Raw genomic sequence first — 56,692 nt, 5'->3', positions numbered from 1 at the left:
GCTCCCACGCGCGCGTGGTGCTCGAGTTCGAGCGAGCGGCAGAGATGCTTGCGCGCGAGGACGTGCTGATCGTCCTGGCACGGCACACAGGCAGCCTGGAGGGCGCCGGACTGCGGGAGTTCACCGGAGCGGCCGGCGCCCGGAGCGCCCTGACCGCATCCGCAGCCGACGACCTGCCCGCCGACCAGCGCCAGGCCTGGCGGCAACTCGCTGCGGGGAGCGCGTACGGCGGCCTGCGTGCCGTGGAGGGACGGGTGCTCGCCGCACCCGCCGGCCAGAAGGCCGCCGACGCGGCCGACACGAACGGCGCCCGCTGGGACGCCGCGCACGCCACCGTCCGCGACTCGATGCGCGAGATCGCCCAGGACGCGGCGGGGAGCGCCGCGGACCGCGCCGACCCGTTCGCACGCGGCGTACTCACCGCTGCCGGGGCCGCCGTGCTCTTCGGCCTGCTGGCCGTGGTCGCCTCTCTGGTCATCTCGGTGCGCATCGGCCGCGCACTCGTCGTCGAACTCGTCAGCCTGCGCAACAGCGCCCTCGAGATCGCCCGCCACAAACTTCCCCAGGCCATGCAACGACTGCGCCAGGGAGCAGAGCTGGACATCCGCGCCGAAGCCCCACCCGGCCCACCCGCCGAGGACGAGACCGGTCAAGTCTCCGAGGCCCTCGGCACGATGCACCGTGCCGCCCTGAGGGCCGCCGTGGAGCGTGCCGAACTGGCCAGCGGCATCTCAGGGGTGTTCGTGAACCTCGCCCGCCGCAGCCAGGTCCTGGTGCACCGCCAACTCAACCTGCTCGACAGCATGGAACGCAGGGCCGACGATCCGGGCGAACTCAGCGACCTGTTCCGCCTCGACCATCTGACGACCCGGATGCGGCGGCACGCGGAGAGCCTCATCATCCTCTCCGGCGCGGCACCGGGCCGTGCCTGGCGGATGCCCGTCTCGCTCACCAACGTCGTACGCGCCGCCGTGTCCGAAGTCGAGGACTACGCGCGCGTGGAGGTACGACAGCTGTCCGAGGCGGCGGTCGTGGGTGGGGCCGTCGCCGACCTCACCCACCTCCTGGCCGAGATTCTGGAGAACGCGGCTCAGTTCTCGCCTCCGCACACCAAGGTGCGGGTCAGCGGCGAACCGGTCGGCAACGGGTATGCGGTCGAGGTCGAGGATCGTGGCCTCGGCATGGGCAAGGAGCGCCTGGCGGAGGCCAACCGCCGGATCGAGCAGTCCGAGGCACTCGACCTCTTCGACAGCGACAGGCTCGGCCTGTTCGTCGTCAGCCGGCTCGCGGCCAGGCACGGAATCAAAGTGCACCTGCGTACTTCGCCCTACGGAGGTACGACGGCGGTGGTGCTGCTGCCGACGACCCTGCTGCAGTCGTCCGTCGAAGCAGGCACAGTTGGGCGCCGGGCGGCCGCCGAGCAGGGTGCCGAATCGCACCACGACGCGCGCGTGCCGGCGCCGACAGCGGCACGCCTCGACGGACCTCCACCCGAACCCGCGCGTCCCGCACTCGCCGCGACCACGACCCCCCGTGGCGTCACCACGCTGAGGTTGCACACACGTGCCGAGGACGGTGCGTCGGGCCACGAGCGGGCCGCCCCGTCAGCACCCGCCCACACCGGCCCCGCGCCCGCGGACTCCGCCCCGGCAGGGGAAGCCGATCCCGCCGGACTCCCTCGCAGGGTTCGCCAGGCGAGTCTCGCTCCCCAACTGCGCGACGAACCCGCGCCCGACGTGAGCGCCGTCCACCCGCAGGGCGACGACGAGCGCAGCCCCGAGCAGGTGCGGGACCGGATGGCGGCCTATCGCGCCGGATGGACGCGTGGCGGCGGCCGTCCCGCAGGAGCCGGCGAGCACACACCGGTCGACGTACTCGGCCTCTGGACCCCGACAAGCGACAGCGACGAAGGAGACACCGCATGATCGAGGATCCGAGGGGTACCGCCCCGCAGCGGTCCGGCGAACTCGACTGGCTCCTCGACGACTTGGTGGGCCGTGTCGGCGAGGTGCGGCACGCGGTGGTCCTGTCCAACGACGGTCTCGCGGTCGGATCGTCGAGCGCGCTGCGCCGCGAGGACGCCGAACATCTCGCCGCCGTCGCCTCCGGATTCCACAGTCTGGCCAAGGGAGCGGGCCGGCACTTCGGCGCCGGCGGAGTCCGCCAGACCATGGTGGAGATGGATCAGGGCTTCCTCTTCGTGGCAGCGGCCGGAGACGGCTCCTGCCTGGCAGTGCTGAGCACGGTCTCGGCCGACATCGGCCTGATCGCGTACGAGATGGCCCGTCTGGTCAATCGAGTCGGCGAGCACCTGCGCGCACCGGCCCGGTTCGAGGCGCATCCGCCGGCCTCCGGATGACGGGCGGAGGCTGTCGAAGATCATGAGTGTCCACCGAGGCGGCCGGCCGGCCGACGCGAACGACCGGAGCCGGCAGGACAGTCAGTGGTACGACGCCGAAGCCGGCCCGCTGGTCCGCCCCTACGCAATGACCGGCGGCAGAACCGAACCCGGGCCCCGCGCGGCCGGATTCGACCTGATCGCCTTGGTCTCCCTCGACCCACAGGCACCCGATGCGGAGGACGAGTCCGCATGGGGCCCCGAGCATCGTTCGCTGATCGAATTGTGCCGCGCCGAGACGCAGTCGGTGGCCGAGTTGGCCGCGGACGCCGACCTGCCGGTCGGTGTCGTACGCGTACTGCTGGGAGACCTCATCGAGCGGCGATGCGTCCAGGTCAGCCGACCGGTTCCGCCCGCACAGCTACCCGACGAAAAGATCCTGAGAGAAGTGATCGATGGGCTTCGAGCGCTCTGACGGGCCGGCCGGCGAATCGACCGCCCTGTCCCTGAAGATTCTGGTCGCCGGAGGATTCGGCGTCGGCAAGACCACACTGGTGGGCGCGGTCAGCGAGATCAGGCCGCTGCGCACCGAGGAACGCCTGAGCGAAGCGGGCCAGAGCGTCGACGACACCGGAGGCGTCGACCGCAAGACCACCACCACGGTCGCCATGGACTTCGGACGGATCACCATCCGCAGCGGGCTGTCGCTCTACCTCTTCGGAACACCCGGCCAGGACCGCTTCTGGTTTCTGTGGGACGAGCTGTCCCAAGGGTCACTCGGGGCGGTCGTCCTGGCCGACACTCGCCGGCTCGAGGACTGCTTCCCCGCGGTCGACTTCTTCGAGCACCGGCGCATTCCCTTCGTGGTCGCGGTCAACTGCTTCGCGGGAGCGCGCAACTTCGCTGCGTCGGACGTTTCCCGCGCCCTGGACCTGGACCCCGGCACGCCGGTCGTGCTGTGCGACGCACGTGAGCGCAACTCCGGAAAGGAGGTGCTGATCCGGTTGGTCGAGTACGCCGGGCGGATGCACACCGCCCGGCTGCTCGACTCGGTCGGCTGAGGGCCCTCGCCCACGAGGTAAGGAAAGGAGGGCGGTTACGCGGCGATGTCCGCCTGGGCGAGCACCTTGGTGATCCGCACGCGGGCGAGGAGCTCCCCGGGCACACCGTTGCGCTCGCCGAACTCCTCGGCGCGGTCCTCGCCCATGTACCGGGCGCCGATCCGCGCCGCCCAGTGCCGCACCGCGGACAGGTCCTCGCTCACCTCGGCGATACCTTGCACGACCACGAAGGCGAAGGGCGGCCGGTCGTCGTCCACACAGAGCGCGATACGTCCGTCACGCTCGAGGTTGCGGCCCTTGACCGTGCCCTGACCCGTGTTGAACACCAGGTCGTCGCCGTCGAGCACGAACCAGATCGGAGCGATGTGCGGCGAACCGTCCGCCCGCACCGTGGCGAGCTTCCCGGTCCGGGTGCCCTCGGAGAGGAACGCGTGCCACTGTTCGTCGGTCATCTTCTCTGCCATGTCGACATCGTGCCTTGCCCGCACGTCGAGTGTGGGGAAGGCTTACGGCCAATGAGCCGACGGGGAGGGGCCGGACATGGCACAGCACGCGGGACTCGGCTGGTTGCTCGACGATCTCACCAAGCGCGTCGAACACATCCGTCACGCCCTGGTGCTCTCGAACGACGGGCTGGTCACCGGGGCGAGCAGCGGCCTCGAACGTGAGGACGCGGAGCACCTCGCGGCGGTGTCCTCCGCGCTGCACAGTCTGGCCAAGGGCTCGGGACGGCACTTCGGCGCAGGCGGTGTCCGGCAGACCATGATCGAGTTCGACGGCGCCGTACTCTTCGTGACCGCCGCAGGGGACGGCAGCTGTCTGTGTGTGCTCACCGCGGCTGAAGCGGACATCGGCCAGGTCGCCTACGAGATGACTCTGCTCGTCAATCGTGTCGGCGAGCATCTGGGCGTCGAGACCAGGCAAACCGGCGACACTACGCTGCCGATGGGCGATTGACCTGCGCAGTTGCCTTTGGATCTGAGTTATCCACAGGCCGAGCGAGAGGCGTGACAACCGGTCTAAGGTCTTCACCGAGAGTAGTCAACATCTCACGGGGAGGCCGTCATGGCTGGAGAAGAAGAGGCGCGACCGGCTGCCGAGCGTTCGTACGCGGCGGCTCGTGCGGCGCGTGAACTGGAGCTCAGGCGTAGCGAATTCGAGCTCGCGGTGCTGCTCGGTTGCGTCCGGTCGTTTCCGGACGGGGAGACCGGGCGGCGACGCGTGACCGTGACGGAGATCGGGCGGCTGCGCGCGGCTCGCGGATTTCCGCACGCACTGCGTGAGCGCGTACAGACCGTGGGCACGGCACGCGGGGCGGCCCTGATGCGGATCACCGAGGCCCGGTTCACGCGGCTCGCCCGTGCGGGCCTGCTCGTGCCGATCGGCTTCTATCTGAACAGGTACCAGTGCGTCGTCTGGCACTACCTGACCGACGATCTGCGGCAGTTCGGGCAGGCCAACCCGGCACTGCTCACCGGCCGGGCGCCGGAAACCATGCGCTCCCGCATCGAGGCCGGCGAGGACAGTCGAGCGCGGAACTGGCGTGCCAGGCACAGCGGATTCCTGCTCCGCCTCACCGAGGGTGGCTGGGCTCGCGCCGCGATCCCCGCCTCGATGCTGCCCCAGGACCAGCTCGAGGACGTCGTCCCGGACCCTTGGGAGCGGGCGCACCTGTACCGGTTGCGGCCTCGGCTCGCATCGGTGTCGGGAGCCCAGGGATCGCCTTCGGCGCGGCGGGCGGCCGCACTCCAGGTGGCGGACGATCCTGACGAGGTGCGCTGGCTGCTCGCCACGCTCGGACTGGATCTGGAGGAGGCGCGCAGCGAGTCGGCGGCTCCCCGCCCGACCGGGGAGGTGCCGGCGGCCGCGTTGCCCCCGGGGCACTCGTCCACGCTCGGCGGACTTCTCGGTCAAGACCTGCCGGGCCGCGGGATGTTCGGCTGGTTGCGGCGAAGGCGGGAGCGCCCCGGCGGGGAATGGGGACGACCGCGTCAGACGGTCGCGTCCAGGTCCTCCGCGTAGGCCTCGATCGCCGCGCGGTAGGCCGTGATGTTCGCGTCGTCGCTGGTCGAGGCAAGGAGAGCGAGGAGCAGTTGCATGGCCTCGTGGTGGTGGCCCGCGTTGTACAGAGCCATGGACAGGAACGTCTTCAGACCGCCGTGGCCGGGAAACTCCTCGACCGCGGCACGAAGCGTGGCGACCGCCTCGGGGTACTTCCCGAGGACCCGGTACGTGGAGCCGAGACCGAGGAGCGCCTCGCACCGTTCGCCGGGCTCGAGGCCGTCAGCCTCGACCGCCGCCAGGTAGTAGGGCACCGCCTCGGCCTCCAGACCGAGCACATCGTGCACCCACGCGGCCTGGTGGGCGACCTCCGCGTCGCCCGGGTGGCGAGCGGCGAGATCGACCAGAAGCGTCCTGGCCTCCTCGCGCCGCCCGCTCTCGCGCAACCGCACGCCCTCGGCGAGCAGTTCGTCCCGTGAGCACCCAGGCCCGGACCCAGTGGTCACTGCTCCAGGCTCCGGAAGAGGCCTTCCTGGACCACCGAGACGAGCAGGCGCCCCTCGCGGTCGTAGATGCGTCCGCGCGCCAGACCTCGGCCGCCCGTGGCGATGGGGGACTCCTGGTCGTAGAGAAACCACTCGTCGGCGCGGAAGGGGCGGTGGAACCACATCGCGTGATCGAGCGAGGCCATGTCGAAGCCGCGCGGGCCCCACAGAGGCTCGACCGGGATACGGACCGCATCGAGGAGGGTCATGTCACTCGCGTACGTCAGGGCGCAGGTGTGGATCAACTGATCGTCGCCCAGCGGGCCGACGGCCTTCATCCATACGGCGCTGCGTGGTTCGGCGCCCTTGACCTCGTCCGGCTCCCAGCGCAGCCGGTCGACATAGCGGATGTCGAAGGGCTGACGCCGGACCATGCGCTCCCACTGCTCCGGCAGTGCACCGAGATGCTCGCGGACCTCTTCGGCGACCGTCGGCAGCGACTCGGGATCCGGCGCCTCCAGGCGCGGCGGCAACTGGTGCTCGAATCCCCCCTCTTCGGGACGGTGAAAGGAGGCGGTCAGATTGAAGATCGTGCGGCCCTGCTGCACCGCGGTGACCCTGCGGGTGGTGAAGGAGCGCCCGTCACGGACCCGTTCGACCTGGTACACGATGGGCACACCGGGCCGGCCCGGACGCAGGAAGTACGCGTGCAGCGAGTGCACGGGGCGCTCCCCGTCCGTGGTGCGGCCGGCAGCCACCAGGGCCTGGCCCGCCACCTGCCCGCCGAAAACCCGCTGCAGCGCTTCCTGCGGGCTGCGCCCCCGGAAGATGTTGACCTCGATCTGTTCGATGTCGAGCAGGCCGACGAGCCTGGCGGCCGGGTTCGTCTCGGAATCGGTCATCGCGGTGGCTCCGCTCCTGTCCAGAAGTGCCGCCGGTACGCGGCATGGTGACGGTGGCTCACGATCGTCCCCCGCCTCACAGCTGTCCGACGTCCGTGACCCGTACGACGGCGAGTCCCTCGGCGTCCGATGCCGCGAGATCGATCTCGGCACTGATGCCCCAGTCGTGGTCGCCGTTCGGGTCGGCGAAGGTCTGGCGCACGACCCACAGGCCGTCCTCGGGACGTTCCTCGATCCGCAGCAGCTTCGGGCCGCGTGCGTCCGGACCGGTGCCCAGGTCCTCGTACTCGTCCCAGTAGGCGTCCATCGCCTCGCCCCAGGCGTCGGCGTCCCAGCCGCTGTCGCCGTCGAGGTCGCCGAGCTCGTCCACGTGGTCGAGGGCGGCCAGCTCGACGCGGCGGAAGAGGGCATTGCGCACCAGGACACGGAAGGCACGGGCGTTCGCGGTGACGGGCTTGACCTGGTCGGCCTTCTCCTGGGCCTCCTCGGCGGTCATCACCTCGGGGTTCGCGAGCTGCTCCCACTCGTCGAGGAGACTGGAGTCGACCTGGCGCACCATCTCCCCGAGCCAGGCGATCAGGTCCTCCAGATCGTCGGACTTCAGATCGTCGGGGACGGTGTGTTCCAGGGCCTTGTAGGCGCTGGCGAGGTAGCGGAGCACGATGCCCTCGGTACGCGCCAGCTCGTAGTGCGACACGAACTCCGTGAAGGTCATGGCCCGTTCGTACATGTCCCTGATCACGGACTTCGGGGACAGCGGATGGTCGCCCACCCACGGATGACTTCTGCGGTACAGGTCGTAGGCGTGGAAGAGCAGCTCCTCCAGCGGCTTCGGGTACGTGATGTCCTGGAGCCGCTCCATACGGTCCTCGTACTCGACGCCGTCCGCCTTCATCGCGCCGACGGCCTCGCCGCGCGCCTTGTTCTGCTGAGCGGCCAGGATCTGCCGGGGATCGTCCAGGGTCGATTCCACGACCGAGACCATGTCGAGGGCGTACGACGGCGAATCGGGGTCGAGGAGTTCGAACGCGGCCAGGGCGAAGGTCGACAGGGGCTGGTTGAGCGCGAAGTCCTGCTGCAGATCGACCGTGAGGCGGACGATCCGGCCCTCGGCGTCCGGGGCGTCGAGCTTCTCGACGATGCCGCCGTCGAGCAGCGACCGGTAGATGGCGATCGCCCGCCGGATGTGGCGCAGCTGGTTCCGGCGCGGTTCGTGATTGTCCTCGAGGAGGTGACGCATCGCCTGGAACGCGTTCCCCGGGCGCGCGATCACGGCCAGCAGCATCGTGTGCGTGACCCGGAAACGGGAGGTGAGCGGCTCCGGATCGGAGGAGATGAGCTTGTCGAAGGTGTTCTCGGTCCAGCCGACGAATCCCTCGGGAGCTTTCTTGCGCACCACCTTGCGGCGCTTCTTCGGATCGTCACCGGCCTTGGCGAGCGCCTTCTCGTTCTCGATGACGTGCTCGGGCGCCTGCGCCACGACCAGACCGGCGGTGTCGAAGCCGGCGCGCCCCGCGCGCCCGGCGATCTGGTGGAACTCGCGGGCCCGCAGTACCCGGACACGTGTGCCGTCGTACTTGGCGAGCGCGGTGAACAGCACGGTGCGGATCGGCACGTTGACGCCGACGCCGAGCGTGTCCGTGCCGCAGATGACTTTGAGCAGACCCGCCTGTGCGAGCTTCTCCACGAGCCTGCGGTACTTGGGCAGCATGCCGGCGTGATGCACACCGATCCCGTGCCGGACGTAACGGGAGAGGTTGCGGCCGAACTTGGTGGTGAAGCGGAAGTTCCCGATCAGGTCGGCGATCTGGTCCTTCTCGGCCCGGGTGCACATGTTGATACTCATCAACGACTGCGCCCGCTCGACCGCCTGGGCCTGCGTGAAGTGCACGATGTAGACCGGGGCCTGCTTCGTCTCGAGCAGTTCGGTCAGTGTCTCCGTGATCGGCGTCAGCCGGTACTCGTAGGAGAGCGGCACGGGCCGTGTCGCGGAGCGGACCACGGATGTCTCACGCCCGGTACGGCGCGTCAGGTCCTTCTCGAACAGCGAGACGTCACCCAGCGTCGCCGACATCAGGATGAACTGCGCCTGCGGCAGCTCCAGGATCGGGATCTGCCACGCCCAGCCGCGATCCCCCTCGGCGTAGAAGTGGAACTCGTCCATCACCACCTGACCGATGTCCGCGTCCTTGCCGTCGCGCAGGGCGATGGACGCGAGGACCTCGGCGGTGCAGCAGATCACCGGTGCGTCCGCGTTGACCGACGCGTCGCCGGTCAGCATGCCGACGTTCTCCGTGCCGAACAGCTTGCACAGGTCGAAGAACTTTTCCGATACGAGTGCCTTGATCGGAGCGGTGTAGAAGGTGACCTTGTCCTGTGCCAGCGCGGTGAAGTGAGCACCGGCCGCCACCAGGCTCTTGCCGGAACCGGTCGGCGTCGACAGGATCACGTTGGCGCCGGAGACGACCTCGATCAGTGCTTCCTCCTGCGCCGGATAGAGCGTGATCCCCTGCCCTTCCGCCCAGCCCGAGAAGGCTTCGAAGAGGGCATCGGGGTCGGCATCCGGCGGCAGCTGATCGATAAGGGTCACGCCCCCATCTTGCCTGCCGACCACCCGGATCAGGGAATCGGCGGTTCGCACGAAGATCACGACCGATACGCTGATCGCTCAACACGGGTGCTACGAACAAGAAATGGGGCGGGGAACGGCCATGATGGGTCCTGCACACTCACTGTCGGGAGCAGCGGCCTGGCTGGGGGTGGGAGCGGCCGCCGCGGCCGCCGGACATGCGATGCCCTGGCCGGTGCTCGTGGTAGGCGCCCTGATCTGTGCGGGTGCCGCCCTCGCGCCGGACCTGGACCACAAGTCGGCCACCATCTCGCGGGCCTTCGGCCCCATATCGCGCGCCCTGTGCGGGATCGTCGACAAACTCTCCTACGGCGTCTACAAGGCCACCAGGTCGTCCAGCGACCCGCGGCGCACCGGCGGCCACCGGACGCTGACGCACACGTGGCTCTGGGCGGTGCTGATCGGGGCCGGGACCTCGGTGGCGGCCATCACCGGCGGCCGGTGGGCGGTCCTCGCCATCCTCTTCATTCACCTCGTACTCGCGGTCGAAGGGCTGCTGTGGCGGGCCGCCCGGGTGTCGAGCGACGTGCTCGTGTGGCTGCTCGGCGCCACCAGCGCCTGGATCCTCGCGGGCATCCTGGACCAGCCGGGCCAGGGCTCCGACTGGCTTTTCAACGCCCCGGGCCAGGAGTACCTGTGGCTCGGCCTGCCCATCGTCCTTGGGGCCCTGGTCCACGACATCGGCGATGCCCTGACGGTCTCCGGCTGCCCGATACTGTGGCCCATCCCGATCGCCGGGAAGCGCTGGTATCCGTTGGGGCCGCCGAAGTTCATGCGGTTCCGTGCGGGCAGCTGGATCGAGCTGAAGCTGCTCATGCCGGCGTTCCTGCTGCTCGGTGGCGTGGGCGGAGCGTCAGCGCTCAACTTCATCTGAACCCCCGTCTGAACGCCCGTCGGAACGCCCGGCGGCCCGGGAGTGCGTACGACGACCGCGGGCGGGCTCCCGGAGCCGCTCGCCGTCCGGACCGGACCCCGCGCTCCCTCAGCCGTCGTCCCGGCTTCGTCCGGCTGCGGCACACCGAGGTGCCGCAGCCGGAGGCGTCCGCTCAGCCGTGCCAGGAGCGCCACAGCGCCGCGTAGGCGCCGTTCGCCGCGACCAGTTCGTCGTGGCTGCCGAGCTCGGTGATCCGGCCGAGCTCCACCACCGCGATGACGTCGGCGTCGTGCGCGGTGTGCAGGCGGTGTGCGATGGCGATCACCGTGCGGCCGTCAAGGACGCGGGCGAGCGAGCGTTCCAGATGCCGTGCCGCTCGTGGGTCGAGCAGTGAGGTCGCCTCGTCCAGGACCAAGGTGTGCGGATCCGCGAGCACCAGGCGGGCCAGCGCGATCTGCTGCGCCTGAGCGGGCGTGAGCGCGAACCCGCCCGAGCCGACCTCGGTGTCCAGGCCGTCGTCGAGCGCTCGTGCCCAGGTGTCCGCTCCCACCGCGGAGAGTGCGGCCCACAACTCGCTGTCCGTGGCGCCGGACCGCGCGAGCAGCACGTTGTCCCGCAGGGAGCCGACGAAGACGTGGTGCTCCTGATTGACGAGCGCCACGTGCTCCCGCACCCGCTCCGCGGGCATCCGGGACAGCTCGGCCCGGCCCAGTGTCACCAGACCGGTCCGCGGCGGATAGATTCCCGCGAGGAGCCGCCCGAGGGTCGACTTGCCCGCACCCGAAGGGCCGACGAGCGCCACCCTGGTCCCCGGCGGAACCCGCAGCGACACCTCGCGCAGTACGTCCACACCGGGCCGGTAACCGAAGTGGACCTCGTCGGCATCGACCACGCGGCCGTCGGGCGTCACCTTCGGGTCGCCGGCGTCGGGCTCGATCTCCCGCACCCCCACCAGCCTGGCCAACGACACCTGAGCTACCTGGAGTTCGTCGTACCAGCGCAGAATCATGCCGACCGGGTCCACCATCATCTGGGCGATGAGCGCGCTCGTGGTCAACTGCCCGATGCCGATCCAGCCCTGCAGTACGAACACCCCGCCGATCATCAGGACCGAGCCGAGAACGGTGACGTGGGTGAGGTTGATGACCGGGAAGAGCACGGACCGCAGCCACAGGGTGTACCGCTCCCAGGCCGTCCACTCCGCGACCCGCTGGTCGGACAGCGACACGCGCCGGTCGCCGAGGCGGTGTGCCTCCACGGTCCGGCCCGCGTCCACCGTCTCGGCGAGGGCCGCCGCGACCGCGGCGTAGCCGGCGGCCTCCGAGCGGTAGGCGGACGGTGCTCGCTTGAAGTACCAGCGGCAGCCGATCACCAGGAGCGGCACCGCGAGCAGCAGGGCGGGCGCGATCGGCGGTGCCGTCACCGCGAGGCCGCCGACGAGCAGCGCGATCCACACCACGCCGATCGTCAGCTGCGGTACGGCCTCGCGCATGGCGTTCGCCAGGCGGTCCACGTCGGTGGTGATCCGGGAGAGCAGATCACCCGTCCCGGCCCGCTCGAGCACCCCCGGCGGCAGACCGACGGCGCGTACGAGGAAGTCCTCACGCAGGTCCGCGAGCATCTGCTCGCCCAGCATCGCGCCCCGCAGCCGGACGAGCCGTACGAAGACGGCCTGCACCACGAGCGCGGCGACGAACACCGCGACGGTGCGCCCCAGATGCAGATCGTCGGCCCCGGCCTCGGCCCGCTCGACCAGAGTGCCGAGCAGGGAGGGGCCGACCATCGAGGCGACCACCGCGGTGATGTTCACGCCGACGAGAGTCAGGAACGCCCTGCGGTGGCGGCGCAGCAGTTCGCGCACGTATCCCCGCACCGTGGGCGCGCTGCCGACGGGCAGGGTGGCGGCGCTCCGGGGGGCCGCCGGGTCGTACTCCGGAGGCGCCACGCCGATCATGCTGTCTCCTCGATGTCGTAGCCCGCGCGGAACGCGGAGTCGTTGAGTTCGCCGTCGGGCCGCTCGGCACCCGACCGGGTGCCGGACGACCGCTTGTCCGACGTCTCTGCCTGCACGGGCGGTTCGTCCGCCGCCTGCAGTTCCGCTGCCTGTTCGTCGTCGGTCTCCCGGGTGACCACGGCCCGATAGCGGGGATCGGTCCGGATCAACTCGCGGTGCACGCCGACCGCGGCGACCGCCCCGTCGTGCACCAGCACGACGCGGTCGGCCCGGTCGAGCAGCAGCGGCGACGAGGTCAGGACGACCGTCGTCCGCCCGTTCCGCAGCGACCGGAGCCCTTCGGCGATACGCGCCTCGGTGTGCGAGTCCACGGCGGACGTGGGTTCGTCGAGTACCAGCGCCTCGGGGTCGGTCACCAGGGAGCGGGCGAGCGCGAGCCGCTGGCGCTGCCCGCCGGACAGCGAGCGACCGCGCTCGGTGATCGGCGCGTCCATGGCATCGGCGCCGTCGACCGCGGCCTGGCGCAGCGCTTCGAGGACGTCGCCGCATTCGGCCGCCCGGAGGGCGTCCTCGGCGGCCACCTTTCCGGAGGCGGGTACGTCGAGCAGTTCGCGCAGCGTGCCGGAGAGCAGTACCGGGTCCTTGTCCTGGACGAGAACGGCCCCGCGCGCCGTGTCCAGGTCCACGGAGTCCAGTGCCACACCGCCGAGCAGAGCGGACGGCTGCGCCAGCGCGGACTCGTCGAGCGCCGCATGTCCGCCCAGCCGGTCCGCGAGCCGCCCGGCCTCGTCCGGATCACCGCAGACCACCGCGGTCAGACGGCCGGACGGCGCCAGCACGCCCGTCGCCGCGTCGTACAGGTCACCGGCCGGCGGCACCTCGACCGGCGTCGACGTGTCCCCGTCCCCGTCTGCGTGCCCGCCCTCGTGCGAGGTCCGGCGCAGGCTCAGCACCCGGGCCGCGCGCTGCGCGGACGGCCGGGAGAAGGAGTACGCCATCGCGATCTCCTCGAAGTGCCGCAGGGGGTAGGTGAGCAGGGTGACCGCGCTGTAGACGGTGACCAGTTCGCCGACCGGGATCCGGCCGTCGGAGACGAGGCCGATGCCGTGCCAGACCACGGCGACGAGCAGCAGGCCCGGCAGCAGGATCTGTACGCCGCTGATCAGCGCCCACATGCGCGCGTTGCGCACCGCCGCGCCGCGCACCTCCTGCGAGGCGTCGCGGTAGCGGCTGAGGAAGAGTTCCTCGCCTCCGATGCCGCGCAGCACGCGCAGACCGGCGACAGTGTCGGAGGCCAGCTCGGTGGCGCGGCCGGCCTTCGTGCGCTGGACGTCGGCGAGCCGGGTCGCCCGCGGCAGCAGCGGGATCACGCCGAGTGCCACGATCGGCACACCCACGGCGACCACGATCCCGAGCGCCGGTTGGTACACGGTCAGGCCGACACAGACGAGGATCACGGTCAGCGCGGCGGCCGTGAACCGGGAGACGGCCTCGACGAGCCAGCCGATCTTCTCCACGTCCCCGGTCGACACCGCGACGACCTCGCCGGCCGCCACCTGACGGGTCAGGGTGGAGCCGAGCCGTGCCGTGCGGCGGGCGAGCAGTTGCTGGACCCGGGCAGAGGCGGTGATCCAGTTCGTGACGGCCGAGCGGTGGAGCATCGTGTCTCCGAGGGCGATGCCCACGCCGCACAGCGCGATCAGACCGCCGGCCAGAGCCAGATCGCCGCCCGAGCGGTCCACCACCGCCTGGACCGAGAGACCGACCCCGAAGGGCAGCGCCATCACCGCGCAGAAGTGCACGAGGCCCCAGGCGAGCGACTTGAGCTGGCCGCCGAGCTGATTCCGACCGAGCCAGAAGAGGAACCGGGGTCCCGAGCGTGCGTCCGGCACACCCGGGTCGGGATACGGAAGGTGACTGATCTGCATGACGTCCCAGAACTTGACTGTGGTGGTGCGGACGGTGGAAGCAACCGGCTGCCCGGTGATGAGACGGACCGACGGACGGGTGGGCGGGGGCTCGGACGGTGCCGCCGCGCGAGCCGCGCGGACCCGACGGAGCAGTGCTTGCGCGGACCGCGCGAAACGGACCGCGCCGGGGCGAACGAGGCGGGACGGACACAGCGGAAACCGTGCAAGGCTGCCGCCGCGGAGCCACGCCTGGCAAACGGTTTTTCGTCCCGCGGCAAAGATCCGGTCATTCCGCCGTCGTCCGGTCGACCGCAGGCGGAGTTCCCGCGGAACGGGTGCGACGATGGGACGCATGCGCATTTCCGGCTCGACCGCCCGAAGGACCTGGACAGCGACCGCGGGCGGCCTCGCCTGCCTGCTGGCTCTGACGTCCTGCGGGGGCTCGGCGGATGGCGGCTCGAAGGACTCCGGTGCCTCGCGCGCCTCGGCGAAGTCGGCCTCGCCGAGCCCCGGTCCCAGTACGCAACTCCGGAGCATCCCCGGCATCGGCGACCGTCTGCACGACCGGATCCCTGCATCGGCCCGCCAGGTCGTCGCCGTGTACGGCAAGGGAGAGGACTCGGCCAAGTCCACCGTCGTGCTCTACACCAAGCACGGCAAGACCTGGGACCGCGACCGCACCTGGCAGGGCCACAACGGCAAGAAGGGCTGGAGCACGAACCACCGCGAGGGCGACAACCGCAGTCCTGTCGGCGTCTTCACCCTCACCGACGCCGGGGGAGTGCTCGCCGACCCCGACTCCGGTTCCGGACTTCCCTACACACGCTCCGAGTCGTTCGCCGCCCCGCGCTACTGGGCCAAGTCGCACTGGCACGACTTCGATCTCGTCATCGCCATCGACTACAACCGGGTGAAGGGCACCCCGCCCAACGACCCGACCCGGCCGCAGGGGCAGTCCAAGGGCGGCTCGATCTGGCTGCACATGGACCACGGCAGCGGGACGTCGGGCTGTGTGAGTCTCTCGCGCTCGGCCATGGAGTACCTGCTGCGCACGCTCGACCCCGGTCAGAAGCCGGTCGTGGTCATGGGCGACAAGGCCCAACTCTCCCGCGCCTGAACGACGGTGGGGCCGCGCACGACCACGGGCCCCGCACGGCCATGACCACGGGTCCGGCCGCACGGCAGCGGCCGGACCCACGGGGCCGGACCGGTCAGTCCTCCGGCTTCTCCGAGTCCACGCCCGGACGCTCCTTCTCCCACAGTCCACGGGTGAAGTCAGGAATCTCCTGCGGAGCGCCCTTGGCCTTGATCGAGGCGTGGCTCAACGGCACCGGAGCGGTCCAGGTCGCCGCGTCGTAGACGTCGAAGTCGGGTACCAGGCCGAGCTGCATGGTCTGCATCAGACGGAAGATCATGATGTAGTCCATGCCACCGTGGCCGCCCGGCGGGTCGGAGTGCTCCTTCCACAGCCAGTGGTCCCACTCGGCGTACTCGGCGAAGTCCTTCCACTCGTAGTCGGTGTGCTCCGGCTCGAGATAGATCCGCTCGGGATAGTCCTCGAAGACGCCCTTGGTGCCGCCGAGACTGTTGATGCGGCTGTACGGATGCGGGGCCGACACATCGTGCTCGAGGCGGATGACGCGCCCCTTCGCGGTCTGGACGAGGCTGATCGTCCGGTCGCTGCCGATGTAGGTCTCCTTCCAACTCGGGTCGCCCGGCGGCATGTTCGCCTCGCGGTACTCGGCCAGACTGAGCGCGGGCGTACCGAAGCTGGAGATGTGGGTGACGCGGTCACCGCGGTTCACGTCCATGTAGTTCGCGACGGGGCCGAAGCCGTGGTTGGGGTAGAGGTCGCCGCGCAGCCGGGTGTGCCACAGCCGCCGCCACGGACCCTCGTAGTACTCCGGGTCGAACATCATGCCGCGCAGATCGTGGTTGTACGCGCCCGCCCCGTGCAGCAGTTGACCGAACAGGCCGGCGTGGGCCATCCGCAGGACGCGCATCTCGTTCTTGCCGTAGGCGCAGTTCTCCAACTGCATGCAGTGCCTGCGCGTGCGCTCCGAGAGGTCCACCAGCTCCCACAGTTCGCGGAGTTCCATCGCGATGGGACACTCCACGCCCACGTGCTTGCCGTTCAGCATCGCCGCCTTGGCCATCGGGAAGTGGAGTTCCCAGGGGGTGGCGACGTAGACGAAGTCGACGTCCTGGCGTTCCAGCAGCTTCTCGTAGTCGTGCTCACCCTTGGTGTACGTGGCGGGGGCGGGCTGGCCGGCGTCGGTGACCTTCTTCGCGGCAGCGGCCGTCTTGTCCTTGACCGGGTCGCACAGGGCGACGACGCGGACGCCCGGTATCGCGAGGTAGAGATCGATCATGCTGCCGCCGCGGTTGCCCAGACCGATGATGCCGACCCGGACGGTGCCGCGCCCCTCGAAGGGCACGCCGATCATGGTGTCGCCCTGCCGCTTCGGCGCCGCTGCCGAAGCTGCCGCGGCGGCGGACTCCCCGGGCGCGGCCTGTGCCGTACCGCCGGTGAAGGCACCGAGGCCGAGTCCCGCACCGGCGATACCGGCCGTGCGCAGCACGGACCGGCGGGAGAAACCGTCGGAGTCGTCGGACTGCGGTGAAGCGCTCTCGTGGTGCTCTGGACCGTCGTGCATCGGACCTCCGTCGTTGGCGGGATGGTGCCACTGCGGTGGCTACCTTGGCCGCGCGACGGACGGTGCGCAAGAGGCGCGAGGGGACCGGTAGTTGGAGTTTTTCGCAGAGGTGCGCATTCGGCGAGCAGTGAACGAGCATACCGAGCGTGGTTTTACGCAGATACATGCAGCAAGCGGCCCGGCGGCATCGAACGCGCGCCGGGCCCCTGCGAAGCCGTCGGTCAGCGGCTCGTGGTCTGCCGCCCGGGCCGGGTCGCGCGCTCCAGCTCGAAGAGGACCGAGCGATAGCTGCGTCCGGTCGCATGGTCCATGCCGATCTCGCACATGCGATTGGCCGAGACATAGGCGTCGTACGGGCGGGAGTTCACCTCGTCGGCCTCGGCCGCCGTCGCCGACCGGGTGAGCTCCTTGTGCAGGAGCCCGCGGTCACCGGCGAACCCGCAGCACTCCGCGTCGTCCGGCACCACGACCTCGTCGGCGCATGCCTCGGCCACCGCGACCAACTGCCCCACGTCGCCCAGGTGTTGCATCGAGCAGGTGGGGTGCACCACCGTGGAGCCGATCTTGCGCAGCACCGTGAGATGCGGCAGCAGCTCGTCGGCGGCCCATACGAGCGAGTCGACGATCTCGAGTTCCGCGTGCAACTCCCGGTTCTCGTCGGTGAGATAGGGCACCACCTCGTGGGCGATGCCGAGCGTGCAGGACGAGGCGTCCACCACGAGCGGCAGCCGACCGCCGGCCGTCCAGCCCCAGGCGGCCTCGACGATCCGGTTCGCCATCACCTTGTTTGCCTCGGCGTACCCCTTCGAGTGCCAGATGGTGGAGCAGCAGGTGCCCGCCACGTCCCCCGGGATCCAGACCGGCTTTCCGGCTCGGGCCGACACCGCGACCATCGCCTGCGACAGCGAAGGGCCGCGCTTGCCCTCGGACTTGCCGAAGATCCGGTTCACGCACGCGGGGTAGTACACCGCCTTCGCGCCGACCCGTGACGTGCTGGGCATCCGGCGGGGAGCGGCGCCCGGGATCTCGGGCAGCCACTCCGGCATCAGGTCGGGACGGACCGCCTTGCGGGCGGCCCGCGTCACCGAGGTGAGCAGCCGGTCACTGATCCGGTCCGCGGCGGCCACGGCGAGGCGCGCGGACGCCTCGACCACGCGGAAGTTCTTCGCGGTCAGAGCGGCGATCCGCTCCTCGCGTGAGGAATGCCGCTCGTGCCGGAAGTCCTTCATCATCGCGCCGGTGTCGATGCCCACGGGACAGGCCAGCTTGCACGTGGAGTCGCCCGCGCAGGTGTCGACCGCGTCGTATCCGTACGACTCGAGCAGCTCGCCCTCGACGGGTGAGCTGTTCGGCTGGCGCATCATCTCCCGGCGCAGCACGATTCGTTGGCGGGGCGAGGTGGTCAAGTCATGGCTGGGGCAGGTTGGTTCGCAGAAGCCGCACTCGATGCACGGGTCGGCGATCGCCTCGACCTTCGGGATCGTCTTCAGGCCGCGCAGATGGGCGCGCGGGTCGCGGTCCAGGACGATGCGCGGTGCGAGTACGCCGTCGGGGTCGATGATCTGCTTGATGCGCCACATCAACTCCGTGGCGCGCGGGCCCCATTCGAGCTCCAGGAACGGCGCGATGTTCCGGCCTGTCGCGTGCTCGGCTTTCAGCGACCCGTCGAAGCGCTCGACGGTCAGTGCGCAGAAGTCGTCCATGAAGGCGGCGTAGCGGTCGACGTCGGACGGCTTGCCCGCGTCGAAGGCCAGCAGGAAGTGCAGATTCCCGTGAGCCGCGTGGCCGGCGACGGCCGCGTCGAAACCGTGCTTCTGCTGCAGTTCGAGCAGCGAGGCGCAGGCGTCGGCGAGCTTGGACGGCGGCACCGCGAAGTCCTCCGTGATCAGAGTCGTCCCCGAGGGACGTGAGCCGCCGACGGCGGTCACGAAGGCCTTGCGCGCCTTCCAGTAGCCGGAGATGGTTCCCGCGTCCCGGGTGAACTCATTGGTCACCGACGGTACCGGCGCCACCAGATCGAGTCCCTCCAGGACCCGCGCCGCCGCCTCCTCGTCGGCCGCCCGAGTCTCGTCGTCCGGCGCCCGGAACTCCACCAGGAGCGCTGTGGTGGTCCTCGGCAGCTCGGCCCAGTCGGCCGGTACGCCCTGCACGCTCACCGAGGCGCGCAGCGTGTTGCCGTCCATCAGCTCGACGGCCAGCGCGCCCGCTTCGTTGAACTTCGGCACCGCGGCCGCGGCGGCGGTGAGGGAGGGGAAGAACAGCAGCGCCGTGGTCAGCTTGCGGTCGAGCGGCAGCGTGTCGAAGACGACCTCGGCGATGAAGCCGAACGTCCCCTCCGAGCCCACCATGAGGCCGCGCAGGATCTCCACCGGCGTGGCGCCGTCGAGGAAGGCGTCGAGCCGATAGCCGTTCGTGTTCTTGATCTCGTACTTGGCCCGGATCCGCGCCACCAGATCCGTATCCGCCTCGATCTCCCGCTTGACGGCGAGCAGTTGCTCGCAGAGCTCCGGCTCCGCGAGGGCGAGCCGCTCGTCGGCGTCCGGCTCCGCGGTGTCGACGACCGTGCCGGACGGCAGTACGAAGGTCAGCGAGGACAGGGTGCGGTACGAGTTGCGAGTGGTGCCCGCCGTCATGCCCGAGGCGTTGTTCGCCACCACGCCGCCCAGCGTGCAGGCGATCGCGCTGGCCGGGTCGGGACCCAGTACCCGGCCGTGCCGCGCCAGCGTGGTGTTCGCCCGTACGACGGTGGTGCCGGGGCCGATGCGGGCCTGCCCGCCGTCCCCGAGCACTTCGACGCCCGCCCAGTGCTTGCGTACGTCGACCAGAATGTCCTCGCCCTGCGCCTGCCCGTTGAGCGAGGTGCCGGCCGCCCGGAAGACGACTTCGCGGCCCTTGCCGTGGGCGTACGACAGGACGGCGGAGACGTCGTCGATGTCCTCGGCGACCACGACGACCTGCGGAAGGAAACGGTAGGGGCTGGCGTCCGAGGCGTACTTCACCAGGTCGGAGACCTTGGAGAGGACCTTGTCCGCACCGAGCAGGGCCACCAGGTCGCTGCGCAGCGGCTCGGGTGTGCCCTGGGCCTGCCGGTCGGGCACCCGGTCGGGTGAGGGACCCGCCTCGCGTGCTGCGGGGCGCAGGGCGTCCGGGTCGGGCTCCAGCAGAGGCATGGACACTCCTCGGGTCGTCGGCGTTGCTCCGGCGATGATGTCCGATCCGGCGCGGCGGGCGTCGGGCGGGGTGGCGGGCGCGGCCTCGCAGGTCAGCCGGGCCGGCCGCCCCTGTCGACCAGGGCGGACAGCAGGCCGCCGAGTTCGGTGCGCTGATCGGCGGTCAACGGAGCCAGGATGTCCTCTGCGGCCGCACGGCGCGCGTTGCGCAGAGCGCGCAGCACGTCGCGGCCCGCATCGGTGAGCTCGATGCGGATGACCCGACGGTTGTCCGGATCCGGTACGCGGCGGACCGCGCCCGCCGCCTCCAGGCCGTCGACGAGTGTCGTGACCGCCCGCGGGACCACCTCGAGGCGCTGGGCGATGTCGGCCATCCGCGGTGGTGCGTCGAAGTGCGAAAGCGTGCGCAGGAGCCGGGCCTGCGCGGGAGTGATACCCACCGGCTCCAGGTGGTGCTTCTGGATGCGGTGCAGCCGACGGGTGAGGCGGAGCAGTTGCTCGGCGAGGAGTCCGTCGCCGTCGGGGATCGTCATGCCGCGGAGCCTATCAGGACCACGCTCATTGTGCACATAGGTAACAATGAGCTATTCTCTCAAAGGCCCGTTCAGCGGGCCCGCTCGACCTTCGAAATCCTGTCGTTCCTGTCGTTGTCGTCGTTCCCGTCGCCCCAACCGCCGTAGGAGCCCATGCCACGCCCAGAATCCACCGAGTGGAAACCCCCGCCCCCTGATCCGGAACAGCCCCGCCAACTGCGGCGCATCGTCCGGCTCTTCCGCCCCTATCGCGGCCGCCTGGCCCTCGTCGGGCTGCTCGTCGCCGCCGCCTCACTGGTCTCCGTCGCCACGCCGTTCCTCCTCAAGGAGATCCTCGACACCGCGATCCCGCAGGGCCGTACCGGGCTGCTCGGCCTGCTGGCCCTCGGCATGATCGCCGGAGCAGTGCTCAGCAGTGTCTTCGGCGTGCTGCAGACCCTGATCTCCACCACGGTCGGCCAGCGAGTCATGCACGATCTGCGCACCGCGGTCTACGCGCGGCTGCAATCCATGTCGCTCGCCTTCTTCACCCGCACCAGGACGGGCGAGGTGCAGTCCCGTATCGCCAACGACATCGGCGGTATGCAGGCGACGGTCACCACCACCGCCACCTCGCTGGTGTCGAACCTGACCAGCGTCGTTGCGACCGTGATCGCCATGCTCGCCCTCGACTGGCGGCTGACCGTCGTCTCCCTCCTGCTGCTCCCCCTCTTCGTCTGGATCAGCCGCCGGGTCGGGCGCGAGCGCCGCCGGATCGCCACCCAGCGTCAGAAGCAGATGGCGTCGATGGCCGCCACGGTCACCGAATCGCTCTCCGTGAGCGGCATCCTGCTCGGCCGGACCATGGGCAGGTCGGACTCCCTGACCCGCTCCTTCGCCGACGAGTCCGAGCGACTGATCGACCTCGAGGTCCGGTCGAACATGGCGGGCCGTTGGCGCATGTCCGTCATCGGCATCGTGATGGCCGCCATGCCCGCGGTCATCTACTGGGCGGCCGGTGTCGCCCTGCACCTCGGCGGTCCGGAGATCTCGCTCGGCACCCTGGTCGCGTTCGTCTCGCTGCAGCAGGGTCTGTTCCGGCCCACGGTCAGCCTGCTGTCCACGGGCGTGCAGATCCAGACATCGCTCGCCCTCTTCCAGCGCATCTTCGAGTACCTCGACCTGACCGTCGACATCACCGAGCCGGTCCACGCCCGCCGCCTGACCGCGCCGCGCGGCGAGATCCGCTTCGAGGACGTCGAGTTCCGCTACGACGAGGCCGGCGCCCAGGTCCTCGAGGGCATCGACCTCGCGGTCCCCGCCGGCGGCAGCCTCGCGGTCGTCGGCGCCACCGGCTCCGGCAAGTCGACCCTCAGCCACCTCGTCCCCAGGCTCTACGACGTCACGGGCGGCCGCGTGACGCTGGACGGCGTGGACGTGCGCGAACTCGACTTCGACTCGCTGGCCCGTGCGATCGGCGTCGTCTCCCAGGAGACGTACCTGTTCCACGCCTCCGTCGCCGAGAACCTCCGCTTCGCGAAGCCCGACGCCACCGACGAGGAGCTGTACGCGGCCGCCCGCGCCGCGCAGATCCACGACCACATCGCCGCACTGCCCGAGGCGTACGACACCGTGGTGGGGGAGCGCGGGCACCGCTTCTCCGGAGGTGAGAAGCAGCGGCTGGCGATCGCCCGCACCGTCCTGCGCGACCCCGCCGTGCTCGTCCTGGACGAGGCGACCAGCGCGCTCGACACCCGTACCGAGCAGGCCGTGCAGCAGGCGCTCGACTCCCTGTCGGCCGACCGCACCACCATCACCATCGCGCACCGCCTCTCCACGATCCGCTCGGCCGACGAGATCGTCGTCCTGGACGCGGGTCGCATCGTCGAGCGCGGCACGCACGCATCGCTGATGGCGGCTGACGGCCGGTACGCGGCGCTGGTCCACCGGGACGCCCAGCTGGAGCCCGCTGGATGAAAATATGCCTGATAGTCCAGATGTGCCGGATATAGCCCCTACGTCGGGTTAGCGTGCCCGCATGCTGCCGCGCCCTCCCGGGATCACACCCCGGACCCCAGGCCGAGCTCCGGCCGCCCGGGTCGGGCGCACGACATCGCGAGGTGAAATGTGCTGAACGACAGTCCCGGCCGGGGCAAGATCCGACTGACCCGCCGAGGCCGCGGGGCACTCCTGGTGACCGGTGCTCTCGTCGCGGGTGCGGCCGTCGCCGTTCCGCTCCTGCTGCTCAACGACTCGTCCGAACGGCCCGAAGCAGTGGTCATCCCTGAGGGCTGGCGTACGTCCCAGGTGTACAAGGCCGTCGACAAGGCCCTCGGAGTGCCCGACGGCTCCAGCAAGAAGGCCGCCGCCAAGGCCAAGCTGAAGCTTCCGCACGAGGCCAACGGCAATCCGGAGGGCTACCTCTTCCCGGCCACGTATCCCATCGCCGAGAAGTCCACGCCCGAGTCCGTGCTCTCCTACATGGTCGCCACGGCCGGCAAGAAGTTCGGGACCGCACCCATCAGTGCCGGCGCCGAGAACAACGCGGTGTCCGTGTACCAGACCGTCACCATCGCGAGCATCGCGCAGGCCGAGGCGGAGTCGAAGCAGGACATGGGCAAGGTCGCCCGGGTCGTCCTCAACCGGCTCGCCCAGGGCATGCCGCTGCAGATGGATTCCACCGTCAATTACGCGCTCAACCGCTCGACGCTGCACACCAAGACCGCCGACACCAAGGTCGAGAGCCCGTACAACACCTATGCGCGCATGGGGCTGCCGCCCACCCCCATCGCCAACCCGGGCGACGAGGCGATGCGCGCCGCGACCAGCCCGCCGGCGGGGGACTGGCTGTACTTCGTGACGGTGAAGAAGGGTGACACCCGCTTCACCGCTGACTTCGAGGAACACCAGCGCAACGTCGACGAGTTCAACCGCCTCCAGAAGCAGCAGGGCAAGAGCGCCTCGTCCTGACGGACGCCACCCGGCCGGTCAGCCCACCAGGGCGGGCCGGCCGGCGAGCAGCCGTCGGATCTCGCGGACCGCCGCGCGGCCCGCCCGATTCGCGCCGATGGTGCTGGCCGACGGCCCGTACCCCACCAGGTGCACCCGGGGGTCGCGTACGGCTCGGGTGTTCTCGACGCGGATGCCGCCGCCCGGCTCGCGCAGACGCAGCGGTGCGAGGTGCCCCACCGAGGCCCGGAAACCGGTCGCCCACAGGATCACGTCCGCATCGATACGGCGTCCGTCGTCCCAGGCCACACCGTCCGGGGTGATCCGGTCGAACATCGGCAGCCGGTGCAGTACGCCCTCTTCGCGCCCGCGTCGCACCGCCTCGGTGACCGGTAGTCCCGTCACCGACACCACGCTCTGCGGCGGGAGCCCCCGGCGCACCCGCTCGTCCACCATCGCCACCGCGGCCCGGCCCTGGTCCTCGTCGAACGGCCCCTCGTGGAAGGCCGGTTCGCGCCGGGTCACCCAGGTCGTCGCCGCGGCGAACGGCGCGATCTCGAGCAGATGCTGCACCCCGGAGGTGCCCCCGCCCACGACGACGACCCGCTGCCCGGCGAACTCCTCGGGTCCCGGGTACTGGGCCGTGTGCAGCTGCCGTCCGCGGAAGGTCTCCTGGCCCGGGTGGCGCGGCCAGAACGGACGGTCCCAGGTGCCGGTGGCACTGATCACGGCCCGCGCCGACCAGTCGCCCCCCGAGGTCTCGACGATCAATCGCCCATCCACGCCCTCACGCACCGCACGCACGTCCACGGGACGGCGTACCCGCAGGTCGAAGGCGTCCTCGTACCGGGAGAAGTACTCGCCGATCACCGCGGACGACGGGCGGTCCGGGTCCGCGCCGGTCAGCTCCATGCCCGGAAGCGCATGCATCCCGTGGACCTTCGCGTACGTCAGCGTGGGCCAACGGAACTGCCAGGCGCCGCCCGGCGCGGGAGCGTGGTCGAGCACCACGAAGTCCCGGCCGGGCTCGAAGCCCGACCGGCGCAGGTGATAGGCCGCCGAGAGTCCGGCCTGGCCCGCGCCGATCACGACCACGTCGGTCAGCTGCGGGCCGCCGGAGAGCGGGCTTGCGTCTGGTGCCCCGGTGTAGTTCACGCTTCTACTAACCAGGGCGGGGTGGGTGTTCTTCCCGGCGGGCGTCCCCGCCGGCGAAGGCCCCGGCCCGAGCGGCGGACACCCGGGCCGGGCAGGGTGCTACCGCCCGCCGGCCACCAGGAGCGGCGCGCCGCCCGGAGCGGAGGCCGGACGGCCGTTGGACGCCGGCACCCCGGTCAACGCTGAAGCGGGCAGGCGGGGCAGCAGGCCGCGCGCTCCCAGATCCGGGATCACACCCTCGCCGAACCAGTACGCCTCCTCCAGGTGCGGGTATCCGGAGAACACGAAGTGGTCCACACCGAGCGCGTGGTACTCCTCGATCCGGTCCGCGACCTCGGCGTGACTGCCGACCAGGGCCGTGCCCGCCCCACCGCGCACCAGACCGACGCCCGCCCAGAGGTTGGGCGAGATCTCGAGGTCGTCCCGGGATCCTCCGTGCAGGGCCAGCATGCGCTGCTGGCCGACCGACTCGCTGCGGCGCAGCGCCTGTTGGGCGGCGGCCACGGTGTCCGGGTCCAGGTCGTCGAGCAACCGGTTCGCCGTCGCCCAGGCCTCGGCCGACGAGTCCCGCGAGATGGTGTGCAGGCGGATACCGAAACGGACGGTGCGGCCCTCGGCCTCCGCGAGCCCCCGGATCCAGTCGATCTTCTGCTTCACCTGCTCCGGCGGCTCGCCCCAGGTCAGGTACACGTCCGAGTGCCGTGCGGCCACCGGCCCCGCAGCCGCCGACGAACCGCCGAAGAAGATCTCCGGTCGCGGCTCGGGCGGCAGCGCGGTCAGGCCGCCCTCCACCTGGTAGTGCTCGCCGTCGAAGTCATAGGGCTTGCCCTCCCACACGCCACGGACCACCGATAGGAACTCGTCGGTCCGCGCGTACCGGCGGTCATGGTCCAGATGGTCGCCGAAGCGGCGCTGCTCGGTGGAGTCCCCGCCCGTGACGACGTTCAGGAGCAGCCGCCCGCGGGTGATGCGCTGATACGTCGACGCCATCTGCGCCGCGAGGACCGGAGAGATGACTCCGGGCCGGAAGGCGACCAGGAACTTCAGGCGCTCGGTGTGCTGGGCGAGCGCCACCGTGGTCAGCCAGGCGTCCTCGCACCAGGTGCCGGTCGGGGTGAGTACTGCCTCGAATCCCAACTGCTCGGCAGCCTTGGCGATTTGGGCCAGGTACTCGATGTCGGGTGCCCGTACGCCGCTGACCGGTGTGACGCGCGAGCGCTTGATGCCGCCGTCCGTGTAGGCGTGCCGGTCGACGAGGGTGCGGCCGTCACCGCCGGTGGGCAGGAACCAGTGCAGGTGAACAGACATGATCAGGACTCCTTGTAGCTGCGGGGCTCGGTGGAGGACGGCGGCAGGTCGCCGTTGAAACGCGTGTCGACGAAGTCGCCGAAGTCGATGCGCCGGGGGATGAGCTTCAGCTCCGCGAACACGTCGACGATCTCCTGCTCGGAATCGATCACGTCCTGATCGACCGCGACGGGGACCCGGGTGCCCGTGGTCCGCTTGACCGCGTCGAGTGCCACCTCGTAGGGCAGTTTGGTGTCCTTCGCCCAGACCTTGGCCCATTCCTCCGGGTGCTTGAAGGACCAGTCCTGAGCCCGCCGGAGCCGTTCCAGATAGTCGGCCACGGCCTTGGACTTCTTCTTGTCGCCCAGCGCGCCGGGCGCGGCGACGTTGAAGGCCAGGCCGTTGACGACACCGTCGCCGTCCGTCAGTACCCGCCCCTGCTTCGCGCGCAGGGCCTGCGAGGTGTACGGGTCCCACACGGCCCAGGCATCCACCTTGCCGCCGGTGAAGGCGGCAAGGCCGTCGGCCGGCTGCAGGTACTTCACCTCGATGTCGTCGAGAGACAGCTTGTACTTACGCAGTTGCGCGACCAACTGGTAATGCGCGGAGCTGCCTTGGGCCACCGCGACGGACTTGCCCTTGAGCTGGCTCACCTTCTTCAGCGAGGAGTCGGTGGGCACCAGGATGGCGTCGCCGGCCGCTGCGCCGTGTGTCGCGCTCACCACAGTGATCTTGGATCCCGCGCCGGCCGCGAACACCGGGGGAGTGTTGCCGACCGCGCCGACGTCGACGGCCTTCGCGTTCACGGCCTCGAGGAGCGGCGGGCCGGAGCTGAACGTGGACCACTTGATCTTGTAGTCCAGATCGTCCAGCTCACCTGCGGCGCGCAGGACGGCTTCCGAACCGCCCTTCTGGTCACCGACGTTGATGGTCACCGAACCTTTGCCGTCGGTTCCGCCGCCGCCCAGGCCTGCGCCGTCGGAGTTCGCGGACGACGCACCACCGCAGGCGGCGACGAGCAGGGACAGCGGGAGGAGCAAGGCGGGAAGTGCGCGGCGTGGTCGCATCGAGGGTCCGTTCATCGGATGAGCGTGGGGGTGTGGGTGGCGGGGGTGGCTCCGGGCCGCGGCCCGGTGAGGGAGGTCAGGCTGCCCGGGCCGGTGCCTCCACGCCGAGGCGGTCGAGGAGCTCGGCGCGCAGTGCGCCGAAGCGGGAGTCGGTGATGTCCCACGGGCGGTCGAGGGGGACGTGCGCCTCGTGGGCGATCACGCCGTCGTCCATCACCAGGACGCGGTCGGCGAGCAGGATCGCCTCCTCGACGTCGTGCGTGACCAGGAGAACCGCGCAGCCGCGTCGCTGCCACAACTCGGCGACCAGGCGCTGGGCCTTGATGCGGGTCAACGCGTCGAGCGCGCCGAACGGCTCGTCGAGCAACAGCAGATCGGGCTCGCGCACCAGGGCACGCGCGAGCGAGGCACGTTGCGCCTCGCCGCCGGAGAGCGTCTTCGGCCAGGCCTCCGACCGGTGGGCCAGACCCACCTCCTCGAGCGCCGCCTCGGCGCGGGAACGCGGAGGCTGCCCCGGCAGGCCGAGCAGCACATTGCGCCAGACCTTCTTCCAGGGCATCAGACGCGGCGCCTGGAACGCGGTGGCCCGCCTGCGCGGCACGAGCACCGAACCGTCGACCTCGCGGTCGAGGCCCGCCAGGATCTTCAGGAGGGTGGACTTCCCGCAGCCGCTGCGACCGAGCAGGGCGACGAACTCGCCTGGCCGCACAGTGAGGTCGAGATCGTCGATGACCCTGCGGCCGTCGAAGGAACGCGTCAGCCCCTGCACACGTACGGCAGCCGCCTCCTCGCCGGCGCCGGCGCCGGACAGGTCGTGGTCGGTCACGTCGTGGTCGGTCACTGTCCGGTGAACGTCGGTCGCCATCGGAGCAACACCCTCTCGAGAGTACGGACTACGAAGTCGGCGGCCAGGCCGAGGAAGGCGTAGACGATCAGGCACACCACGATCACGTCCGTCCGCAGGAAGTCGCGGGCCTGCACCATCAAAAAGCCGAGTCCTGAGTCGGCGTTCACCTGCTCGGCGAAGACCAGGGCGAGCCAGGCGATGCCGAGCGAGTACCTGAGGCCCGTCATCGCACCCGGAAGCGCGCCGGGAAGCACGACATGCCGCACGAGTCCCCAGCGGGACAGCCCGAGTGACTGCCCGGCTTCGATGAGTTGGGCGTCGACGTTGCGGATTCCGGCATAGACGTTCAGGTAGAGCGGGAAGGAGACGCCGAGCGTGATGATGGCGATCTTCGGGGCCTCGCCGATGCCGAACCAGATGATGAACAGCGGGATCAGACCCACGAACGGCACCGTCCGCAGCATCTGCACGCTCGCGTCGACGAGGTCCTCACCGATACGGAACAGGCCGGAGACGAGCGCCAGCGAAGTGCCGACGACCACGCCGAACAGCAGGCCGAGCGCCACGCGTTGCAGTGACACACCCATGGCAGAGGTGAGCGAGCCGTCCGAGACGAGATCTCCGGCCACGCGGGCGATGGTGCCCGGTGAGGCGAGCACGTCGGCGCTCAACGCGCCTGTGGCGGTGAGGACTTGCCACAGCGCGAGCAGGACCAGAGGGCCCGAGGTGCGTCGCACCCAGCGCGGTACCCGGGTGCGTCGGACCTTCGTCGAGGTAAGGCGTTCGAGCTCGGGTGCGGTTGCGCTGCCGGTCGCCGGGGCGTCGTCCCCGGCGTCGGCGCCGGAACTCGCCTTCGACGGGACGGACTTGGAGACGCCGGGATGCGAGGTGTCCGACTTCGGGGTGTCCGGTTCGGGCGATTCCGGTGCGGGGGTCTCCGGTTCGGGGGTCTCCGGTTTGTCCGGGGGAGCATGACTGATGCTCATGGCGGCTCCAGGGAGGGGGAGTTGAGGGCGCGGGGTGCAACGCGGTGCCGCCCCACTCAGGGGCGGATGATCGAGGGAGCGCAGACACACCTGTACGACGTCATGGCGGGGTACGACGGGACCCGGCGGCCGAGCGCGGTCAGGCGGAAGTGCCCGGCCGGACCGGGGACACGGTCATGCCGGACGTGCCGCCGGGACGGGCGGGGACGAGCGGTGGTGCGGGATGCGCGAGGGCGCGGGAGGGAAGGTCAGCAGCCGCGACGACAGGCGGCGGAGGCCACCCGCAGCAGGTCGATGTGACCGCGCGTGGTGAGCATGGCTGAACGCAACATGCCGCTGAACGTAGCGAGGTCGTACGTCCACGGTCAACGGTGTCTCGCCACGCGGACGCCGCTGACCGGGCCGTCGTGGGCGCGATGCACCACCATGGTCCTCATGTCCGATGCCTTCACCAGCCGCGTCCTGTCCGTGACGACCGGGTCCCACGAGACCGTCGCCGACCTCACCCACGACTGTGCGTCGTTCCTCGCGGACGTGGCACACGGCCGTGACGGGCTGCTCAATGTCTTCGTTCCCCACGCCACCGCCGGCATCGCCGTACTCGAGACCGGCGCAGGCAGCGACGACGACCTGCTCGACGCCCTGGGCACCCTGCTGCCGGCGGGCGACCGCTGGCAGCACCGCCACGGCTCCCCGGGCCACGGCCGCGACCACGTCCTGCCCGCCCTCGTGCCACCGCACGCCACCTTGCCTGTGCTCAACGGAGCCTTGGAGCTGGGTACTTGGCAGTCGGTCTGCCTTGTCGACACCAACCGTGACAACCCGCGCCGCCAGGTCCGGCTCAGTTTCCTCGGCTGATCCGGTCGGCTGGTGCAGGGCCCGTTCCGGGCGGTGCCGGACGCGGCGGTAATCTGCTTGCGCCGGGGGACCCGGCGCCGTCGCCGCGGGCAGCAGGCGCGGGACCGGCTCAGACGGATGCAGGTGAGGTATGCAGACCAGGTACGTGCCCGATGCGGGTTCGCTCCGGCGGGCACCGTGATGCCGGGAACGGACCATGGCCGCCTGCCTGCGCTGAGAGCGGGACGCCGTGGATAAGGTCTGGCTCACGGCCGCGGGCCTCTACGTCATCGTCCTGCTGCGCGCCGGCGGGACGTTCGCCGTCGGTTGGCTGACCGGAGCCGGTGCCCGGCGCAGCAGGTTCGCGGAGAAGTTCTCCGCGGCCAGGTTCCAGCGCGTGGAGAACGCCATCCAGCGGTGGGGTGCGCCGGTGGTGGCGCTGTCCTTCCTGACCGTCGGGTTCCAGACGGCAGCGAATTTCCTGGCCGGAAGCATGCGGATGCCCGTCCGGCGCTACCTTCCCGCGCTGTTCGTCGGGGGAGCGGCCTGGGCGCTGGTGTACGCCACGGCCGGGATCGGAATCCTGGAAGGCCTCGGCAGGCTCTTCGCCGAGCAGACCGCGCTCGGAGTGGGCGGTGTCGTCGCTCTCGTCGTCGTGGTGTGCGGTGTGGTGCTCTACCGGCGACGGCGTGCGGCGCGGATCGTGCCGGAGACCGCGGACGAGGAATCCTGACCGTGCGGGCCGCGTCGACGGCGTAGGTCGTGCAGCCCGCGCCGGGCGGGATCCGGCCCCTGTGGTCAGTCCGAGTCGTCCACCGAATCGAGGAACGCGGCCGCCGCCGGTGAGCGGCGGGAGTCGTTCCAGACCAGGCGCTCCTCCCGGGTCGGGCCGTTGTGCAGGGGCACCACGGTGAGGCCAGGCAGGCGGGGTACGAGACGGGACGGCAGCAGAGCGATCCCGAGCCCGCCCCGCACCAGATCGGCCAGGAACTCCAGGCCCTTGGCCTCGAACGCCACCTCGCGGTGCAGCCGGGCAGCCTGGAACGCCTCGTCCGTCTGCGCGCGTGCGGCCGCCCCGGCAGGGAAGTCCACGAACGACTCCTCCACCAGGCGCTCCAGCGGTACCGGACCCTTCGCCGCCTCGTGCGCCAGCGGATGACCGGGCGCCACGACCGTCACATGCCGGTCGGTCGTCAGCGTCCTGCTCCGCAGTCCCAGCGGGCTGGTGTCGAACGAGGGCGGCACTCCGAGGAAAGCGAGGTCGAGGTCGCCGTCGCGTACCGAGCGCACCAGGGTCTCGCTCATGCCGTCGACGAGACGCATCGTGACCTGCGGATACGTGAGGTGGTACGCGCGCATCAGGCCCGGCACATCGACCGCGGTCACCGTGGCGATGGCGCCGATGGCCAGGCGTCCACGGATCTCACCGGTCGCCGCCGCGACCTCGGCCCTGGCCCGGTCGGCCGCCTCCAGCGCCTGCCGGGCGGCCGGCAGGAACGCCTCACCCGCCGCTGTGAGCGCCACCCGACGGCTCGTGCGGTCGAAGAGCCGCGCACCCAACTCCCGTTCCAGCTTGCCGATCTGGTGGCTGAGCGCGGACTGCACGACCAGGCACCGCTCGGCGGCCCGGGTGAACCCGCCCGTCTCGGCGACGGCGACGACGTACCGCATCTGCTGGAGTTCCATGCGATCCATCGTGTTTCACGATCGCTCGGATGACAATGATGTGTTGGACTCATTGATCTGTCCGGTCGCAGGCTGTGTGCCATGACACAGACGGGACTCGACCCCCACAACGCCGCGCCCCACGAGACGCCTCATGGACAGGCACGGACCGGCCCGCGGCGCGGCCTGCTGCCCCTGCTGGCCGTCGCCACGGGACTGTCCTGCGCCGGCAACTACGTCGCGCAGCCGCTGCTCGACCTCATATCCCGCGATCTCGGCCTCGGCAGCCTGCTGGCCGGCCTCGTCGTCACCGCCTCGCAGACGGGATACGCACTCGGCCTGATCCTCCTCGTGCCGCTCGGCGACGTCGTCGACCGGCGTCGCCTCACGGTCGCGCTCTTCGCCGCCACATCGCTCTTCCTCACCGTCTCGGCACTGGCCCCGAGCGGTCCGGTACTGCTCGCCGGCACCGTTCTCGCCGCCCTCGCCTCGGTCGGCGCCCAGGTCGTGGTCGCCCACGCCGCCGCGCTCGCCACCGACGAGACCCGGGGCCGGGCGGTCGCCACCGTGATGGCGGGGGTGCTGCTTGGCGGACTGCTCGCCCGCACCGCCGCCGGCGGGCTGTCCGAACTGGGCGGCTGGCGCACCGTGTACTGGGTGCTCGCGGCGCTCATGGCCGCAGCCGCCGCCACCCTGCACCGGCACCTGCCCCGGCTCCCGGTCACCGCCGACCTCCGGTACCCCGCCCTGCTGCGGTCCACCTTCGCCCTGTTGCGCACCGAGCCCCTGCTGCGCGGCCGCGCCCTGCTCGGTGCGCTCTCCCTCGGCTCGTACAGCGTCCAGCTCACCGCGCTCACCTTCCTGCTCGCGGGTGCGCCCTTCCATTGGCCGGCGCCGGCCATCGGACTGTTCGGCCTGGTCGGCGCGGTGGGTGTGGCGGCCATGACCGTCGCGGCGCGGCTCAGCGACCGAGGACACGTACGGAAGGTCACCGGCGGCGCGACCGCGCTGCTGCTCGCCGGCTGGCTGGTCCTGCTCGCCGCGGAGCGTTCCCTGCTCTGGCTCGCCCTCGGCATCGTCGCGCTGAACATCGGCCAGCAGGCCGTCCTCAACAGCAGCCAGACCGTCGTCTACGCCCTGCGGCCCGAGGCCCGCAGCCGCATCAACTCCGCCTTCATGACCGCCACCTTCCTCGGTGGCGCCCTCGGCTCCGCCGCGGCCTCGATCGTGTGGGCGAGCTCCGGCTGGTCCGGCATCTGCGCCCTGGGTGCCCTGCTCGCCACCGGTGCCTTCGCCGCGTGGGGGCGGGAACTGCTGCGCGGTCGGGGGGCCCACGCCTGATGTGTCAAAACCGTATGAAGATCACCGGATGGCCGACGGCGGGCGCGGCCGGTGAACCTACGATGCCCGGGTGCCCGAGAGATACGACGTGACAGGGACGCCCTCCGCGAGCGCCGACGCGTCACGGACCGCGGTCTGGACGCGTCGTACGGCCCTGGTCGCACTGATCCTCGCCGCGCTGAACCTGCGGCCCGCGGTGACCAGCATCGGGCCGGTCCTCGAGGAGATCCGCGACGGTCTCGGGATGAGCGCCACGGTCGCGGGGCTCCTCACCTCGATGCCCGCCGTGTGCTTCGCCCTCGTCGGCTTCGCCGCCCCCCGGCTCGCCCGCCGCTTCGGGCACGAAGCCGTGGTGGCCTGCGGCGCGCTGGCGATCGCCGCGGGTCTTGCGGTACGGCCGCTCGCCGCGGACAGCGCGCAGTTCGTCGCCCTGAGCGCCCTGGCCCTCGCCGGGATCGCCGTGGTGAACGTACTGCTCCCGGTCGTCGTCAAACAGCGGTTCCCGGACCGGGTCGGCACGATGACCGGCCTGTACTCCATGGTCCTCAACGCCGGCGCCTCCACCGCCGCCGCCGTCACCGTGCCGCTCGCCCGGGAGTTCGGCGCCGACTGGAGGGTCGGTCTCGGTGCGTGGGCGCTGCTCGCGGCGTCGGCCGTGCCACCGTGGCTGCTCCTCGCGCACAAGTCCGCTTCAGCGAACGCGAAGCGGGACAGTGAGGCGGACCCGAAGCCGGACGCCGAGGCGCCTGCCCGGATCCGTCCCGTCCGCAGCCCCACCGCCTGGGCCCTCGCGGTCTACTTCGGACTGCAGGCCACCGCCGCCTATGTGGTCATCGGCTGGCTGCCGCAGATCTTCCGGGACGCCGGCCTGTCCGCCGACACCGCGGGCCTGCTGTTCGCCGTCACCTCGGTGCTCGGCATCCCGCTGTCCTTCGCCCTGACCGCGCTCGCCGGGCGGCTGCGCCACCAGAGCGGGATCGCCGTCACCATCGGCCTGTTCGGCCTGGCCGGCTACGCCGGACTCTGGGCCGCGCCCGACGCCGCGCCCTGGGTCTGGGCCTGCCTCCTCGGCGTCGGCAACTGTTCCTTCCCGCTGGCGCTCACCATGATCGGCCTGCGCGGACGCGACAGCGCGGCCGTGGCCCGGCTCTCCGGGTTCGCGCAGAGCACCGGATACCTGCTCTCCGTGCCCGGTCCCGTACTCGTCGGCGTGCTGTACGACCACAGCGGCGGGTGGCGGTGGCCGCTGGTGTTCCTGGCGGTGCTGATGGTGCCGCAGTTGGTGGCGGGCCACTTCGCCGGACGCGACCGCCGCATCGACTGACCGCGCGGCTCGAACCAGGTGGCGGCCGAGATTTCATGCTGCCGCAACGAGCCGCCGCCCCGTTGCTGCTAGACATGGTGGGGGAGCACTCCGGTGTCGCTCCAGCCTGAAGGGATACGCCTCCGTGGTCCATGCGACGCGTCGGCTGTGCGCAGTGAATCCGCGCCGCCGCATCCGTCTGCACGGCAGGCCGCACATCGACCTGCAGCGCATCGCCGGCGCGCTCTGTCGATCCTGACCCAGCCGAGGTGACCGACAGTCACCCGCGCGCCGTCGGCCCCCCTTCGTCAGGACCATCAGGAAGGCACTCTCGTGTCCTCAACTCCCTCTGCACCCCTGCACCTTGCCGTCGCCCTGGACGGCACCGGCTGGCACCCCGCGTCCTGGCGCGAGGAGGTCGCCAGGCCACGGGACCTGTTCACCGCCGGCTACTGGGCCGACCTGGTGGCCGAGGCCGAGCACGGACTGCTCGACTTCGTGACCATCGAGGACGGCCTCGGACCGCAGTCCTCGCACTTCCTCGAGCCGGACGACCGTACCGACCAGGTACGCGGCCGACTCGATGCCGTTCTGGTGGCAGCCCGTATCGCCCCGCTCACCCGGCACATCGGACTCGTGCCGACCGCCGTCGTCACCCACACCGAGCCGTTCCACCTCTCCAAGGCCGTCGCCACCCTCGACTACGTCAGCGGTGGACGAGCCGGAGTGCGGGTCCAGGTCAGTGCCCGCCCGGCCGACGCCGCCCACTTCGGACGCCGCACCGTCCCGCGCGTCGACGACTACGAGGGCCCGGCCGCACGGGAGTTGGTGGGCGACCTCTTCGACGAGGCGGCCGACTACGTGGAGGTGGTGCGCCGGCTCTGGGACAGCTGGGAGGACGGCGCGGAGATCAGGGACGCCGCCACCGGCCGGTTCATCGACCGGGACAAGCTGCACTACATCGACTTCGAGAGCCGGCACTTCCATGTCAGGGGACCTTCGATCACCCCGCGGCCCCCGCAGGGCCAGCCCGTGATCACCGCCCTCGCGCACCAGACGGTTCCGTATCAACTGGTGGCCCGCCAGGCGGACATCGGCTACGTCACCCCGCACGACCCCGACCAGGCCCGGGCCGTCCTGGCCGAGATCCGCGCCGAACAGCAGGCGGCAGGCCGCTCCGACGAGCCCGTGCACGTCTTCGCCGACCTCGTGGTCCTCCTCGACGAGGACCAGACGGCAGCCGAGGCCCGCCGCGACCGCCTGGACACCGCCGCCGGTGAGCCGTACACCAGCGACGCCCGCATATTCGCCGGTACGCCCGCCCAACTGGCCGATCTGCTCGAGGAGTTCCAGGCCGCCGGACTCACCGGCTTCCGGCTGCGCCCCGCCGTACTCGGGCACGATCTGCCCGCGATCACGCGCGGACTGGTTCCCGAGCTCCAGCGCCGCGGCCTGTTCCGGCACACCTACGAGGCCGGCACCCTGCGCGGACTCCTCGGCCTGCCCCGCCCCGCCAACCGCTACGCCACCCGGCCGCACGGGGACGGGCCGCCGCCGGCGCCCGCCGCCCGGGAAGCATCACGTACCGCCACCGCCTGAGCCGGAGGGACGTCACCACCATGAGCAAGCCCAAGAAGCAGATCCATCTGGCCGCCCACTTCCCCGGCGTCAACAACACCACCGTGTGGAGCGATCCGGCGGCCGGCAGCCACATCGAGTTCAGCTCCTTCGCCCACTTCGCGCGCACGGCCGAACGCGCCAAGTTCGACTTCCTGTTCCTCGCCGAAGGGCTCCGCCTGCGTGAACAGGGCGGCCAGATATACGACTTGGACGTCGTCGGCCGCCCCGACACCTTCACCGTGCTGAGCGCGCTAGCCGCCGTCACGGAGCACCTCGGCCTCACCGGCACCATCAACTCCACCTTCAACGAGCCCTACGAGGTGGCCCGCCAGTTCGCCAGCCTCGACCACCTCTCCGGTGGGCGCTCCGCCTGGAACGTGGTGACCTCCTGGGACGCCTTCACCGGCGAGAACTTCCGCCGCGGCGGCTTCCTGCCGCAGGAGGAGCGCTACTCACGGGCGCAGGAGTTCCTGGCCACCGCCCACGAACTGTTCGACTCCTGGCACGGTGACGAGATCGTCGCCGACCCGGCCGTCGGCGCCTTCCTGCGTGACGCGAAGGCCGGAGCGTTCGCGCACACCGGCCAACACTTCGACATCCACGGGCAGTTCAACGTCCCGCGCTCCCCGCAGGGCCGGCCCGTGATCTTCCAGGCCGGCGACTCCGAGGAGGGCCGCGAGTTCGCCGCCGCGGAGGCGGACGCCATCTTCAGCCGGCACGCCACCCTGGACGCGGGCCGCACCTTCTACACCGACGTCAAGAGCAGGCTCGCCAAGTACGGCCGAGCGCCCGAGGAACTCCTCATCCTGCCGTCCGCGACCTTCGTACTCGGCGACACCGACGCCGAGGCCCGCGACCTCGCCAAGGAGATCCGCCGCCAACAGGTCAGCGGAGCCACCGCCCTCAAGCACCTCGAGTTCGTCTGGAACCGTGACCTGTCCGGCTACGACCCGGAAGGCCCGCTGCCCGACATCGACCCCGACGTCGGCGAGCACCACATCGCCCGCGGCCGCGCCCAGGTCCGGATGTACCGCGACCCGCTGGCCACCGCCCGCGAGTGGCGCGAGCGTGCCGAGGCCAACAACTGGTCCATCCGCGACCTGGTCATCGAGACAGGCAACCGGCAGAACTTCGTGGGCTCCGCCGAGACCGTCGCGCGGACCATCGACGAGTTCGTCCAGGCCGATGCGAGCGACGGCTTCATCCTCGTCCCGCACATCACCCCCGGCGGCCTCGACGTCTTCGCCGACACCGTGGTGCCGCTGCTCCAGGAGCGCGGCGTCTTCCGCACCGAGTACGAGGGCACCACCCTGCGCGACCACCTCGGCCTCGCGCACCCCGACGACCGCGCCGGAGCACGCCGGGCGTCCTGAGGTCCCGCAGGGGGCGATTTCGGGCGACGGCCGGACCGCATGGATGATCGGGGATGTGTTCCTCGCAAGTCTGTCCGTCGCCGCGCTCGCCGTGGTGCTCGTGGGCGCCGTCCTCCGGCCCTTCGGCAAGCCGGAGGCGGTGTTCGCGGTACCCGCGGCGGGTCTGGTGGTCGCCACCGGTGCGATCCCGCTGGACGACGTACGCGAGGAGGCCGCCCGGCTCGGGCCGGTGGTCGGCTTCCTCGCCGCGGTCCTGGTACTCGCCCGACTCTGCGACGACGAGGGCCTCTTCCGCGCCTGCGGAGCGTGGATGGCCCGCCGCGCCCGTCAGCGGCCCGGCCGGCTCCTCGGCGCGGTCTTCGCGCTCGCCTCGCTGATCACCGCTGCACTCAGCCTGGACGCCACCGTCGTCCTGCTCACACCGGTGGTGTTCGCCACCGCCCGTCGTATGGGCGCCGGACCGGGCCCGCACATCTACGCGACCGGGCACCTCTCGAACTCGGCGTCCCTGCTGCTCCCGGTCTCCAATCTGACCAACCTGCTCGCCTACAGCGCCGCGGGCCTGAGCTTCACGCGCTTCGCGCTGCTCATGACGCTGCCGTGGCTGGCGGCGGTCGCGGTCGAGTACGCCGTACTGCGCCGCTTCTTCGCCAGGGACCTGAAGGTGCCCGCGACCGGCACGGAACCGCCGGCCCCGATCGATGTGCCGATCTTCGCGCTGGTCACCGTCGCCGCCACCCTCGTCGGTTTCGCCGTCGCCTCCGCGCTCGGTCTCGACCCGGCCTGGGCAGCGGCGGCCGGCGCCGCCGTGCTCGGCGTACGCGCCCTGGCACGTCGGGAGACCACGCCGAGAGTGCTGCTGCGCGCCGCCGACCTGCCGTTCCTGGCCTTCGTCCTCGCGCTCGGCATAGTGGTGCGCGCGGTCCTCGACCACGGTCTCGGTGACGTCATCGGTGCCCTGCTGCCCAACGGCGATACGCTGCCGGCGCTGCTCGCCACCGCGGCACTCGCCGCCCTGCTCGCGAACCTGATCAACAACCTGCCGGCCGTCCTCGCGCTGCTGCCGCTGGCCGCTCCCGCCGGTCCCGGCGTCGTCCTCGCGGTGCTGCTCGGCGTGAACATCGGCCCGAACCTGACCTACGCCGGCTCGCTCGCCACGCTCCTGTGGAGACGCATCGCCCACCGGCACGGCTACGAGGTGCGGCTCGGCGAGTTCACCCGGCTCGGGCTGCTCACCGTCCCGGCCGCGCTCCTCGCCTCGACCGCCGCGCTGTGGGTGGCGCTGCGCACGCTCGGTACCTGAACGGCGGACTCTCAGGAGCCGTCCGCGGACGCGCCACCCAGCGCGCGCAGCAGCCGCCTGGCCACCGCGTCGTTCTGCCGGAACGCCGGAGCATCGGTACGGGGACGGGCGAAGGCGGCGATCGCCCGGCTGTTGGTCGGGGCGCCGAGAGCGATACGCCGCGGATGGGGCCCGTCGAGACGAGGGTCGAGCACATGCGCGTCGGCGGGGGAGACATCGACGAGCCCGGAACGGTGGGTGCCTTCGGCGTCGGTGACGACCTCCTCCGTGATCGCGCCCGCCGCGAGCAGGTCCCGCAGCAACGGGTTCTCCGTGCGCTCGAGGGACGCCTTCGGCAGATACGCCTCGATCAGCGCGGTGGCCCGCGTGGTGTGCCCGGGCACGGTGGGGCTCGTCGCGGTGAACGTCCCTGTGGCCTCGTCCGTCCCGACCCGGATGTCCGCGCCGATGAAGCGGACCACCCCGGCCCGGGACAGCGCGAGGAGCTGCCGCAGCCTGAACCCGGGCGGCCCCGAGGCGAGGAAGCTGAAGAAGCCCTGCCACCAGCCGTCCAGATCCTCTGCGAGCGACCGCGCGTTCAGCCGCCCGGCGGCCACCACCCGCGGCAGCTGGCCGTAGATCGAGAGCAGCGCGAGGAACGCGCCCAGATCGGCACTGAACGCGCCGTCCTCCCGGCGGGCCACATCGTCGGCGACATACGCGCGCAGCCCGGCCTGGAACTCCTCGGCGGAGGCGAAGGTCCGGCCCGTCAACGGCCGGTCGAGGGCCTCGAAGTCGAGCCGGTCCACCGGATCGGGGACGCCTTTCGCCACCAGCGAGGCCATGTCCGGCTCGTACCAGTCGAGCCGGTCGTACGCCGCGAGGAACTCCGGCCAGGGCATGGCGGTGCGGCCCGGATGGGCGTGGAACAGCTCGTGATAGTGGCCGAAGCCGATCTCCTTGGCCATCAGCGGCCACAGGTCACGCCGCAGGTCGAGCGGGCGCTCCTCGGCGAGCAGCCGGTCCACCGCTTCGGGCCCGAAGTGGCGCGGCAGCGGTGCACGCGGACCGCGCAGCCGGTAGCGGGTCTTCGAGTGATACGGCACGCCGCGCCGCGAACCCGCGTGGATCACCGGCTCGCGCCCCGACGGCAGATAGGTGAGCGAGCCGTCCGGCTCGGTACGGAAGGCGCCTCCCCGCCCCTCGGTGAGCATCGCCACCAGATCGACGAAGGCGAGCCCGAGACCGCGCAGAATCACCGATTCGCCGGACCGGATCCCGGACAGGTCGGCGTCGGCGGAGAACTCGGGCGGCAGATGGAAGCGACCGTGCCGCCGCGCGAAGCCGGCGTTCGCATCGTGTGCTGCCGGAGGTGTCGAGCCGACGTGCCCCAGGGCCAGGACGACCAGATCGGCGGTGAGCCGCTCCTCGCGGCCGTCGAGATGGACCTGCTGCGGTCCGTTCACCGGTCCGGTGACGGCGGTCGCGGTGGTGCGGTGCCACTCGACGGTGACCGACGGCGGCAGCTCACTGCGTACGCGCCGGAACGCCCAGTCCAGATAGGCGCTGTGGGCCCGGCGGGTGGCGAAGTCGCTGCTCGCCAGGCCACGCAGCTCGGCCAGCACCTCCGGGTCGGCCGGCTCCTCGTACGGGGCGTGACGCGGGCCGTCGCCCGAGAACTGGGCGGCCCATTCGGCGAGCGAGGGGCCGGGGCGTATCGGGCCCTCGACCGTCGACGACTCGTCCGTGAAGAGCGTGACGTCCTCGGCCATCGAGTTCATGCGCAGCAGCGGCGACTGGGCGTCCCGCCATATCCGGCCCGGGCCGGGCGGATGCGGGTCGACCAGGTGTATCTCCAACTGCCGTGTCCCGTCCCACAGCTCGGGCGCGTTCGCGGCCAGGCGCTCGAGCAGCCCGGTGGTGCGAGGGCCCGCACCCACCACGACGAGGACGGCTCTGCGCTCCGCACCGGCGCTCACCGGTCGCCGCCGGCCTTGGCGCCCGACGCCCCCCGATAGGCGGACAGTTCGGCGATCCGTACCTTGATGCGCTGCACCGGCGTCGGTGGCAGTCCCGCGGACGTCCCGCGGGCGTAGTACCGCTCGACATAGAACTGCCCGATGCTCAGCACCGTGGTGACCGCGATGTACCAGACGGTCGCGACCAGGAGCAGCGGGATGACCTGGTACGTCTGGTTGTAGATCAACTGGACCGAGTACAGCAGGTCGTGCACGGCGAGCACGCTGATGATGCTCGTCCCCTTGAGCGTGCCGATCAGCATGTTCCCGGCCGTCGGCACGATGGAGCGCATCGCCTGCGGCACGACGATCCGGCGCAGGGTGCGCCGCCGGCTGAGGCCCAGTGCCTGGGCGGCCTCCGTCTGGCCGGCCTCCACGGAGAGGATCCCGCCGCGCACCACCTCCGCGGCGTACGCGGCCTCGTGCAGGGTCAGCCCGATCACCGCGGTGAGGGTCGGCCCGAGCAGGTTCACCGTCTGCACGGAGAAGAACTCGGGGCCGTACGGGATGCCGAGACCGAGCGTGGGGTACAGGGCGCCGATGTTGAACCAGAACAGCAGCTGCACCAGGAGCGGAGTGGACCGGAACACCCACACGAAGCCCCAACTGATGCTCCGCAGAACCGGGTTGGCGGACAGCCGCATCACCGCGAGCGGAATGCCGAGCAGGAAGCCGAGCACCATCACCAGGCCGGTGAGCCACAGGGTGAGCAGCAGCCCGTCCAGGACCGCCGCGGTGGTGAAGTAGCGGCCCACCACATCCCACTGGAAAGCGTCGTTACGGGCCACCGAGTGCGCGGCGAAGGCGACGAGCGCCAGCGCAAGGGCCCCGGTGAGCCGGCGGCCCAGATGTCTGCGCGGGACGATGCGGGGTGCGTCGTCCTTGCCGGTCGCGGTGGGCGGGGAGGAGTCGGCGCGCGGCGGGCCGACGTCGGAGAGTGTGGCCATCGAGGGATCTCCGCAGGAGGAAGTCACGGATGTATGAGTGGGTCGTGCGCCGCGTCCCTCAACACGGCCGGAGCCGCCGCCACGCAGTGCGCCGACGAGGAGCTCCACGCCCGAGCGTAGGCGTCGGTGGCGGACAACTGTCAATCGTCCGGGGCACGTTGCAAGGTGCTGTACACACCGCTGCAACAGCGCGCACAACTACGGGTCCGTCATCCGGTCGCCGCTTGACGGCAGCGCTGACGTGCTGCTGAATGACACTCATGAACGCCCAGGAACGCTTGGTCTCGCGCGACCACATCGACTTCGGTCGAGTGTGGTCCGCGGCGTGTTGCGCCTGATCCGGCAGTAAGGGTGCCCGAGCACCCCAAGGGCTGACGGGCCCGTTCTTTCCCGTCCGGTGACCGGTCCTTCCCTCCTTCGGGGCCCCGCGCTGTGCGGCGACCCAGTCGAGGGCCGAGCTCCCACCGCTCCCGATGGACGACGTTCCGGACAGTGACGTACCGGACATCGATCGGGCCCCGCCGCGCACACCACGGCGCGTCCCGACTTCTCGACACCCTCCTTGCGCCCCCGCGTTCACCCTCCGCCGAGAGCACCTGAGCCGCCCCGCCGCCGTGGGGCGGGCAAGCGGTGCCCGGACGGCGGGCACCCGATGGGCGGAAGGCCCCCGCCCGACCGAAAGGCCATACCCATGCCCGTGGAGTTCCTCGGCATAGCCGCGACCAACGACGGCTCGGAGACCGCCGTACGTTCCGGCCCCGCCTTCGACAAGGAGTACACGCTGCGCCTCGGCCGGGCGCACGAGGACCACGGCTGGGACCGCGTCCTGTTCGCCTACGGCTCCGGCTCGCCGGACCCGGCGCCGGCCGCCGCGTACCTGGCGAGCAAGCTGGACAAGCTGCAGATCCTGCTCGCCCACCGGCCCAACGTCTCGTACCCCACCTACGCCGCCAAGACCTTCGCCACCCTGGACCGGATCAGCGACGGCCGCCTCACCGTGCACTTCATCACCGGCGGCAACGACCACGAACAGGGACGTGAGGGCGACACCCTCACCAAGGACGAGCGCTACGCCCGCACCCGCGAGTACATCCGCATCGTCAAGAAGATCTGGACCAGCCACGAGCCCTTCGACCACGAGGGCGAGCACTACCGGTTCCACGACTTCGTGAGCGACGTCTTCCCCGTCCAGGAGCCCCGGCCGAACGTGTCGTTCGGCGGCTCCTCACCCGCTGCCTACGCAGCCGGCGGCGCCGAAGCGGACATCTACGCCCTGTGGGGCGAACCGCTGGCGAAGACCGCCGAGCAGATCGAGCAGGTGAAGGCGGCCGCCCGGGCCGCGGGCCGCACCGACGTACCGCGCATCCAGGTCGCCTTCCGGCCGATCATCGCCCCGACCGAGGAGCTCGCCTGGGAGAAGGCCCACCGCACCGTCGGTGCGATCCGAGAACGCCGCGAGCACACCCTCAAGCGCCGTCACCTCACCTCCTCTCCGGAGAACACCGGAGCGCAGCGCCTGATCGCCATCGCCGAGCAGGGCGAACGCTACGACCGCGCCCTGTGGACCCCGACCGCCGCCGCCACCGGCGGAGCGGGCAACTCCAACGCGTTGGTCGGCACCCCCGAAACCGTCGCCCAGGCCCTCCTCGACTACTACGACCTGGGTGTCGGCATCCTCTCCGCCCGCGGCTACGACCTGCTCGGCGACGCCATCGACTTCGGCCGGCACGTCATCCCGCTCGTCCGCGAAGGTGTCGCCGAACGCGACGCCGAACGTGCCGCCCGCGGACCCGAGACCCTCACGGCGGCCGGGGCATGACCTCACTCACCGGTCTTCCGCCGGACGCGGACCGGCTCACCGTGCTGCACACGGAGGTCTCCGACCCGCTCGTGCGCCCCCTGCTCCACGAGCTGGGCGAGGAGTACTCCACCCGTTACGGCAAGGACGCGCACGCCGAGCTCGCCCGCTACCCCGACGAGGAGTTCACCGTCCCGTACGGCGGACTGCTCCTGCTCCTCCTGGAGGACGGCGAGCCCGTCGCCGGTGGCGCCTTCCGCCGCTACGACGCCACCACCGCCGAGCTCAAGCGGATCTGGACGCACTCCGCCCACCGCCGCCGGGGCCTCGCCCTGCGCGTCGTCGCCGAACTGGAGCACGCCGCGGCCCGGCAGGGATATCGGCGGGTGTACCTCACCACGGGGCCGCGCCAGCCCGAGGCCCGGGGCCTCTACCTGACCACCGGCTACCGCCCGCTGTTCGACACCGCCGCCGACCCCGAGTCCATCGGGCCGCTGCCCTTCGACAAGCACCTCACCGCCGCTGCCGTGCAGTCGGCCGCAACGCCACCCACCGGAAAGGCCGACCTGTGAACCCGACAGGGACCAGAACCCGACCGACCGTCGCCGCGCTCGCGCTGCTCCCGCTGCTCGCCCTGACCGCCTGCGGCTCCGAGGACGCGGCCGACGGCACACCCGCCGGCGCCCAGGGTTCTCCCGTACCGAAGGCCAACCCGGTCGCCGATGTACGCAAGGTCGACAAGGTCGCGGCCCAACTGCCCGCCGAAGTAAGGAAGAAGGGGACGCTGCGGGTCGGCAGTTCGATCGGATTCCCGCCGGGCGCCTACTACCCGAACGGCCAGGACAAGCCGCCCGCCGGGCAGGACATCGACCTGGCCGAAGCGGTCGCCAAGGTCCTCGGGATGAAGCTGGAACGCCAGGACGCGTCCTTCGAGACGATCCTTCCGGCCCTCGGCAGCGGCAAGTTCGACTTCGGCACCGGAAACTTCGGGGTCACCGCCGAACGCCTCAAGACCATCGATTTCGTCACGTACATCAACGACGGCCAGGGCTTCGCGGTCAAGAAGGGCAACCAGCGGTTCGGGAAGAAGATCACCGATCTGACCCAGCTCTGCGGCAGCACGGTCGGCACCGGCGCGGGCACCACCTTCGAGGCCACCCTCAACGCCAAGAAGAGCGTCTGCAGCAAGGCCGGAAAGAAGCCCTACGACGTGAAGGTCTACTCGGAGAACGGCGCCACCTTCACCGCACTCCAGCAAGGCCGCATCGACGTCGTCATGTCGACCATCAACGGCCTGCGCCACCAGGAGTCGCAGGAAGCCTCGCAGACGGAGTTCCTCAACGAGTACCACCGCCTCGATGTCGGCTTCACCTTCAAGAAGGGCTCCAAGCTGACCAAGGCCTTCCAGGCCGCGGTCGACGAGCTGATCGACAACGGCAGTTACGCCAAGATCCTCGACCGGTGGGGCACCAAGGCCTCCGCGCTCGAAGCCTCGCGCATCAATCCGCCCGAGCACCGTCCCCCGCACTCCTGAGACCCGAGCAGGACACACATCATGGGATCCCCGACCGACACCGCACCCCCGGGCACCGGCCTGCCGTCCGACGGCGGCCCCGCCCGGACCGCCCCGCCTCCGGACGGCCCGGCCGACCTCGAAGTGGTCCCCGTGCGGCACTACGCCCGCTGGGTCGCCGTGGCCGCCGTACTGGTCCTGGTCGCGCAGTTCACCCACGGCCTGGCCACCAACCCCGTATGGGAATGGGACGTCTTCGGCGCCTACATCCTGTCCGACACCATCGTGTCGGCGGTGTGGGTGACGCTCCAGCTCACCGCCTACGCCACCGTCCTCGGCTTCGTCCTCGGCACGGTCCTGGCCTTCATGCGCCTCTCGCACAACCCGGTGCTGCAGACCGTGTCCTGGACGTACATCTGGGTCTTCCGGTCCATCCCGATGATCGTGCAGCTGGTGTTCTGGTTCAACCTCAGCGCCCTCTACGAACGCCTCGGCATCGGGATCCCCTTCGGCCCGGTGTTCTGGTCGGTCGACAGCAACAGCCTGATCGGCACGATCGGCGCCGCGGTGATCGGACTGACCCTGCACCAGGCCGCCTACGCCGCCGAGATCGTCCGAGGCGGTGTACTGGCCGTGGACGAGGGCCAGTTGGAGGCGGCCGCCGCACTGGGCCTCCCGCGTCTGCGGCAGATCTGCCGCATCGTGCTGCCGCAGGCCATGCGCGCCATCCTGCCCACCGCCGGCAACGAGATCATCGGCCTGCTCAAGGGCACCTCGGTGGTCTACGTGATGGCCATCGGCGAGCTCTTCTACCAGACCCAGGTCATCTACGGCCGCAACGGCCGGGTGATCCCCCTGCTCCTGGTCGCCACCGCCTGGTACGTGCTGCTCACCTCGCTGCTCTCCGTCGCCCAGTACTACGTCGAACGCCACTACGCCAAGGGTGCCGACCGCAGCCCGCCGCCCACCCCGCTCCAGCGCATCCGGCGCCTGCTGCACGGTGCCCGGTCGGCCGCGGCGCGGCGACGCGAACCCGTGGTGCCACGCAGGACCCCACATTCCGAGTCGCAGGGAGAGCGCACATGAGCAACGTCATGGTGGACGTGCACGGCGTCCACAAGAGCTTCGGGCCGGTGGAGGTGCTGCGCGGAGTCGACCTGCAGGTGCGGGCCGGCGAGGTCACCGTGGTCCTCGGCCCCTCGGGCTCCGGCAAGTCCACGCTGCTGCGCACCATCAACCACCTGGAGAAGGTGAACAGCGGCTGGATCAGTATCGACGGCGAACTCATCGGCTACCGGCGCTCCGGCGACAAGCTCCACGAACTCAGGGAACGGGACGTCCTCAGGCAGCGCACCCACATCGGGTTCGTCTTCCAGAACTTCAACCTCTTCCCGCACCTGACGGTCCTGGAGAACCTCGTCGAGGCCCCCGTCTCCGCGCTGCGCCGCTCCCGCAAGGAGGCCGAGGAGACCGCCCACCGGCTGCTCGAGCGGGTGGGGCTCGACGACCGGGCCGGTGCCTATCCGCGCCAGCTCTCCGGAGGCCAGCAGCAGCGCGTGGCCATCGCCCGCGCGCTCGCCCTGGAGCCGAAGGTGCTGCTCTTCGACGAGCCGACCTCGGCCCTCGACCCCGAACTCGTCGGTGAAGTCCTCGATGTCATACGGGACTTGGGCCACAGTGGTACCACCATGATCGTCGTCACCCACGAGATGGGCTTCGCCCGTGAGGTGGCCGACACCGTGGTCTTCATGGACGACGGACTCGTCGTCGAACAGGGCCCGCCGGCCGAGGTGCTCGACCGCCCGCAGCACGAGCGCACCCGCGCCTTCCTCTCCAAAGTCCTCTGATCCGCGGGGTGTTCGCCCCGCCGCCTCCCACCCACCCAAGGAGTTCCACCGTGTCCCCGTCCCGCCCCCGCCGTACCGCCGCAGTCGCCCTCGGGCTCGTCTCCGCCCTGGCCCTCGCGGCCTGCGGCAATCCGTCGGACGGCGGCACCACCGAGACCACCGGCAAGTCCGGCAAGCAGACGAAGATCAACCTCAGCCCGGACCAGAAGCGCGTCCGGGCGGACAAGGTCGCCGCCATTGCCGCCAAGGTCCCGGCGAAGATCCGCAAGCGCGGAACCCTCGAGGTGGTCAGCTCCTCCGGATCCGCGGCGCCGCTCACGTTCTACGCCACCGACGACAAGACGGTGATCGGCGTCGAACCGGACATCGCCCACCTCGTCGCCGACGTACTCGGCCTGAAGGTGCACCTCAACACCGTCTCCTGGGAGAACATCTTCGTCGGCCTCGACAGCGCCAAGTACGACGTGGGCTTCAGCAACATCACCGTCACCGAGGAGCGCAAGGACAAGTACGACTTCGCGCCCTACCGCGAGGACACCCTCGGCTTCGAGGCGAAGAAGGGCAGCGGCCTCAAGGTCCGCGGCGCCAAGGACGTGGCGGGCAAGACGGTCGCGGTGAACAGCGGCACCAACCAGGAGAAGCTCCTGGTCGAATGGAGCAAGGCGAACAAGAAGGCCGGCCGCGAGCCGGTCGACATCAAGTACTACCGCGACGACACGGACGTCCACCTGGCCCTGCAGTCGGGGCGGGTCGACCTGTACGTGGGCCCGCACCCGACCGCCGCGTACCACGTCGCCACCGCCGGGAAGACCGAGGTCGTCGGCACCTATTCAGGGGCGGGCAGCACTCTGCAGGGCCTGATCGCCGCCACGACCAAGAAGAACAGCGGCCTGGTCGAGCCGCTCGCCGAAGCTGTCGAGGAAATCATCGACAACGGCAGTTACGCCAAGGCGCTGAAGCGCTGGGGCCTGTCCGGCGAATCCGTCGAGAAATCGGAGATCAACCCGCCCGGCCTGCCCCGCGACAACCAGTAGGGAGCTCCGCATGAAGTTCCAGGTCCTGACTCTCGTCGGGCACGCGCCGCATCCGATCACGGGCGAACTCGGCTCGGCCGCCGACCGGTTGGCCGAGGCGGTGGAGACAGGAGTGGCCGCCGAGGAGCTGGGCTTCGACGCCTACGCGGTGGGGGAGCGGCACGCGGGGCCGTTCCTGTCCTCCAGCCCGGCCGTCCTGCTCGGTGCGCTCGCGTCCCGCACACGCCGTATCCGGCTGCTCACCGGCGTCACTGTCGTGGCCATCCTCGATCCCGTCCGGGTCGCCGAGGAGTACGCCACCCTCGATCAACTGTCGCGCGGCCGCATCGAACTCGTCGTCGGCAAGGGCGCCGAGATGGGCCACTTCGATCTCTTCGGCCTGGACGAGGGCCTGCAGTGGGACTACCAGGCCGAGAAGTACGAGCTCCTGCGCCGCCTCTGGCGCGAGGAGGAGGTCACCTGGGAGGGCAAGTTCCGCCCCGCGCTGCGCGAGGCCACCACGCTCCCGCGGCCGTACGGAGGCCGCCCGCCGCGTGTCTGGCACGGCTCGGCCACCAGCCTCAACTCGCCCGAACTGGCGGCGAAACACGGCGACCCCCTGTTCAGTGCCAACGCGATCCAGCCGCTCGAGGCGTACGCCCGGCTGATCGACCACTACCGCGAGCGGTTCGCGGCCCACGGGCACGACCCGAGTACCGCCTATGTGGGGGCAGGGTCCGGCGGTCTCTTCATCGCCGACACCACCGCGCTCGCCGTCGAGCGCTTCAAGGAGTACTACGAGGCCAAGGTCCGCCAGACCCACAGACCCCATCTGGAGGGCCGCCCCGGCTACAACACCCCGTTCCGCACCGTCGAGGAGGCGATCGCCGACGGTCCGCACCTGATCGGATCGCCGCAGCAGATCATCGACAAGATCCTCGGTTACCACGCGGCCTACCGGCACGACCTGCAGTCCATCACGGTGGACAGCTCCGGTCTCGAACTCTCCGGCCAGATCGAGCAGTTGCAGTGGTTCGCGGAGGAGATCGCGCCCGTGGTGCGCCGTGCGGCACCCACCTCGCTCTGGGAGCGGCCGACGTCCTGAAAAGCCCTGACCGGAAGCGCCAGGAGTCCACTCCGTGAGCAATCCATAGTATTCCTAGTGGAAAACTAGGGAAATCGTTGACGCTGCTCGGCGGGCGGGTGACGATGGCGTTCTCCCCGGACCTTTGAAGGAAGCTCACCATGGTCACTGCACCACCGGCACTGTCTGCCCGCATCGTTCGCGCCTTCCGCGCCGAAGGGCGCGAGGCGTGTACCGGTGCGTGCAGCGGTGCGGCGGGAGGCGCGGCATGACGGTGGAGCTCGAGTCGGCAGACCTCCGCGTCGGGCCGGCCGACTGGCTGCGCGTCGCCGGCGACCTGGCCGACGACCTCGCGACCGATGCCGCCGCCCGGGATCGCTCCGGCCGCCCACCGCTCGACGAGGTGGACCGACTGCGCGAGGCCGGACTGCTCACCCTGCTCACCCCGGCCGAGCTGGGCGGCGGTGGCGGGGACTGGCGTACCGCCTGCGCGGTGGTCCGCACGGTCGCCGCGGCGGACGGTGTGATCGGTCAACTCCTCGGCCGCCACTACTTCCTGGCCGGCGCCCCGCGCTTCTTCGCCGACCCGGCGCGTGCCGAACGCCTGGAGCGCGAGGCCGCCGCCGAGCGGTGGCTCTGGGGCGGCGGCATCTCCGCCCACGAACCGCCGCTCACCCTCACCCCGGACTCCGGCGGCGCAGGCACCCACCTGCTCGACGGTCATCTGCCCCACGTGGCGGGCGCCGGGCACGCCGACCGACTGGTGGTGCGGGCCGTACGCGCCGCGACCGGTGAACCGCTCGCCGTCCTGGTGGACCCGGCCCGGCCCGGCATCCGTCGTCTCGACGGCGACGTCGCGCCCGAGCGCGTGGTGGCCACCGACGGGGGAGTGGAGTTCAACTCCGTACCCGTGGACTCGGACGACGTGCTCGGCTCGCTGCTTCCCGACGACGACGTGCTCTCGCCCTTCGCCCGGCTCGCCGCACCGGCGGCCCGCCTGGTCTCCGCGCACTTCTGCCTCGGCGTGGCCGAAGGGCTGCTCGCCGAAGTCCGGGAGTATGAACGGGGGTTGCGCGCCCCCTGGCAGCCGTTCACGCCCGAGACCCGGATCACCGGAGCACGGTCGCACGACGCGCACGCACTCACCGTCTACGGCGAACTCGCCGTCTCCGCGCGGGCCGCGTCGGCGCTCACCGAGCAGTCGGTCGCCGTCCTGACCCGTGCTCTGGACCGCGGCGAGGATCTGGAGGACGAGGAGTGCGCGGAGGCCGTCGTACTCGCGGGCGCGGCCGAGGCCGCCGCGTCACGGGCGGCCCAGGACATCACCACGCGCGCCCTCGACGGCATGGGCATCGACGCCGTCTCCCCGCGCTACGGATTCGACCGCTTCTGGCGCAGCGCCCGCGGCCACGCCCTGCGGGAACCGGTCGCGCACCGGCTCCGCGAGGTGGGGGACTACTTTCTCAACGGCGCCCACCCCCCGTTCACCCTGCCCGCCTGAACGGATGGCTCATGTGGTGACCGGGGTGCGGGGCGGGGATGGATAATTGCGGTATGCGGATCTCGGCGAGGGCGGACTATGCGGTGCGGGCAGCGCTCGAGCTGGCTGCGGCCGGTGACGACGCCTCGCTCAAGGCGGAAGCGCTGGCCGCCGCCCAGGGCATCCCGCACAAGTTCCTCGAAGGGATCCTCGGCGATCTGCGCCGCGGCGGTCTCGTCACCAGCCGCCGCGGGGGCAACGGCGGCTATCAACTCGCCCGTCCCGCCGCTCAGATCTCCCTGGCGGACGTGATCCGGGTCGCTGACGGCCCGCTGGTCTCGGTGCGCGGAGTCCGTCCCCCGGAGCTCTCCTACGGCGGCCCCGCCGAATCGCTGCTGCCGGTGTGGATCGCCGCCCGCGCCAGCGTGCGCAAGGTCCTCGACGAGGTCACCCTCGCCCAGGTCGCCGCCGCCGAGCTGCCCGCCGAGGTGCAGAGCCTCACCGAGACCGCGGACGCCTGGACCAACCCCTGACGGGGCCCGTCCCGTCAACGGGCACCGTCCCGTCCCCTCAACGGGCAAGTCGCACACGCCTGTCGGCGTGCCGCGCGGAGGTCGCGCCGCCTCCGGGTCTTGACGTGCCACCGGCGCCGCCGCACACTCCAGGTAGGGATTCCTATCCGTACGGTAGGAAATGGCGGCGAGGGGCGGTGGGACGGTGAAGCGCAGCGGCACCGGCATCCCCGGCGCGACAGCCGCGACCACTGTGCGGCCGTGGTCCCCGCTGACCAGCCGCCGGCACATCGATCTGCTGCGCGTCAGCAGCGCAGCGAGTCCCGCGCGGTGAGGACCACCCGCGCACGCGCCCGAGTCCCCCTCGCGCGCAGCAGGGCCTGAGGCCTCCGCGCCGCACTCGCGCACGTCACTCCTCCGGACACCTTCACCCGTATCTCCACGCGCCCCGGACCGCATCCCGGGGTGCGGTGCGGTCCCCGGCCGCGCCGAAGCCGTCGCGTGCCGTCGCTCTCGCACGCCCGTGACCGAGCACCCCAGGGAGACGTATGTCCGCCACGTACCCGACCGCCGCACCCTCACTGCGCAGCAGGATCGGCAGTGACCCGCGGGGCGGCGGCTACTACGCCGCTCCGCGCCGCTACCGCCTCCACCTCTCGCTGCCCTGTCCGCACTCGCTGGCGATCGCCGTCGCCCACCGCCTGCTCCGCCTCGACGACGCCCTCCCGGTGACCCTGCTGCCCGCCGTGCCCGACGCTCCCGACGGTGGCTACCTCGCCCTCGACCCGCTGTACGAGGCCAGCGCGCACCACCACCCCGGGCCGAGCATCGCGCCGGTGCTCAGCGACACCTGGAGCGGCCGCATAGTCAGCACCCACGCCCCCGACATCCTGCGGGACCTGGCCCGCCGGTTCGGCGGCGACGGCCCCGACCTCCACCCCTCGGGGGCGGAGGACAGCCTCGACCAGGTCGGACGGCTCTGCGAACAGGTCGGCGCATCCGCGCGGCTCGCCGGCCGGTCGGATGCCGGAGCGCCCGAACGCCACACCGCCGTCGGCACCTTGCTGGACACGCTGTCGGTCCTCGAGACCCGGCTCACCTCGCATGCCTATGTCACGCCCGGCGGGCTCACCCTCGCGGACATCCAGCTGTGGGCGACCCTCGTACAGCTCGACACGGTGCACCGCCCGCGCCTCAGCGCGGAGACCGTCCGACGGATCGCCGAGAACACGCAACTCTGGGCGTACGCAAGGCGGTTGGCCCAGTGCCCGGAGTTCGGCGGACAGCTCGACCCGGACGGCATCGAGCAGCGCCGCCGGGCATCCGATCCGCAGGCGCCCGGTGCGGGCGTGCCCCTGGTGGACTGGACGGCGTACACCTCGGCGGCCACGGCACGGGAGGTCCCGCAGTGGCCGGAGTCCGTGTGCGGCGGAGCGGACGTGCGGCCCCCTGCGGTTTCATGCGACTGAAACGTCCGCTACACCATCGACCGGTGGCCGCTCACTAGCGTTTCGAACATGTCTCCCAGTGAGGTGAGCTGTCCGCTCGACGAGCCCTTCCGCTTCCCGGCGGACCTGAAGGAGGCCCGGCCCGAACCCTCGGGCCGGGTCGCCGTCATCGGTGGCGCCATCTCCGGACTCGATCCATCGAGCCACAGATCCAGCGGAAGGAACCCGACATGAGCATCACCCTGGCCCAGGCGAACCGCATCGTGCAGGCCGGAATCGACTTCGCGCGCGCCCACCATCTCGAGCCGCTCACCCTCGCCGTCCTCGACACCGGAGGCGTTCCCGTCGCGCTGGCGCGGGAGGACGGCGCGGGCCTGCTGCGCCCGGACATCGCCATCGCGAAGGCGTGGGGCGTCCTCGGACTCGGCATCGACAACCGCGAGATCGGCCGACGGGCCGCCGCGGCACCGGACTTCTTCACCTCGGTGACGGCGCTCGCCGGTGGCCGGGTCCTGCCCGTACCGGGCGGAGTCTTCGTACGGGACGCGCACGGGTGGCTGCTCGGAGCCGTGGGCGCGACCGGCGACACCTCGCTGAACGACGAACGGGCGGCGGTCGCGGGCATCAGGGCGGCGGGCCTCGTCCCGGAGACCGGGGCGGAGGACGAGGAGGAGAAGGCGGCCTGACGCGAGGCGCCCGCGGCTCTGGCTAAGGTGGCGCCCCAGTCGCCCGTCGCCGCGAAGGAGCCGCCGTGGAATCCGTCACCGCACCGAGCACGGATCGTCTCGCGGGGCGCTGCGCCCTCGTCACCGGCGCCGCCTCCGGCATCGGCGCCGCCACGGCCGAACGGCTCGCGGCCGAGGGGGCGCAGGTGGTCGTCGCCGACATCGACGAGGAGGCCGGGGTGTCGGTCGCCGCCAGGATCCGCGAGGCGGGCGGCAGCGCGGTGTTCCAGCACCTCGATGTCGCCGACGAGCACTCCTGGACCGCGGCGGTCGCAGCGGTCGGGGAGGCGTTCGGTCCGGTGCACGCGCTGGTGTCCAACGCCTACGCGGTACGTGTCGCGCCCGCCCACGCCACCAGCCCGGCCGAGTGGGAGCGGCAGCTGTCGGTCAGCCTCACCGGATCGTTCCTCGGCGTGCGGGCCTGTCTGGACGATCTGATCGCGACCGGAGGCAGCGTCGTCCTGGTTTCCTCGGTGCATGCCCTGTTCGGCCTGCCCGGCCGCCCGGCCTACGCTGCCGCCAAGGCCGGACTCACCGGTCTCGCCCGGCAGTTGGCCGTCGAGTACGGCGGCCGGGTCAGGGTCAACACGGTGCTCCCGGGACCGGTGCTCACCCGGGCCTGGGACGACATCGGCGAGGCCGACCGGGAGGCCACGGCACGGGAGACCGCGGCCGGTCGTCTGGGCCGTCCCGATGAGGTCGCGGCGGCCATCACCTTCCTGGCAGGACCCGACGCCTCGTACGTGACCGGAGCCTCGCTGGTCGTGGACGGCGGCTGGAGCGTCAGAAAGAACTCGTCGTAGACGGACCTCGTCGTAGGCGGACAGGGAGCGGAAGGGCTTGAGCCGCCATGGACGGACAGCGAACGGAAGGCTCAAGTGCGGGCGCAGTCGGGGCAGATGCCCCGGTAGGTGACCTCGGCCGCCGACACCGCGAACCCGAAGCGCTCCGCGTCCGGCAGATCGGCGAGCGGGTCTCCGGCCGGGTGCACGTCGCGGATGATCCCGCAGCCCGAGCACACCAGATGCTGGTGCGGCCGGTGCGCGTTCGGGTCGTAGCGCTTGGCCCGCCCGTCCGTCGCCACCTCGACGACCTCGCCGAGCGAGACCAGTTCGCCCAGGGTGTTGTAGACCGTGGCGCGCGAGATCTCCGGCAGTCTGGCCGTGGCGCGCTCGAGCACCTCGTCCGCGGTCAGATGGACGTGGTCGCCGTCCAACACCTCGGCGACCACGCGCCGCTGGGCGGTCACCCGCCAGCCGCGCCCGCGAAGCCGTTCCAGCAGGTCGCTCATGACTACCAGCCTTACTGTGCCTCGTCCTTGGAACGAAGCTTTGTCGGACAGTCTGTCTCGGTCTGTGCGTCTTATTGACTTGGACTTCGTCCATCGTAGGATCGGCGCCAGCGGCAGCCAAGGGCCGATGAGGCGGAGCGACCGGCGCCCGGCCACCCGCTCGGGCCGAAGCCCCGGTGTTCCACCGGTCCACGCACCGCAATTGAAGAACAGCGTGAGACACAGAGTGTGATCCGTACAGTCCCGAGGGATACCCAATGACTGAGAACCACGACGCGATCGTCACCGACCCCAAGACCGAGGAGACCGGAGGCTGCCCGGTCGCGCACGGACGTGCGCCCCATCCGACCCAGGGCGGCGGCAACCGCCAGTGGTGGCCGGAACGCCTGAACGTGAAGATCCTCGCCAAGAACCCGGCGGTCTCCAATCCGCTCGGCGAGGACTTCGACTACGCCGAGGCGTTCGGCAGCCTCGACCTGCCGGCCGTGAAGCGCGACATCGCCGAAGTCCTGACGACCTCTCAGGACTGGTGGCCCGCCGACTTCGGCCACTACGGCCCGTTCATGATCCGGATGGCCTGGCACAGCGCGGGCACGTACCGCATCAGCGACGGCCGAGGCGGTGCGGGCACCGGACAGCAGCGCTTCGCCCCGCTCAACAGCTGGCCGGACAACGGAAACCTGGACAAGGCCCGCCGGCTGCTGTGGCCGGTGAAGAAGAAGTACGGCCAGAGCCTGTCCTGGGGCGACCTGCTCATCCTCACCGGGAACGTGGCGCTCGAGACCATGGGCCTGAAGACCTTCGGCTTCGCCGGCGGCCGGGTGGACGCCTGGGAGCCCGACGAGGACGTCTACTGGGGCCCCGAGACCACCTGGCTCGGCGACGAGCGCTACACCGGCGACCGCGAGCTGGAGAACCCGCTCGGCGCGGTCCAGATGGGCCTCATCTACGTCAACCCCGAGGGCCCGAACGGCAATCCGGACCCGGTCGCCGCGGCCCGCGACATCCGCGAGACCTTCCGCCGGATGGCGATGAACGACGAGGAGACCGTCGCCCTGATCGCCGGCGGCCACACCTTCGGCAAGACCCACGGCGCCGGTCCCGCCGACAGCGTCGGGCCCGACCCCGAGGCCGCACCGATCGAGGCGATGGGCCTCGGCTGGCCGAACACCCACGGCACCGGCAAGGGCGCCGACGCGATCACCAGCGGCCTCGAGGGCATCTGGACCGACACCCCGACCACGTGGGACAACACCTTCTTCAACATCCTGTTCGGCTACGAGTGGGAGCAGTTCAAGAGCCCCGCCGGAGCCTGGCAGTGGCGGCCCAAGGACGGCGGCGGCGAGGGCACCGTGCCCGACGCGCACGACGCCTCGAAGACGCACGCCCCGACCATGCTCACCACCGACCTCTCGCTGCGCTTCGACCCGGCGTACGAGCAGATCTCGCGGCGCTTCCACCAGAACCAGGACGAGTTCGCCGACGCCTTCGCCCGCGCCTGGTACAAGCTCACCCACCGCGACATGGGACCGGCGGTGCGCTACCTCGGATCCGAGGTGCCCGCCGAGGTGCTGCTGTGGCAGGACCCGCTGCCGGACCGCGAGTTCGAGCTCATCGGGGACGCGGAGGTGGCCGCGCTCAAGCAGCAGGTGCTCGCCTCCGACCTGACCGTGTCGGACCTGGTCTCCGCGGCCTGGGCGTCCGCGTCCACCTTCCGCGGCAGCGACAAGCGCGGTGGCGCCAACGGCGCGCGCATCCGCCTCGAGCCGCAGCGCGGCTGGGAGGTCAACGAGCCGGAGCGCCTCGCGACCGTCCTGCGCACCCTCGAGGGCGTCGCCGAGGACTTCAACTCGGCGCGCACGGACGGCAAGCGCGTCTCGCTCGCCGACCTGATCGTGCTCGCCGGCGGCGCTGCCGTCGAGCAGGCCGCGCGGGACGCCGGCGTCACCGTCGAGGTGCCCTTCACTCCGGGCCGGGTGGACGCCACGCAGGAGCAGACCGATGTGGAGTCGTTCGCGGCGCTCGAGCCCGCGTCCGACGGCTTCCGCAATTACCAGGGCAAGGGCAACCGGCTGCCGGCCGAGCACCTGCTGCTCGACCGGGCCAACCTGCTGACCCTGAGCGCCCCCGAGGCGACCGTCCTGGTCGGCGGTCTGCGGGTCCTCGGGGCGAACTTCAAACAGTCGTCGGTCGGCGCGTTCACCAAGACCCCGGGATCCCTGACGAACGACTTCTTCGTCAACCTGCTGGATCTCGGGACGACTTGGCACGCCACCACCGAGGACTCGAGCACCTTCGAGGGACGGGACGCCGCCACCGGCGAGGTCCGGTGGACGGGCAGCAGGGCCGACCTGGTCTTCGGCTCGAACTCCGAACTGCGTGCGGTCGCTGAGGTGTACGCGAGCGACGACGCGAAGGGCAAGTTCGTCGCCGACTTCGTCGCCGCCTGGGACAAGGTCATGAACCTGGACCGGTTCGACCTGGTCTGACCGGACGGGGTGGGTGGTCCGGCCCGTGCCGGACCACCCGGCCCACCGTCGTCAGGCCGAGGTGGCGGACGCCGCCGGAGCGGCCTCCTCCGGCTCCTCGGCGGCCACCGGCCGTACCGGGATGAGGAACGCGACGACCGAGGCCAGCAGCCCCACCGCGCAGCCGATCAGCATCGCGGCACGGAAGCCGCCCTGGGACGGCAGCAGATGCCCGCCGAAGTCGGTCGTCAGCTGGGCGAGGACCACACCGATCACCGCGGCCGCCACGGAGCTGCCGATGGAACGCATCAGGGTGTTGAAGCTGTTGGCCGAGGCCGTCTCC

At 71.0% G+C, this 56,692-nt stretch carries 52 protein-coding genes (2 of these 52 cut by a window edge); 33 read left to right on the top strand and 19 right to left on the bottom strand.

Annotation, left to right across the window (positions count from 1 at the left end; translation table 11 throughout):
- The 4 genes in view from DSC45_RS31655 to DSC45_RS31640 are tightly spaced (at most 22 nt apart) and all read left to right on the top strand, a layout consistent with a single transcriptional unit that may run on beyond the window.
- Positions 1-1,925, top strand: the 3' portion of a protein-coding gene (locus tag DSC45_RS31655) for a sensor histidine kinase (RefSeq protein WP_119295445.1). It extends 733 nt beyond the left edge of the window; 1,925 of the gene's 2,658 nt are visible here — the last part of the coding sequence; its start codon lies off the left edge, out of view; the stop codon is at positions 1,923-1,925.
- On the top strand, positions 1,922-2,359 hold the full coding sequence (locus DSC45_RS31650) for a roadblock/LC7 domain-containing protein (RefSeq protein WP_119295444.1): 438 nt from the start codon (positions 1,922-1,924) through the stop codon (positions 2,357-2,359). Before DSC45_RS31655 ends, DSC45_RS31650 begins: the two co-directional genes overlap by 4 nt.
- A 22-nt stretch (positions 2,360-2,381) precedes the next feature.
- A complete protein-coding gene (locus tag DSC45_RS31645) occupies positions 2,382-2,813 on the top strand; it encodes a DUF742 domain-containing protein (RefSeq protein WP_119295443.1) in 432 nt (143 codons plus the stop codon).
- On the top strand, positions 2,794-3,399 hold the full coding sequence (locus tag DSC45_RS31640; RefSeq protein WP_119295442.1) for a GTP-binding protein: 606 nt from the start codon (positions 2,794-2,796) through the stop codon (positions 3,397-3,399). The genes DSC45_RS31645 and DSC45_RS31640 overlap by 20 nt, the downstream gene beginning before the upstream one ends.
- A gap of 35 nt (positions 3,400-3,434) precedes the next feature.
- Here DSC45_RS31640 and DSC45_RS31635 read toward each other — a convergent pair whose 3' ends face one another.
- A complete protein-coding gene (locus DSC45_RS31635) occupies positions 3,435-3,863 on the bottom strand; it encodes a PPOX class F420-dependent oxidoreductase (protein WP_119295441.1) in 429 nt (142 codons plus the stop codon).
- Between the two features lie 76 nt (positions 3,864-3,939).
- Here DSC45_RS31635 and DSC45_RS31630 point away from each other — a divergent pair, with 76 nt between their 5' ends.
- Both DSC45_RS31630 and DSC45_RS31625 read left to right on the top strand, forming a co-directional pair.
- Positions 3,940-4,356, top strand: coding sequence for a roadblock/LC7 domain-containing protein (locus DSC45_RS31630; RefSeq protein ID WP_119295440.1), 417 nt, complete (start codon positions 3,940-3,942; stop codon positions 4,354-4,356).
- Positions 4,357-4,464: 108 nt separating this feature from the next.
- Positions 4,465-5,421 (top strand): DUF6397 family protein, encoded by a 957-nt coding sequence (locus DSC45_RS31625; RefSeq protein ID WP_119295439.1) that lies wholly within the window; start codon positions 4,465-4,467, stop codon positions 5,419-5,421.
- On the opposite strand, the gene DSC45_RS31620 is transcribed toward DSC45_RS31625, so the two are convergent.
- The 3 genes from DSC45_RS31620 to DSC45_RS31610 form a co-directional block, all read right to left on the bottom strand.
- A complete protein-coding gene (locus DSC45_RS31620) occupies positions 5,391-5,906 on the bottom strand; it encodes a tetratricopeptide repeat protein (protein WP_119295438.1) in 516 nt (171 codons plus the stop codon). The genes DSC45_RS31625 and DSC45_RS31620 overlap by 31 nt on opposite strands.
- Positions 5,903-6,787 carry an acyl-CoA thioesterase gene (locus DSC45_RS31615; protein WP_119295437.1) on the bottom strand — a complete coding sequence of 295 codons (885 nt, stop codon included), beginning with the start codon at positions 6,785-6,787 and terminating at the stop codon, positions 5,903-5,905. Before DSC45_RS31615 ends, DSC45_RS31620 begins: the two co-directional genes overlap by 4 nt.
- A gap of 76 nt (positions 6,788-6,863) precedes the next feature.
- Positions 6,864-9,437: a DEAD/DEAH box helicase gene (locus DSC45_RS31610; protein WP_119295436.1), complete on the bottom strand. Its 2,574-nt coding sequence runs from the start codon at positions 9,435-9,437 to the stop codon at positions 6,864-6,866.
- A gap of 61 nt (positions 9,438-9,498) precedes the next feature.
- Between DSC45_RS31610 and DSC45_RS31605 the strand changes: the two genes are divergently transcribed.
- Positions 9,499-10,290, top strand: a complete 792-nt coding sequence (locus DSC45_RS31605) for a metal-dependent hydrolase (protein WP_119295435.1) — start codon at positions 9,499-9,501, stop codon at positions 10,288-10,290.
- A gap of 172 nt (positions 10,291-10,462) precedes the next feature.
- On the opposite strand, the gene DSC45_RS31600 is transcribed toward DSC45_RS31605, so the two are convergent.
- Entirely contained in the window at positions 10,463-12,244 is a 1,782-nt protein-coding gene (locus DSC45_RS31600) for an ABC transporter ATP-binding protein (protein ID WP_119295434.1), read from the bottom strand.
- Positions 12,241-14,172, bottom strand: coding sequence for an ABC transporter transmembrane domain-containing protein (locus DSC45_RS31595; protein WP_119295433.1), 1,932 nt, complete (start codon positions 14,170-14,172; stop codon positions 12,241-12,243). The genes DSC45_RS31600 and DSC45_RS31595 overlap by 4 nt, the downstream gene beginning before the upstream one ends.
- Positions 14,173-14,506: 334 nt before the next feature.
- Here DSC45_RS31595 and DSC45_RS31590 point away from each other — a divergent pair, with 334 nt between their 5' ends.
- Positions 14,507-15,271 carry a L,D-transpeptidase family protein gene (locus DSC45_RS31590; RefSeq protein ID WP_119295463.1) on the top strand — a complete coding sequence of 255 codons (765 nt, stop codon included), beginning with the start codon at positions 14,507-14,509 and terminating at the stop codon, positions 15,269-15,271.
- Between the two features lie 94 nt (positions 15,272-15,365).
- Here the strand turns inward: DSC45_RS31590 and DSC45_RS31585 are convergent, their stop codons facing one another.
- From DSC45_RS31585 to DSC45_RS31575, 3 genes are all read right to left on the bottom strand, one after another.
- Positions 15,366-16,811: a Gfo/Idh/MocA family protein gene (locus DSC45_RS31585; RefSeq protein WP_119295432.1), complete on the bottom strand. Its 1,446-nt coding sequence runs from the start codon at positions 16,809-16,811 to the stop codon at positions 15,366-15,368.
- A gap of 221 nt (positions 16,812-17,032) precedes the next feature.
- Positions 17,033-19,981, bottom strand: coding sequence for an FAD-binding and (Fe-S)-binding domain-containing protein (locus tag DSC45_RS31580; RefSeq protein ID WP_119295431.1), 2,949 nt, complete (start codon positions 19,979-19,981; stop codon positions 17,033-17,035).
- Positions 19,982-20,073: 92 nt separating this feature from the next.
- Complete coding sequence (locus DSC45_RS31575; protein ID WP_119295430.1) at positions 20,074-20,514, bottom strand: MarR family winged helix-turn-helix transcriptional regulator; 441 nt, start codon at positions 20,512-20,514, stop codon at positions 20,074-20,076.
- 153 nt (positions 20,515-20,667) lie between these two features.
- Between DSC45_RS31575 and DSC45_RS31570 the strand changes: the two genes are divergently transcribed.
- Together DSC45_RS31570 and mltG are read left to right on the top strand one after the other, a co-directional pair.
- A complete protein-coding gene (locus DSC45_RS31570) occupies positions 20,668-22,470 on the top strand; it encodes an ABC transporter ATP-binding protein (protein ID WP_119295429.1) in 1,803 nt (600 codons plus the stop codon).
- Positions 22,471-22,620: 150 nt separating this feature from the next.
- Complete coding sequence (gene mltG, locus DSC45_RS31565; RefSeq protein ID WP_119295428.1) at positions 22,621-23,463, top strand: endolytic transglycosylase MltG; 843 nt, start codon at positions 22,621-22,623, stop codon at positions 23,461-23,463.
- Between the two features lie 18 nt (positions 23,464-23,481).
- Here mltG and DSC45_RS31560 read toward each other — a convergent pair whose 3' ends face one another.
- The 5 genes from DSC45_RS31560 to DSC45_RS31540 form a co-directional block, all read right to left on the bottom strand.
- On the bottom strand, positions 23,482-24,597 hold the full coding sequence (locus tag DSC45_RS31560) for an NAD(P)-binding domain-containing protein (protein WP_240434957.1): 1,116 nt from the start codon (positions 24,595-24,597) through the stop codon (positions 23,482-23,484).
- A gap of 99 nt (positions 24,598-24,696) precedes the next feature.
- A complete protein-coding gene (locus tag DSC45_RS31555) occupies positions 24,697-25,905 on the bottom strand; it encodes an LLM class flavin-dependent oxidoreductase (protein ID WP_119295427.1) in 1,209 nt (402 codons plus the stop codon).
- Positions 25,906-25,907: 2 nt separating this feature from the next.
- Positions 25,908-26,951, bottom strand: coding sequence for an ABC transporter substrate-binding protein (locus DSC45_RS31550; RefSeq protein WP_119295461.1), 1,044 nt, complete (start codon positions 26,949-26,951; stop codon positions 25,908-25,910).
- Between the two features lie 76 nt (positions 26,952-27,027).
- The gene (locus tag DSC45_RS31545) at positions 27,028-27,816 is read right to left on the bottom strand and encodes an ABC transporter ATP-binding protein (RefSeq protein ID WP_119295426.1); all 789 of its coding nucleotides are present in this window, start codon (positions 27,814-27,816) and stop codon (positions 27,028-27,030) included.
- A complete protein-coding gene (locus DSC45_RS31540) occupies positions 27,789-28,784 on the bottom strand; it encodes an ABC transporter permease (protein ID WP_119295425.1) in 996 nt (331 codons plus the stop codon). Before DSC45_RS31540 ends, DSC45_RS31545 begins: the two co-directional genes overlap by 28 nt.
- Positions 28,785-29,219: 435 nt before the next feature.
- Here DSC45_RS31540 and DSC45_RS31535 point away from each other — a divergent pair, with 435 nt between their 5' ends.
- Together DSC45_RS31535 and DSC45_RS31530 are read left to right on the top strand one after the other, a co-directional pair.
- Entirely contained in the window at positions 29,220-29,642 is a 423-nt protein-coding gene (locus tag DSC45_RS31535) for a YjbQ family protein (RefSeq protein ID WP_119295460.1), read from the top strand.
- Positions 29,643-29,871: 229 nt separating this feature from the next.
- On the top strand, positions 29,872-30,354 hold the full coding sequence (locus DSC45_RS31530) for a DedA family protein (protein WP_119295424.1): 483 nt from the start codon (positions 29,872-29,874) through the stop codon (positions 30,352-30,354).
- Positions 30,355-30,419: 65 nt separating this feature from the next.
- Here DSC45_RS31530 and DSC45_RS31525 read toward each other — a convergent pair whose 3' ends face one another.
- Positions 30,420-31,307, bottom strand: a complete 888-nt coding sequence (locus tag DSC45_RS31525; RefSeq protein ID WP_119295423.1) for a LysR family transcriptional regulator — start codon at positions 31,305-31,307, stop codon at positions 30,420-30,422.
- 81 nt (positions 31,308-31,388) lie between these two features.
- Between DSC45_RS31525 and DSC45_RS31520 the strand changes: the two genes are divergently transcribed.
- The 6 genes from DSC45_RS31520 (at position 31,389) to DSC45_RS31500 (ending at position 38,226) form a co-directional block, all read left to right on the top strand.
- Positions 31,389-32,627 (top strand): MFS transporter, encoded by a 1,239-nt coding sequence (locus DSC45_RS31520; RefSeq protein WP_119295422.1) that lies wholly within the window; start codon positions 31,389-31,391, stop codon positions 32,625-32,627.
- Between the two features lie 70 nt (positions 32,628-32,697).
- A complete protein-coding gene (locus DSC45_RS31515) occupies positions 32,698-33,951 on the top strand; it encodes a CynX/NimT family MFS transporter (RefSeq protein ID WP_119295421.1) in 1,254 nt (417 codons plus the stop codon).
- Between the two features lie 124 nt (positions 33,952-34,075).
- Complete coding sequence (locus tag DSC45_RS36985; protein WP_346426689.1) at positions 34,076-34,189, top strand: putative leader peptide; 114 nt, start codon at positions 34,076-34,078, stop codon at positions 34,187-34,189.
- A 74-nt stretch (positions 34,190-34,263) separates the two neighbouring features.
- Positions 34,264-35,529 (top strand): LLM class flavin-dependent oxidoreductase, encoded by a 1,266-nt coding sequence (locus DSC45_RS31510; protein WP_119295420.1) that lies wholly within the window; start codon positions 34,264-34,266, stop codon positions 35,527-35,529.
- A 20-nt stretch (positions 35,530-35,549) separates the two neighbouring features.
- Positions 35,550-36,923, top strand: coding sequence for an NtaA/DmoA family FMN-dependent monooxygenase (locus DSC45_RS31505; protein ID WP_119295419.1), 1,374 nt, complete (start codon positions 35,550-35,552; stop codon positions 36,921-36,923).
- A 43-nt stretch (positions 36,924-36,966) separates the two neighbouring features.
- The gene (locus DSC45_RS31500) at positions 36,967-38,226 is read left to right on the top strand and encodes an SLC13 family permease (protein WP_119295418.1); all 1,260 of its coding nucleotides are present in this window, start codon (positions 36,967-36,969) and stop codon (positions 38,224-38,226) included.
- An 11-nt stretch (positions 38,227-38,237) separates the two neighbouring features.
- Here the strand turns inward: DSC45_RS31500 and DSC45_RS31495 are convergent, their stop codons facing one another.
- Positions 38,238-40,184, bottom strand: a complete 1,947-nt coding sequence (locus DSC45_RS31495) for an FAD/NAD(P)-binding protein (protein ID WP_119295417.1) — start codon at positions 40,182-40,184, stop codon at positions 38,238-38,240.
- The gene (locus DSC45_RS31490; protein ID WP_119295416.1) at positions 40,181-41,170 is read right to left on the bottom strand and encodes an amino acid ABC transporter permease; all 990 of its coding nucleotides are present in this window, start codon (positions 41,168-41,170) and stop codon (positions 40,181-40,183) included. The genes DSC45_RS31495 and DSC45_RS31490 overlap by 4 nt, the downstream gene beginning before the upstream one ends.
- Positions 41,171-41,861: 691 nt before the next feature.
- Here DSC45_RS31490 and DSC45_RS31485 point away from each other — a divergent pair.
- The 14 genes from DSC45_RS31485 (at position 41,862) to DSC45_RS31430 (ending at position 53,393) form a co-directional block, all read left to right on the top strand.
- Complete coding sequence (locus DSC45_RS31485; RefSeq protein ID WP_119295415.1) at positions 41,862-42,989, top strand: LLM class flavin-dependent oxidoreductase; 1,128 nt, start codon at positions 41,862-41,864, stop codon at positions 42,987-42,989.
- Positions 42,986-43,540, top strand: coding sequence for a GNAT family N-acetyltransferase (locus DSC45_RS31480; RefSeq protein WP_119295414.1), 555 nt, complete (start codon positions 42,986-42,988; stop codon positions 43,538-43,540). The genes DSC45_RS31485 and DSC45_RS31480 overlap by 4 nt, the downstream gene beginning before the upstream one ends.
- Positions 43,537-44,502, top strand: coding sequence for an ABC transporter substrate-binding protein (locus tag DSC45_RS31475; RefSeq protein ID WP_119295413.1), 966 nt, complete (start codon positions 43,537-43,539; stop codon positions 44,500-44,502). The genes DSC45_RS31480 and DSC45_RS31475 overlap by 4 nt, the downstream gene beginning before the upstream one ends.
- 21 nt (positions 44,503-44,523) lie before the next feature.
- The gene (locus DSC45_RS31470) at positions 44,524-45,567 is read left to right on the top strand and encodes an amino acid ABC transporter permease (RefSeq protein WP_119295412.1); all 1,044 of its coding nucleotides are present in this window, start codon (positions 44,524-44,526) and stop codon (positions 45,565-45,567) included.
- The gene (locus DSC45_RS31465) at positions 45,564-46,328 is read left to right on the top strand and encodes an amino acid ABC transporter ATP-binding protein (RefSeq protein WP_119295411.1); all 765 of its coding nucleotides are present in this window, start codon (positions 45,564-45,566) and stop codon (positions 46,326-46,328) included. Before DSC45_RS31470 ends, DSC45_RS31465 begins: the two co-directional genes overlap by 4 nt.
- Positions 46,329-46,378: 50 nt before the next feature.
- The gene (locus DSC45_RS31460; protein ID WP_119295410.1) at positions 46,379-47,362 is read left to right on the top strand and encodes an ABC transporter substrate-binding protein; all 984 of its coding nucleotides are present in this window, start codon (positions 46,379-46,381) and stop codon (positions 47,360-47,362) included.
- 10 nt (positions 47,363-47,372) lie between these two features.
- Entirely contained in the window at positions 47,373-48,446 is a 1,074-nt protein-coding gene (locus DSC45_RS31455) for an LLM class flavin-dependent oxidoreductase (RefSeq protein ID WP_119295409.1), read from the top strand.
- 247 nt (positions 48,447-48,693) lie between these two features.
- Positions 48,694-49,926 (top strand): acyl-CoA dehydrogenase family protein, encoded by a 1,233-nt coding sequence (locus tag DSC45_RS31450; RefSeq protein WP_119295408.1) that lies wholly within the window; start codon positions 48,694-48,696, stop codon positions 49,924-49,926.
- A 53-nt stretch (positions 49,927-49,979) separates the two neighbouring features.
- Positions 49,980-50,438: an RrF2 family transcriptional regulator gene (locus DSC45_RS31445; RefSeq protein WP_119295407.1), complete on the top strand. Its 459-nt coding sequence runs from the start codon at positions 49,980-49,982 to the stop codon at positions 50,436-50,438.
- A gap of 160 nt (positions 50,439-50,598) precedes the next feature.
- Positions 50,599-50,751, top strand: a complete 153-nt coding sequence (locus tag DSC45_RS36980) for a putative leader peptide (RefSeq protein WP_346426688.1) — start codon at positions 50,599-50,601, stop codon at positions 50,749-50,751.
- 214 nt (positions 50,752-50,965) lie between these two features.
- The gene (locus DSC45_RS31440) at positions 50,966-51,886 is read left to right on the top strand and encodes a glutathione S-transferase C-terminal domain-containing protein (RefSeq protein WP_119295406.1); all 921 of its coding nucleotides are present in this window, start codon (positions 50,966-50,968) and stop codon (positions 51,884-51,886) included.
- Positions 51,887-51,934: 48 nt separating this feature from the next.
- Positions 51,935-52,099, top strand: a complete 165-nt coding sequence (locus DSC45_RS35930; protein WP_162929401.1) for a hypothetical protein — start codon at positions 51,935-51,937, stop codon at positions 52,097-52,099.
- On the top strand, positions 52,096-52,551 hold the full coding sequence (locus tag DSC45_RS31435) for a GlcG/HbpS family heme-binding protein (protein ID WP_119295405.1): 456 nt from the start codon (positions 52,096-52,098) through the stop codon (positions 52,549-52,551). The genes DSC45_RS35930 and DSC45_RS31435 overlap by 4 nt, the downstream gene beginning before the upstream one ends.
- Before the next feature lie 65 nt (positions 52,552-52,616).
- Positions 52,617-53,393 carry an SDR family NAD(P)-dependent oxidoreductase gene (locus tag DSC45_RS31430; RefSeq protein WP_119295404.1) on the top strand — a complete coding sequence of 259 codons (777 nt, stop codon included), beginning with the start codon at positions 52,617-52,619 and terminating at the stop codon, positions 53,391-53,393.
- Between the two features lie 71 nt (positions 53,394-53,464).
- On the opposite strand, the gene DSC45_RS31425 is transcribed toward DSC45_RS31430, so the two are convergent.
- Entirely contained in the window at positions 53,465-53,881 is a 417-nt protein-coding gene (locus tag DSC45_RS31425; RefSeq protein WP_119295403.1) for a Fur family transcriptional regulator, read from the bottom strand.
- Between the two features lie 257 nt (positions 53,882-54,138).
- On the opposite strand from DSC45_RS31425, the gene katG reads away from it, so the two are divergent.
- Positions 54,139-56,370 carry a catalase/peroxidase HPI gene (gene katG, locus DSC45_RS31420; RefSeq protein WP_119295402.1) on the top strand — a complete coding sequence of 744 codons (2,232 nt, stop codon included), beginning with the start codon at positions 54,139-54,141 and terminating at the stop codon, positions 56,368-56,370.
- Positions 56,371-56,421: 51 nt separating this feature from the next.
- Here the strand turns inward: katG and DSC45_RS31415 are convergent, their stop codons facing one another.
- A protein-coding gene (locus DSC45_RS31415; RefSeq protein ID WP_119295401.1) for an MFS transporter crosses the window boundary here: on the bottom strand, positions 56,422-56,692 show its 3' portion. It continues 1,175 nt past the right edge of the window; only the last 271 of its 1,446 coding nucleotides appear in the window; the start codon falls outside the window, past its right edge; the stop codon is at positions 56,422-56,424.

It is taken from the genome of Streptomyces sp. YIM 130001, from assembly GCF_003574445.1.
Taxonomy (GTDB): Bacteria; Actinomycetota; Actinomycetes; order Streptomycetales; family Streptomycetaceae; genus Streptomyces.
The sequence above is the reverse complement of the archived record's forward strand: the minus strand, read 5'-3'. Positions and strand labels throughout refer to the sequence as shown.

Bases quoted from the DNA above. Each gene is read 5' to 3' on its own strand.
- DSC45_RS31650 (WP_119295444.1), top strand. From the start codon at position 1,922: ATGATCGAGGATCCGAGGGGTACCGCCCCGCAGCGGTCCGGCGAACTC.
- DSC45_RS31645 (WP_119295443.1), top strand. From the start codon at position 2,382: ATGAGTGTCCACCGAGGCGGCCGGCCGGCCGACGCGAACGACCGGAGC.
- DSC45_RS31640 (WP_119295442.1), top strand. From the start codon at position 2,794: ATGGGCTTCGAGCGCTCTGACGGGCCGGCCGGCGAATCGACCGCCCTG.
- DSC45_RS31635 (WP_119295441.1), bottom strand. From the start codon at position 3,863: ATGGCAGAGAAGATGACCGACGAACAGTGGCACGCGTTCCTCTCCGAG.
- DSC45_RS31630 (WP_119295440.1), top strand. From the start codon at position 3,940: ATGGCACAGCACGCGGGACTCGGCTGGTTGCTCGACGATCTCACCAAG.
- DSC45_RS31625 (WP_119295439.1), top strand. From the start codon at position 4,465: ATGGCTGGAGAAGAAGAGGCGCGACCGGCTGCCGAGCGTTCGTACGCG.
- DSC45_RS31615 (WP_119295437.1), bottom strand. From the start codon at position 6,787: ATGACCGATTCCGAGACGAACCCGGCCGCCAGGCTCGTCGGCCTGCTC.
- DSC45_RS31605 (WP_119295435.1), top strand. From the start codon at position 9,499: ATGATGGGTCCTGCACACTCACTGTCGGGAGCAGCGGCCTGGCTGGGG.
- DSC45_RS31600 (WP_119295434.1), bottom strand. From the start codon at position 12,244: ATGATCGGCGTGGCGCCTCCGGAGTACGACCCGGCGGCCCCCCGGAGC.
- DSC45_RS31595 (WP_119295433.1), bottom strand. From the start codon at position 14,172: ATGCAGATCAGTCACCTTCCGTATCCCGACCCGGGTGTGCCGGACGCA.
- DSC45_RS31590 (WP_119295463.1), top strand. From the start codon at position 14,507: ATGCGCATTTCCGGCTCGACCGCCCGAAGGACCTGGACAGCGACCGCG.
- DSC45_RS31585 (WP_119295432.1), bottom strand. From the start codon at position 16,811: ATGCACGACGGTCCAGAGCACCACGAGAGCGCTTCACCGCAGTCCGAC.
- DSC45_RS31580 (WP_119295431.1), bottom strand. From the start codon at position 19,981: ATGCCTCTGCTGGAGCCCGACCCGGACGCCCTGCGCCCCGCAGCACGC.
- DSC45_RS31575 (WP_119295430.1), bottom strand. From the start codon at position 20,514: ATGACGATCCCCGACGGCGACGGACTCCTCGCCGAGCAACTGCTCCGC.
- DSC45_RS31570 (WP_119295429.1), top strand. From the start codon at position 20,668: ATGCCACGCCCAGAATCCACCGAGTGGAAACCCCCGCCCCCTGATCCG.
- DSC45_RS31555 (WP_119295427.1), bottom strand. From the start codon at position 25,905: ATGTCTGTTCACCTGCACTGGTTCCTGCCCACCGGCGGTGACGGCCGC.
- DSC45_RS31550 (WP_119295461.1), bottom strand. From the start codon at position 26,951: ATGCGACCACGCCGCGCACTTCCCGCCTTGCTCCTCCCGCTGTCCCTG.
- DSC45_RS31545 (WP_119295426.1), bottom strand. From the start codon at position 27,816: ATGGCGACCGACGTTCACCGGACAGTGACCGACCACGACGTGACCGAC.
- DSC45_RS31540 (WP_119295425.1), bottom strand. From the start codon at position 28,784: ATGAGCATCAGTCATGCTCCCCCGGACAAACCGGAGACCCCCGAACCG.
- DSC45_RS31535 (WP_119295460.1), top strand. From the start codon at position 29,220: ATGTCCGATGCCTTCACCAGCCGCGTCCTGTCCGTGACGACCGGGTCC.
- DSC45_RS31525 (WP_119295423.1), bottom strand. From the start codon at position 31,307: ATGGAACTCCAGCAGATGCGGTACGTCGTCGCCGTCGCCGAGACGGGC.
- DSC45_RS31520 (WP_119295422.1), top strand. From the start codon at position 31,389: ATGACACAGACGGGACTCGACCCCCACAACGCCGCGCCCCACGAGACG.
- DSC45_RS31505 (WP_119295419.1), top strand. From the start codon at position 35,550: ATGAGCAAGCCCAAGAAGCAGATCCATCTGGCCGCCCACTTCCCCGGC.
- DSC45_RS31500 (WP_119295418.1), top strand. From the start codon at position 36,967: ATGATCGGGGATGTGTTCCTCGCAAGTCTGTCCGTCGCCGCGCTCGCC.
- DSC45_RS31490 (WP_119295416.1), bottom strand. From the start codon at position 41,170: ATGGCCACACTCTCCGACGTCGGCCCGCCGCGCGCCGACTCCTCCCCG.
- DSC45_RS31485 (WP_119295415.1), top strand. From the start codon at position 41,862: ATGCCCGTGGAGTTCCTCGGCATAGCCGCGACCAACGACGGCTCGGAG.
- DSC45_RS31480 (WP_119295414.1), top strand. From the start codon at position 42,986: ATGACCTCACTCACCGGTCTTCCGCCGGACGCGGACCGGCTCACCGTG.
- DSC45_RS31470 (WP_119295412.1), top strand. From the start codon at position 44,524: ATGGGATCCCCGACCGACACCGCACCCCCGGGCACCGGCCTGCCGTCC.
- DSC45_RS31465 (WP_119295411.1), top strand. From the start codon at position 45,564: ATGAGCAACGTCATGGTGGACGTGCACGGCGTCCACAAGAGCTTCGGG.
- DSC45_RS31455 (WP_119295409.1), top strand. From the start codon at position 47,373: ATGAAGTTCCAGGTCCTGACTCTCGTCGGGCACGCGCCGCATCCGATC.
- DSC45_RS31450 (WP_119295408.1), top strand. From the start codon at position 48,694: ATGACGGTGGAGCTCGAGTCGGCAGACCTCCGCGTCGGGCCGGCCGAC.
- DSC45_RS31445 (WP_119295407.1), top strand. From the start codon at position 49,980: ATGCGGATCTCGGCGAGGGCGGACTATGCGGTGCGGGCAGCGCTCGAG.
- DSC45_RS36980 (WP_346426688.1), top strand. From the start codon at position 50,599: ATGGCGGCGAGGGGCGGTGGGACGGTGAAGCGCAGCGGCACCGGCATC.
- DSC45_RS31440 (WP_119295406.1), top strand. From the start codon at position 50,966: ATGTCCGCCACGTACCCGACCGCCGCACCCTCACTGCGCAGCAGGATC.
- DSC45_RS35930 (WP_162929401.1), top strand. From the start codon at position 51,935: ATGTCTCCCAGTGAGGTGAGCTGTCCGCTCGACGAGCCCTTCCGCTTC.
- DSC45_RS31435 (WP_119295405.1), top strand. From the start codon at position 52,096: ATGAGCATCACCCTGGCCCAGGCGAACCGCATCGTGCAGGCCGGAATC.
- DSC45_RS31425 (WP_119295403.1), bottom strand. From the start codon at position 53,881: ATGAGCGACCTGCTGGAACGGCTTCGCGGGCGCGGCTGGCGGGTGACC.
- katG (WP_119295402.1), top strand. From the start codon at position 54,139: ATGACTGAGAACCACGACGCGATCGTCACCGACCCCAAGACCGAGGAG.